Genomic DNA, 42,130 nt, shown 5'->3' with positions numbered 1-42,130 from the left:
GGTTTGACGGCAATCGTCACGACCGGATTGACCGCAGGGGTGGGGCGACCGTAAAATCGCCTGCTCAGCCGGAATAGCTCAGTTGGTAGAGCGGCGCATTCGTAATGCGTAGGTCGTAGGTTCGATTCCTATTTCCGGCACCAGATTTAAGCTAACAAATTGTAAGAAAGTATCGAAAAATCAAGGGGTTGGCCGGGTTTCCGTCCAGCCCCTTTTTTCATGCCCTCCCGGTCCGTCCCGGGAAAAACAGGGATTTCCAAGGATCGTTTTTCCCATCATTTTCCCCGCTTATGACCGGAATGCTGCCAATCCTGCGCGTCATGTTCCCCGACAAACCGCTCTTGTCGGTCGAAGACGTGGCACGTGTTCTCAACAAGACGGGGGCGGGCGGTTACGAACAAACCCGAGAACAGCTGGCCGCCGGCGTCATCGTTCCAGGTCTGCGCAAGCTCGGCGGCAGTTGGTTGGTTCCGGTGACGGCACTCGCTGATGCGCTGGACGGCTTGGTTGACGGAAACACTGCTGGGTTGGCTATCCCCAAGCCGTTGCCCACAAGACACACGGTCACCCGGGCCAACCCCATTGTTCCCCGAAAGGGCGGACGGGTTCCCGATCGGGCCAAGTCTATGGCGCTGGCCGACATGACATCCCTTTCCCTTGCGATGGCCACTCATCAATCGGTCGAGTTCTGGAACGAGGTGCTGGCTTTGCTGGACTGTCCCACGGAACAAGCTGCGCTGATCCTCGCGCCGAGCGATGCCTTCGCCGAGCTCCAACCATGGGTGCGGCAGAACGCGCGAGTGGTGGGGCACGCGCACCTCCTACCGGTGGAAGAGCGGGATCAGGCGTTGGATACCGGCGAGGCCTGGGAAGCGACCTTGGCTGACGCGTTGCTCGAGCCGTGGATCAGTGTCGAGGCGCGCGATCCCTTCGATGACGCCATGAAGGAGGCGCTAGCTGCCTTCCAGGGTGCCCAAGCCCACGCACGAAACCAGGACCGGGCTCGAGGGCTGGACGACAGGCTGCCACCGGCCACGGCAGCAGAGAGCCCGCGCAAGCCGTTCCGGTTCTGACCGGCTACCATCGAGCCATCCCCTTGCGGTATCCCCGATGTCCCTCGACTCGATAAAAGACGCTGAAAAAGAGCTCCTGAAGCGCTACAAGAAAACCTGGGGCCAGAAGCACCCGGAGTTCTTGGCGGGGAAGGGGGTTTCCTGGAAACGCCTGAAGGACGACTTCGACAAAGAAGCCGCTGCTGAAAAGACGGAAAAGAACGTGCAGTTCACCGCGCCGTGGTCTTCTGCCGAAGCTGCTGGCCTTTTGGGACTCAATCAGAAGGTGTTTCGCGCACTCGCTACGATGGACAGCAAAACCGGTTCGCTCATCGTGGGCGAGGGCAAGCACGTCTCCATCCGGTTGTGTCGGTTGCTGGAGTGGGCAGAGGGGATGACCGACGCGGCTAAGGTTCGGCGCTGGCGAGAGTCCCGGAACGATGAGGACTTGCTGGGAAAGACAACGCCTAGTTCTCCCGCGGCGGCCTTCCGAGTTGTAAAGAACGCCCGGATCGAGTTCGGCCTCATCGAAGGCAAGGTGACGTCGCTCGATCTCTCTCACTTGAGCGATGCGGAGCGGGCGAAAATCACAGAAATCTTGCGGGGAGGACGTGGCGCGATCCAGCACGACGAGCGCGGCCTGGCGATGCTCACACCCGTTGCATCGACGTTGCCTGAAGCCTTCAGGATGCAGTGGACTGACGAAGCCCTCAAGAGCGAATACGTGGAGCGCTACCAGGGGTTGCTCGAAAGCGCACAGGACGAGCTGGCCCAGCATCTGGAGCGGGTCAAGGAAGACATTCGTGATGCAGGGTCGGACGAAGAGGGCTCACCCGGGGCGTTGGCCTTGGCTGCCCTGCTGGACATGTGGAAGGACGAGGAGCGCGACGTGCAAGAGCTCCATTCGGAGGTCCGTGCCGAACTGCTGGACATCTCCCTTCCCCCTGCTGTCCCAACAACAAGGACACCTTTCCGCTTTTGAGCAGGACTCGCCGGCTGGGCGTCACGCACCAAGCCGTGAGCCGCTTCGTGCGCCGGCATGGCCTCCTTTCTAGGGGGCTGCAGGCCTACCGATCACGGCAAGCTGACCAAGTGGCTCGACGTCGCCGGCAGGTGCGACAGCTGCTGAAAGAGGGGCGGACCTCGGCGGAGGTGGCGGCCCGGTTGAGGATTTCCACTGCCACCGTAAGCTTGGACCGTCGGGCCCTCGGCGTGCGCCGTGCGTTGAAGGGACCGGAGCACCGCACCTTGCGCGGTCTCGGTAAGGTCCAGATCGTGGCGCGATTGAAAGTTATTACTAGGGCCCAGCTTGGCCGAGAGCTGGGCGTGACCAGCTCGGCGATCTACAACTATTGCAAGAGAACGGCCATCGCCCGTCATTTCATGTCGCAGGTTGAGCAAGGCTAAACTTTAGGGAATCGCCGCTGTGGGCTTATCCGGCTCCCCGTCTATCGCGGACCGGCACCAAGTTTAGGTCCTGCCCGTCAGTTGGGCGTATGCGACAAAAGTCATGCCACTGGTGACGAGCAATAGTATCGACATGATGATCGGCACTGCCCATTGATGGAACCTAATCCGCGTCTGCAGTTGATGAATCATCGGGCGCAGCTGGGTGTAGGTAGGCAACGCACGCTGGCGAAGCATGTCCGATTCGGCCTTCAGTTCAGAGCCGACTTGACGTATCGTCAGCACGTGAGCCGCTATAAGCATTGCTGCGACGAGCAGGAACACCAACGAAGCCGTCAGTAGTGCGTGGTTGACCACTGCGTAAGAAGCGTCTGTCTTCATCTGACTCGCTAGCAAGCCTTGCCCCACCGGGATTGCGATGAGCTTGGCCATTGCGTCGGAGCTCGCCGCATTCATCTTTACGACAAAGTCGAGCTTCCTGCGCTCAAACTCTTCTCGTGCCTTGTCAAAATTGAAGCCCGACGCATAGATATCAAAGTCTGAGAGAAATGCTTGGACGATCTCTTCCCATGATTTCAGTAGGACCTCGAAGCGTTGTTCAGCCGAGACGTTGAAGAGGAATCGAACAAGGACCCGTTTTAGCGCTTCGATCCGGCCAGTTTTGAGGTGGTCTTCGAATATCGCACAGCGCGAGTCTGCGAGTGCCTTTTCAGAGGGGACATCATCGAGGACCCACTGCTGATAGGTAAGAGGAATGCTGAGCTTTCGGCCGGTCAGAATAATAGCGGTGCCCGCGGAGCCGGCGCCGGGTCGAAAGTCATCAGCCACCAGTCTAAGCAGCTCCGAGAACTCGATGCAGCGGAGATAAGCCCCAACGATTTCCGGCACGGCTCCTTCGCCAAGTGCGTAGTCCTCATCAATCAGATAGAACGCTTCCGGTGCTTGAACTTGGAAGCGCCCCATGTTGTGTCCAATTAGCGCGCCAACGTTCTGGGCAACCACTTCGGCGCCTTTCGATACTCCGGGGACGACGAGCTCAATGGGACAGCCAGAGTCAACTCCCGTCACTCCTAGCACGCACTCTTTGCCCGCAAAAAGCACCGTTACCCGTCGCCCGCCTCCCTCGATGGCCTCCGTCAGTGCGGCCACTTCCGCCGAGGCGGTGGTTTTGACGAAAAGATCGGCGCCTGCGACGCGGCAGGTGCTGCTCAAGCGGCATAAGCCGATGATCGATTCGAATGCTGGCATGTCAGGACTCGTTGAGTTCCTGGATCAATTTTTCAGGGGCGTGCTTGATGACGACAGTCGTTCCATCCAGGTGAACATGATCCTGTTTGAAGGTGTATGTCATCTTGAGGGACAGCTCTTTGCTCTTGTAGTTGATGTCGGACAGTGCCTTTATAGACGTAGCATCAGGAAGGAAGCCGGCAGACGGGGCACTCTCATGGCCATTGAGGAAATGCACGAACGCAGTGGGTTCGTCGGGCCAAATCGCATTTGCCAGGCCTTCAAAGTCATCTAGGCGAGGTGAATCACTTTTCCGTAAGCCTTCGACGTAATCGAAGGCTCGGCGCTGGAGATCAGGCACGTCTCCGGCAGGCATCGCTCCCGCATCCACTAGGCTGCTTGCGAAATCTTTGACGACAAGAACCAGCTTTTTTGACTCCACTTTGGAATCTTGATCCACCTTGCAGCCGACGAATTCTTGGAAGTAATCGGAAGGGCCGTCGTCCTTGTTCTTTTTAAGCACGAAGCTGAGATATCTTTCTCCACCGGCCAGCCATGCCGCCAGATCAATGCGGGCAGCAACTTGGAGGCGATCGAGGTTGAGGTAGGGCGCGCGCACGACCTTGTCGAGGTCGTCAGAGAAGATTGCCCCGGATTGCGGATTTAACTTCGCGACCATCAGCATATCTCTCTGCTGGTGCGTATAGCGTAAGAGCAGCATGTAACCACCGCCGGCGAAGACGACGTCATTCATCGCGACGACCAGGCGGCGCCCTGCATGGATCGAGAACGCGATGAAATCGGTCTTCTCGTTAAGGTGGTCCCTCAAGTGGACACTGAATCGGTAGTTGTCCTCGTCATCCTCAAAGGAACCAGCGAATCGGGAGCTTCGATTGTTGTAACTATCGAGGAGAGTAAGCATGAGCGAGTTCAGCTCATCCGTTCGGGCAAGTTCGCCCTTTGCCTCATCCAGACTGGCTCCCTTTACGCCTCGTTCCTTGTTCACCTTGTGTGCGACCGCGTTCAGGATCTCCATGGCACCCCTCTCCTTGATAGATAGACTTGGCCGTCACAGGCCTCTGAGGAGCATATTACACATATCATAAGCGTCGGTTTTAGCGTCGCTGCCGCCGGAATATTGGCGCATTGTGGGGACTCTTCGTCTCACTAGCCGAGATTCTGTGTGCGGCCCTTGGTTTTCCTCTGGAGTCGGGAAAGTCGCCAGCGACTCTGAACGGTCGGCGTGGTTGTGGAAAGACGGCATGTGGAAGAAGCGCATGAAAAAACTTAGGCGCTAACTCACCCTGACCAGCTGGCCCCACCTTGTCGTGTAAGCCGGTGACAACGCGGCCATGGTTCATGGCCCACACCTGCCTGCGCTGCTCACCTCCGCGCACGCGCTTGGCAGACGACGCAAACGCCATCGCGCCACGACCAAACTTGGCGTTTGCGCGATCCATGACGTCCGTCAATGCTTGTGACCGCGGGTCCACTTGGGCGAACAGATCGCCTTGGTGGACATCCCTTGCAGTCAGGTCCAGCAGCCCGATGCCCGCCTTCTTGTAACGGTAGTCCTCCCGCCACATTGCGTTGGTCAGGGCTTGAACCACCATGAGCACCTCGCGGGTGTCCGTGGTCGGCGATATGAAGTTAGGGGCCTTGCTGGGATGGTATTGGGGTGCCCCGGGCTTGAACGGGTTGGTGTGGAGAAACACCCAATCCCCACCGGCCTGCAACGAGCGCCCCCGGAGCGTCTCGCAGGCCCGCTGGGCGAAGGTGGCAACGGCTTGTTGGAGCGCTTCTAAGGCCACGACCTCTTTACCGAACGAACGGGATACCACGATCTGCTGCCGGTCCGGCTCCACTTCTTCCAACGATGAGCAGGCGATGCCCCAAAGCTCGCGCTGAGTGCGGGCCAACGTCACGCCATACCGCGCCCGCAACGTCTCGCTGTCCGCGTGGACCAGGTCAGCCGCGGTAAGCACGCCCTCAATTCCCAGTCGGGCAGTGAGCTTGCGGCCCGCGCCCCAGACATCTTCGACGGGAAAGCGTTCCAACAGGGCGGAGCCGGGCAGGGCGGTCATGACACCGTGCGCCGTCCTCTTGGCGGCCTTGTTGCCCAGCTTGGCCAACGTTTTCGACGGGCCAATGCCGACGCAGCACGGAATCCCGGACCACTGCAGAATCCGCGCGCGGGCCTCAGCCCAGAGCTCATCTCGGCCTCGGCCTATTCAGGCTTCCTGTGTTGCACAGCGTGGGGCCCGAAGACAGACTGAGCCATCCTGCTCCTTGAAAAGCCGTCATGGGCACTCAGAAGCCTCCGGAGTCTTTACATCGGGTATTTCTCTCTTTTGACGGTCACGAGTATTCGGCCACGATCTGGCGCGGTGGAGGGTTTCAATGGCGCCTGCTATCCGTTGAGGTTCCGGCAGCGGGGTGCCGGGAAGTGGTGTTTCCAGATTTTGAATCGTGCCGCCTAGCGCTGCACGCCGCTGAGGAAATCGCGCGAAAGATACTGGAAGGCCGATCCGGCGCTTAGGGGTTACCTAAACGGGTAACATTGGCTGGAGGTCCAACGTCACATGCTCTAGGGGGAGCGCACATGGCGATTCGAACGTTGATTTTTCTTCTCGGTTTCACCGTGCTTCCGTTCTCCGCGGCTGGGTCCCAACCGTTTGCTGTCACCCCGAGTGGCACACCCGAGGCGGTGTTCTCAGCGAAGGCATCGGTGGCGGCGTCCCGCCTGTCCAGCAAATGCATGGATGTCCAATGGACGGTGGTGAGCAGCAGCGATACCGAAGTTGTCTGCGAGTCGCCGTTGAGCACAGGCCAGTCCATCATGGGTCAGATACTGCTCGGCAACAGCTACTCCACGCCACCTCGGCGATTTTTCCGCTTCAACGTGAGTGAGCTGTCCGGCGTCTCGCGTGTGCAGGTGTCGGGCTGGATGGAAACCCAGATGGCCTTCGGCCAGATGCAGCGCGCTCCTTTTTCAGGGGCGGACTTCCACAACAGCATCATGAACTTCCTGATCAGTGCGGGAGGCGCGTTCCCCGCAGGAACGACCTTCCCCAACCACACCGTGCTCGGAGTTCTAGGGAAAGTCGCTCCGCGCGGCAGGGCTGCTGTCTACGAGGTGGCTGAGGTGACGCCTGGTGGAGCCGCGGACCGAGCGGGCCTCAAGGCAGGAGACGTCATCACCTCCGTGGCCGGAAAGAAGTTCAAGACCGATGGTGACTTCCTGGATGCCTTGGCAAAGGCAACCAAGGCGCCGACCTACCAACTCGATGTCACGCGCAGCGACGCTGCAATGCCGCTCACCGTCGACCGGGAATACCGTCCCACCGCCACTCAGGTCGTCAGCGTCGTTGAAGAGCCCGCCCCGGTGCCCGCACCCGTAGCACCAGCCCTTTCGGTTGCCGATGAGTTGGCCAAGCTTCTGAAGCTCAAGGAGCAGGGTATCCTGACGCAGGCCGAGTTCGATTCTCAAAAGAGCAAGCTGTTGAACCAATGAGCATTCCGTCCACCCATTCCGTAGCCCGGGCCGGACGGTGGTTTCGATCATCAGAAGAACCCTGACGCGAAGCGATGGACCAGTTTGAAGGCGTAGTGTTGGACTACTTACGGGCTGATCGGGCGCTGTTCGTCAACAGTCAATGCTGTATCCAGCTCAACGAGGGAAAGAACCCAGACACCAGCGGGCCGCATTGGTATTGCGACGCCCTTGCAGTGAGCTTCAAAGAGCTAGCAGCCTACCGCTGTGAGATCACGTATGCCGCCCGTGCCCCGTCCCTGCTAGCGCGCTTGAGGGCCTGGGACGAACACTGGTCAGGCTTGCGCGCAGCGCTCTTCCGGGACAGCGGTGTGCCCTTGGCCTGGAAGGCAAGGCCTTGGCTGTTTGTTCCGCAAGCTCATGCAACCCGAGTCCGCGCCAGCGTCGAAGCGTTTGCCCACCTACCCAAACCTCGGATCACCTGTTTGGAAGAAGTGGTCCCTTGGCGATACCGTTCTTGGGATCGCGGGCCCTACGTCGACCCAGCGCCATAAAGGGCGCTCCAAGTAACGTTCGGCCGAGCCATTGCAGGGAGGGCTCAGAAAGACGGGGGCCTGTCTCGCAAGCGCGTTATCGGATATAACCAAGGCGTCCTTATCTGACCGAGTATCTCAATGGCCTTCACTACCCTCAAATCGCTCGATGCTGAGATCAAACAGCTGGAAGCCCAGAAAAAACTGGTCGAGAAACGCGACGGAGAGGTGCCCAAGGCGCTCGCAGTGCTCCAAAGGTATGCGAAGGTCCTCACTCCCGCGCAGCGGCGGCAGGTCGCCAAACTCATCGGAGAAACGATCAACGCCGAGCCGGCGCGCGCGCCCAAGGCGGGCACTGGATCGTTGAAGGGCCGCAAGCTCGGCAAAGTCGCCGCGAAGTATCGGCTTCCGAGCGGTGAGACCTGGGCGGGCCGTGGCCTGACCCCCAAGGCCTTCACCGCGTGGGCCAAATCCGCCGAAGGCAGAACATGGGCCAAGGCAAACCCGGGTGCAAAGTTTCCGGCGGCCGATGGCGCGGTGACCAAATCGCCAACCAAGGCAGTCAAGAAGGTGACCAAGGCGGTCAAGAAGGCGAGCAAGGCCAAGCCGATTCGGAAGGCCGCCAAGAAGGGCACGGCGAAGGCAGCTTCTTAACACATGCACGAAGGCCTCGCCGATGCCGGCACCAAGGCGTGGCTGCTGCGCAAGCGTTGCTTGATGTCGCCAATGGGACGCTCTTGGAACTCGTGGCGTTCCCTACGAGTCGCGCCAGGAGGGTGTCCCATGACGCGCTTGTAGGCGCGACTGAACGCTGCCTGCGACGCGTAGCCCAGACGCTCTGCCACTACTTCGATGGACAGGCTTTGGTGGATCAGCCACTGACTCGCCAACTGCATTCGAAGCTCAGCCATGTATCGCGGGGGCGCGGTTCCAATGGCGGTCTGGAACCGGTCTGCAAAGAGAGGCCGTGAGATGTTAGATTCCGCAGCCAGCGCTGCGACGGTCCAGTCACGCCCAGGGTCTCTGTGCAGGGCAAGCAACGACAGCGATAGTTTAGGGTCGCGCATGGCATGACCAGGCCTGATGGTCCGTCGCAACCGCGCTCAACCCGGTCACGGACGATCATGGCGGCGACTGCATCCGCCAGCCGGGCGAGTATGCCCGCAAAGCCATTACGTCCGAAGCACACCTTGCGCTTCATCGCGTTGACCATCGGCAACAGCCCAATGAACTGAGCGGCGTTGCCATCGGCCAACATCACCGCCGGCATCACCTTGCTCAACCCTTGCATGCCCCCAGATCGAACACCATGCATCCGTGGCAGAGCACGGCGCTTGGCACGGCATGGTCGCTCGGTCACATGTCTATCCCGTTCACGGTGTCGCCTAGTGGAGCGGCATCTATCGTTTCCAGGCACTGGACGGGATGGTCCTTGGGTTGCACGTGCGGTGCCGGATCAGGCCGAGAGTGCCGGCGGGATGGTGGTCGCTGCTGTGCAGTCCTCCATCGCAGCGGGCGCCGCCTTGGGCGGTCTCGTGTTTGGGCTGGGCGGCATCGTTGCAGCCCTCACCGTGGCTGGGGCGGTGATGCTCCTCGCCAGTCTGCTCACTGCGTTGCGGATCAGGGTGAGTTCGCCGACGTTGTCGGCAGGTGCGGCGTTTCACATCTAGTTGTCATCAGCTATGAGCGGCTGCGTGAACCAGTCCTAGCGCCAAGCACCAAGCAAACCAGCAGGCTAAGGAAAAATGAGGGGGCGCTGGCATGTGAGCATTGCCGGCTCGTATCAACCTTCGAAAAGTTGTGGGCCGACCTTGGGCGGCCCTTTCTTATGCCCTCGGATCTTTGGGCCTCCCGCGTGCGTTTTATTTAACACGAGCAGGAAACGGCTGATTCTTGGTCCCGCTGATTGAATGGACCGCCAGTCCCCAGCGATGCACGATCTCCGAAAGGGCAAGCTGCCTCACTGACTTCGCGGGACTGTGGCTTCACCTTCAGCGCTTGCCAGTGGCCGCGTCATAGCGCGCGTTGACCTGGTTCCAGTTGACCACTGGCCACCATGCCTTGATGTAGTCGGCGCGTTTGTTCTGGTAGTGCAGGTAGTAAGCGTGCTCCCAGACATCCAACGCCAGCAGCGGCGTGCCACGTTCGGTGACCACGTCCATCAGCGGATTATCCTGGTTGGGTGTGGTGGTGATGGCGAGCGAGCCATCCGGCTTGAGGATGAGCCAGGCCCAGCCCGAGCCGAATACTCTGGTCGCCGCTTCGGCGAACTTGGTCTGAAACGCTTCCTGGGAGCCGAAGGTCTGCACGAGTTTGGCTTTCAGCACCGGGGACGGGCTGCCGCCTTTACCCACCGGGGCCATCAACGTCCAGAACAGACTGTGGTTGTAATGACCGCCGGCGTTGTTGCGCACCGCCGCGTCATACCGCGACACGCTGGCTTGGATATCTTCCAACGAAGTCGTGGCTAAGGCGGGGTAGTCCTTTACCTTGGCGTTGAGGTTGTTCACGTAGGCCTGGTGATGCCGATCGTGGTGGATGTCCATCGTCCGCGCGTCGATCGCCGGTTCCAAGGCGTTGTTGGCGTAAGGCAGCTCGGGCAACGAGAACGGAACATTCTTCGACTCACTAGCCGAAGCCAGATTGGCAGTGAGCAACAGGGCCGTCGCGAACAGCGAGGTGAGGGCGAGTCTTCTCATCAATGATTCCTCCAAGAATTGGGAGCTGTGCTCCCGGAATACCCGTAATCCGGGTGATAGAAAGGCCCGCAGTCCGCATCAGTTCAGGGGTCTACTTGGAACGCGCCGGCCGCGGTTAACAACGAAATCAACGACCCCGACTAGCAGCAGCGAAAGCCCTACCAACGGGAACAGAAAGCCGCCCACGCACAGCAGCGCGAACACGATGGTCACGGTCCGCCGTTCCTTCGGTAGTGGCGGCACTCCAATTCCGCCAAGCGGCCGGCGCTTCCACCACATCACTGCTCCGCTGATGCACAGAAGCGCGATGCCAACGCAGGCAAGGATCAACAACAGGCGATTGAACGTGCCGTACTCCTGACCCAAGTGCACGTTGATGCCCCATTCGAGCCCGCGCCCCAACGCGCCGTAATCGGCATAGCCCATGTCCAGCAGCACTTGGCCGCTGTACTGGTCCAGGTGCACCACCCGCTGGTCGGCCAGTTCTTCTGGGTACACCGAAGCGGTGTACACGCCCATCGGGCCACGCGGCAGCGACACGCTATAGCCAGGTGCGAGCGCAAGCGCAGTGAACCGCTGCACGGCTGCGTCGATGCCGATGGCGCCCAGCTGGGGTGACAGGTCGCCGAGTGCACCAGCCCCGTGTGCTTCGTGCCCGGTATGTTTGTCGGCAGGGCCGTGCCGACCGTGTGGCGGGGCCGACACCGGCAGCTGCGCCTGTTCCATTGACCAGGTGGGTGCGGTGGTATCGGCCAAGCGTTGCTGGGACATTGGCACCTGCACCCGCACGCCGGCAGGGTAGCCATAGTCCTGCCCGTTGGCCCATGCGTTGACCTGCTTGCCCCATATCACCGACCACGGCATGCCGGTCATCGCAAGAAACAGCAGCACTAGTCCGACCCAGATGCCTGTCACCGCGTGCAGGTCGCGCCAGAACAGTCGCTGGGCCGGCCGGCCACGCACGGTAGTAATCCCACTCTTTTGCCCCCGTGGCCACCACAGGTAGACGCCAGTAAGCACAAGCAGGATGGACCAGCCAGCGGCGATCTCGATCAATGCGCTGGCGTAGTCGCCTAGGAGATCGAGACTGTGCAACCGCCGCACGATGCCCGAGAACGTGCCCTTCTCCGGCAAGTGCCCAAGCACTCGTGCCGAACTGGGATCGACGTAATAGACCTCGCGCCGCCCGTCAGGTTCCAGCGTTCCGATCTCGACGCTACCATCGCCGCGCTCTGGCATGGTATATCGGAACGCTGTCCCGGCGGTGGCAGCGGTTACCGCCGCGATATGGGCGCTGGGGAGTGCAGGCGCACCCTGAGACGTCCCTGCCACCTTCAAGTCGCGGTGCACCCAGCGGTCGATGGGCTTTTGGTAGAGATAGACGGCGCCCGTCAGTGCCAGCCAGACGATGAAAGGCAGCACGAACAGCCCAGCATAGAAGTGCCACCGCCACACCGCGGGATAGAAACGCCGTCGTTCCGGCTGGCGTGCAGTTGGGGTGGCGTCCATGTCAGAGTTCCCGAGTCCAGCTCAGGTAAACCGCGCGGCCATCGCCTGGTGAGTATCCGGAAGAGCCGCTGTCGTACCAGGCATATACATAAAATCGGTCCGTGGCATTTTTCAGCTGCAAGGCAAGGCTGTTTCGCTCATCCAGACGGTAAGTCGCGCTCAGGTTCAACAGGGCGTAGCCGCCGTAGCGGCCTAGTGTATTGGTGCGCTCAACGAAGTAGTCACCTTGGCCATTGCCCCAAGCACTGAAAGTCCAGTCGGCGTTTGGCGCATATTCCAAGCCTGCGCTGGCCAGCCAATTCGGCACGTTCTCGATCTGTCGACCACGGGTCTGCGGCGCACTCGGGTCCGGTGCCTCAATCACAGCCTTCTGCCGCGAGTAGGAAGCCCAAGCGCGCCACTGCTCATTTGCCTGCCATGTCACCTGGGCATCCCAGCCACGGCGAAGGGTTTCACCCACGTTGCTAACTTCATTGCTGCCCACTGCCCCGTTGACGCCAAGGACGGTTGCCACTTCGTCCGATGCGCGCTGTTCCCAGTAGGCCAAGCGGGTCTGTAGGCCTTGTACGGGAGTCCACTTGAGGCCGGTTTCCCAGCCTTCGTTGATCGAGGGGGACAGGTTGCCGCTCTGAGCGCGGTAGGCGCCGTTGCCACTGCCGATCTGGAATGTGCGGCCCCAGTTCGCATACGCGATCGTGGTCGCTCCTAGGTCATAGGACGCGCTCAACTTAGGCTGTTTGATCAGTCCGTAGCCATAGACCGGCGCACGCGTGGCGGCAGCCACGTTGAGGAAGTCGCCGTAGATTCGGTCCACGCGGTAGGCTGGCACGATCTTCAGTGCGTCGATCGGCCTGATCACGGCCTGCACGTAAGCGCCGCGGGTGTCGAGGTCAAAATCCCAATCGCGTAGCGTAGCTTGGCGTTCGCGCACCACAGTGCGATAGCGACGAGCCTTATTATCCTGCCATTGTCCATCTACGCCTGCGTCCAGTACGAACTCGGCAAGGGTCGTGGTAGGGCGCCAAGTGGTGTTGAGGATAAGCCCACGGTGGGTTTCGTCGTTGAAGCGCTCCTGCTGCGCGCCTCCAGCGGTAAAGGTTACCCAGCGCTGATTGCGGTAGTCATTCTGGTAGGCCTTTGCATTCCAGCTCCAGTCAGTGCCTAGCGTGCCGTCGAGATGCAGCGCGGTCTGGACTGTCTCACGTTCGCTGCGGTCATCGCGGGCGTAATCGGGCGACTGCTTCGGATTGGCCCGCGCTTCCAAGTCGCTGAGGTAGCCGGCTTCCAGTGCGGTGTTCTTGTAATACCGGCTGGTGAGGCCAGCGCGCCATTGGCCGTCTGGGTCGGCATAGAACCACTTGCCGGCGAAGCTGCGCTGCGTGCCATTCGCGTGGTCGCGCTCACCGTCCGTGCCACGCCAACCAACGAAGTAGTTCTGCGACCAGGCACCAGTCTCAAATCCCTTCGCCAGTTGAATATCTTCGGTGCCGAAGCTGCCTACGGTCACGCTAAGCTGGCCATCGTTGCCGCCTCGGCGGGTGAGTACGTTAACGTCACCGGCGATAGCGTGCAGGCCGTACCGCGCGTCGTTGGTCCCGCGCACGATCTCCATCGCGCTGATATCCAGTGGGAAAACTGCATCCAGGTAAGGCATGCCGCCTGCGTTGTCGTTGCTTGGGATGCCATCAATCAGCAGCTTGACCGCATTGATGCGACCTTCGCCATTGAAACCGCGGAAAGAAAAGCGGCCGGCATCGGAGCCCATCTTGAATTGGGTGACCTGCACACCCGGTGCATTCATTAGCAGCTCCCAGCTATGGTCGACCTTCTGCTGTTGCAGCAGATCGCCACCAATGATGTCCACAGAGGTGAATACGGAACGCGCTGAGAGCTCGCGTTCGGCAGCGGAGCGCGCCTGCACGGTGCCCAGGGTTAGCACGGTTCCGTCCTGAGCAGCTGCCAGTGATGGAGCTAGCGCGGTGCAGGCGATTGCGGCCACGATGGCTTCGGTAAGCAGGCGTGTAGAGAGAAGTTTTTTCATTTTCCACAACATCAATATGCCGCGGCCAGAGGAGGGCCGAGACAAGCAGAAGAGCCGGCGTTTGAGCCGGGTGTCAGTAGGGGAGGGCAGCTTCCAGGTTCGCGTCTATTTGCCCCAGGTCTATTGGGGAACGAGAAAGACGTGCACTACCTAAAAGGCGCATTGCGCCTCAGGTCGCGGGCTGGATCAGCAGGTGAGGGCAGACGGTGGGCCGCGGGCCCCAAGCGTGCCCGGAGCACGGATGCGCCGTCTATCGACCAAGCCGAACAGGGCACGGAAGACCGCCGACCAGATGGCCATCGCCAAGAGCAGCGCCACGAGCAGGCTGATCATCCGCGCAGCGATCAGACAGTATTCGCAGTCCACGCCCATCTCGTGCTCGGCATGTGGGTCAGCTGACTTCTGCGATGGTGTTGTGTCAAAAGCTGCTGTATCCGAAGACTCCGACACCATTGGCATGGCGTGGTGAATGCCATGCCCCATGTGATGCGAATCAGCCGCCTTGGGTGCCATTGGTTCTACGTACGAATGATGCCTTGCATGTGTATCGGGTGCGTGTGTCGCACCGAGCGCCGGGTGCGCAATCGCCCGGCTAATCAATGGAGCGACAACCAATAGCAGCATCGATAGGCATGCCAAGGTGTGGGTCCAGCGGTAGAGGGCAAGGGGGCGCACAGCCCCGATATTAAGGGATGCGAAGAGGACGCAGGCGCTAGCTGTCGCCAAATTGATCCTCCGCGACCATTTGTCGCACTTGCTTCCCTCTCTCAAAATTCCACGCTGCACGGCTGTCTGTGGGTCGCACCAGGGCACCCAAAAGCGGCGCGTCGTGGTGCCGAATATGGGACATGCATGCAACCGTTGACTACCTACCAGGAGGTAGGTAAAGTGTGGTTTAGAGATTCGAACCTGAGGAGAACTGATGGCCCTTGGCACACGCGAAGCACTGATTCGGACTGCTGAGCAGCTGATGCGTACACGCGGCTACTCCGCGTTTAGCTACGCGGATCTGTCAGAGTCGGTGGGCATCCGAAAGGCAAGTATCCATCATCACTTTGCGACGAAGGAGGATCTAGGCAAGGCACTCGTGGAGGAGTACATCGAGCGCGTTCGAGTCGAACTGGGGCGGATTGAGATGCAGCACGGGCATGTCATCGGCCGCCTCGAAGCCTTCCTCCACATCTTCAGGTCGAGCGCCGAGGGCGGTCTCCTCCCGCTTTGCGGCGCCCTAGCTGCCGAAATGTCGGCATTACCGCTGAGTTTGCAGCAGCTAACGCAACGCTTCTTCGGCATGCAGTTGAGCTGGCTCTCCAGAGCGCTAGAGCAAGGCATCGAGCGAAACGAGATTCCCGAAGGCAGCGGAGCCAAGCACAAAGCGTTCCTGCTGTTGAGCATCCTGGAGGGGTCTTGCTTTATCAACTGGGCGACCAAGGACGAAGATCCGTTGAGCCCTAGCGTTGTGCGGCTCATCGTAGAAAACGCCTGAAACGCCTACTGCTCTTCTGTCGTAGAGGGGAGCAGGTTTCTTTTTGTTAAAGAAACCTACCTACTACAAGGTAAGTGGGTGTCAACATATCAATGGAGATGGCAATGAAAACAGTGATGGTGGAAGTCTGGTCGGACTTCGTTTGCCCATGGTGCTGGGTTGCAAAGAAGCGGTTCGAGAAGGCAGTCAATTCGTTGGCCGGCCAGGTTCAGGTCGTAGTAACCAACAAAGCCTATCGACTCGCCAAGGGAATGAGGCCGATGGACTACAAGACCGCACTGCATCAGAAGTTGGGCGGTGCAGCCGGCGCTAATCGGATGATGGCCGCGGTCAGCACCAACGGGCTCCTTGAAGGCTTGGTCTACAACTTCGACACCATGCTTTTCGGAGACACGAGCGCTGCTCACGCATTGATCAAGAGCATTAGCTCGCCCGAGGTCGCCGAACTGATGGCCGAGCGTATCTACAAGGCGGCGACCACAGACGGGCTCAACATTTTCGACCAGGACGTGCTGGCTTCGCTGGCCAAAGAGGTGGGTGTGACCGATACCCTCTTTGAGTTCGATTCGGCACGCGTCTCCACCGAGATCGACCGCGATGAGCTGGAAGCGAGCCGCATCGCCAATGGTGTTCCTTTGTTCCTATTCAACGGCAAGGTCTTTGTCTCCGGCGCGCAGGAAGCAAACGTGTTCGAGCGGGCAATTCTGGATGCGGCACGAGAGATGCCCGAAGCGATGAGCGGCGCAAGCGAAGGCGAGAGCTGCGGCATCGACGGATGCACGCGCTGATCAACCGGGTGCTTCGGCAGCCTATCCACCCATGTATCCCAATCAAGCCGCGCCCTCGGGCGCTCGGCAGATCCCTCGCGCGTAGCGCGCATTTAGAGAGGAACTATAAAATGACCAACAAGCCCAATGGCATCGACGTCGCCGCTCTCCAGCAGTTTGCGAAAGGTGTCTCTGAAGATGCATCCAAGCGCAATGCCCGCTTCAACGTGAAGACAAAGTGGCATGGACAGACCCGCTCGGTTGCGACGGTCAACCACTACTCCATGGCTGGCGTGAAGCACGGGCGCCACTTCGAGATTGCAGCGGATGAGCCGACCGAACTGCTCGGTCAGAACTCGGCTCCCAATCCGCAGGAGCTGCTCATGGCAGCCCTCAATGCCTGCTTGACCGTGGGCTACGTCGTCAACGCCGCAGCCATGGGCATCACGGTGCACAGCTTGGAAATCGAGACCGACGGCGAGCTGGACCTGCGCGGGTTCCTCGGTCTGGATGACAGCGTGAACCCCGGCTACGACGAAGTTAGCTACGTGGTTCGCCTGCACGCGGATGCCTCGCGCGAGCGTCTGGAAGAGCTGCACCAGGTTGTGACGAAGACCTCGGTGAACCGCGCCAACTTCTCCAAGGCCATTCGCATGGTTTCCACACTGGAAGTTCTGGAGGACTAAGCCCTCCGGAGAGCCTTTTCCCACCCCCACATTTGCAACAGCAGCCCCAAATCGAGGCTGTGCTCCCAATCTAGAGGCCCATCATGCGCAAGCTGTTTACCCCCTTCGACCTATCAGGCCTTCAGTTGACCAACCGCGTCGTCATGGCCCCGATGACCCGAACCCGCACGCCGGAGAACACTCCGAGCGAGCTGACTGCGCTCTACTACGGTCAACGCGCCTCTGCCGGTCTAATCATCACGGAGGGCCTTCCGGTTTCCGACGAGGGCCGTGGTTACCTGTATACCCCAGGTCTCTACACCGACGAACAGACCGAAGGCTGGCGTAAAGTCACCGATGCGGTGCATGCCAACGGCGGCAAGATTTTTGCCCAGCTCTGGCACGTCGGTAGGCTGTCGCACGTCTCGCTGCAGCCGGGCAACGTCGCGCCGGTGTCGTCGGGCGACGTGCCGGCGACCACCACGATGGTCTATGCGTGGGTCGAGCCCGGCAAGGAAGGCCCGGTGTTGCCGAGCAAGCCGCGCGCCCTGACCACCGATGAGGTCAAGCGTGTCATTCAGGACTTCGCCTCGTCTGCGCGTCGTGCGATGGATGCGGGCTTCGATGGCGTCGAACTGATGGCCGCCAACGCGTTCTTGTTCGACCAGTTCCTGAGCAGCAAGCTCAATACCCGCACCGACCAGTATGGTGGATCGATCGAGAACCGTCAGCGCCTGCTGCTGGAGACCATCGACGCGGTCGCGGCTGAAATTGGCGGCGAGAAGGTCGGCGTTCGCGTCTCCCCGTTTGGTCGCATCTACGACATGGAGGCCTTCGAAGGTGAAGCCGAAGCTTGGGCAAGCATGGCCTCGGCGCTGAACGAGCGGACCTTGGCGTTCGTGCACTTGAACTACCAGACCACGATCTCGGCAGCGGGCACGCCCGCCGGCTTCGGTGCTGAGTTCCGGAAGGCTTACCAGGGCACGCTGATCGGTGCAGGCGGGTTCACCCAGGAGCTGGCCGAGGCGGAATTGGCCAAGGGCGAGCTCGACCTGATTGCGTTCGGCACCAACTTCATCTCCAACCCTGACCTGGTGGAGCGGATGAAGAACGGCTGGCCGCTGGCAAAGCCTGATCCGTCCACCTTCTACGGCGTGATCGGGGCAAAGGGCTACACCGACTATCCGACCTACGATGGCGCTGGCGCCGACGCAGCAGTCGTCTGATCAACCACCCCGCACGTGCGGGCCACAGATGAGGTGTGACATGGCGACCCGTAGCACAACGACTTTCGACTTCGAGTCCGACGTCCTTGAAAGCAAGACGCCGGTGCTGGTGGACTTCTGGGCCCCGTGGTGCCCACCTTGCCGAGCCATCGCGCCTTCCTTGGAAGAGATATCCGATGAGCTTGAAGGCAAGCTCCAGGTGGTCAAGGTCGATATCGATCAGAACCCGGAATTGGCTCAGCGATTCGGGGTGCGGTCCATCCCCACCTTGAAAGTCTTCGTGGATGGCAAGATCGCCAAGGAGATCGTCGGCGCGATGCCGAAGCAGGCTTTGCACGAGCAGATCGCTCCGTTCGTAAAGGGCGAGTAAGCCACAACCGAGCGGGCGCCCTCTATGGGGCGCCCGCCTAGCAAAGAAGGTGAAGCGATGAACACGTCCGTGCCTTCATGGGCTGGGAAGGTGGAAGAAGTGAACGCCATGGGATTCAACCGCATTGCGCGCTCCACAGCCGATCCTCTTCTGCTCTACATAGGGGCACCATGGTGTCCTCCCTGCAAGACGATGGAGCCTGCATTCGCTGCCACCGCCGAGGCAATGGGCACAAAGGCCCGATTTCTCAAGGTGAATGCAGCGACGGATCCGCAGCTGTTGGACTCGTTGAAGGTCGCTGCTGTGCCGATGCTCCTGATGTATGACGACCAAGGGCGAGAAGTGGGCCGGCTCCTGGGCTCCTTGTCCGCACCGCGTATCGCGCAGTGGGCTCAGAAGCGACTCGATGGCGCACGCCAATAGTCGAGAACCGAATACTCCCAAATGTTCGAATCGGCCGTTCAAAAGTTGAGGCCGATTCAGTCTCCGCCGATCGTGCCCCAGGCCACTGCAATGCACTGGCGAAAAGAGGTCTCAGATGAATCGTGTCAAGGTTGATGTCGCCATCATTGGCGCCGGCAGTGCCGGAATGACAGCCTACCGCGCGGCCAAAGCGCATACCGACAGCATCGTGGTGATTGAAGGTGGCGTCTACGGAACCACCTGTGCGAGGGTTGGCTGCATGCCGAGCAAGCTGCTCATCAGTGCCGCAGATGCTGCTCACATGCTGGCGTTGGCGCCGAGCTTTGGCGTCATGCCTGGAGCAATCAAGGTCGACGGACGGGAAGTAATGGCCCGGGTGCGCCGCGAGCGCGATCGCTTCGTCGGCTTCGTTGTGGAGTCGGTAGAAGCGTGGCCGGAGGAACACCGGCTGTGCGGCAAGGCGACGTTCCTCTCTGCTCATGAGCTTCTGGTCGGACCGTCTATCATCGTCGAAGCTGATCGCATCGTTGTAGCGACAGGGTCCAGTCCCTTCGTTCCGGAGGGATGGCGTGAGACGCTGGGTGACAGGCTTCTTGTGAACGACGACGTTTTTGAGTGGACTGATCTGCCCAGCTCAGTGGCCGTTGTTGGCAGCGGGGTCATCGGCCTTGAGTTAGCACAGGCCCTGCATCGCCTTGGAGTGACGGTTCGCCTTTACGGTCGCAGTCGCTTCATCGGGCCGCTGAGCGACCCAGTAGTTGCGGCGGAGGCTACACGCATCTTCTCTGAAGAAGTTCCTGTGAGCCTGGGCGCAAAGGTCACACCCTCGCTCACCGAGGATGGTCGAGTGTTAGTGGTCTCCGAGAATTCTGAGGGTGTTCGCAGCACCGAGACGTTCGACTTCTTGATTGCCGCGACAGGTCGTAAGCCGAACATGCTCGGAATCAGCCTGGACAATGCCGGTATCGGTTTGGACAGCTACGGGTTGCCCATCGTCGACCGCGCTACCGGTCAGAGCACTTGCCCGCACATCTTCGTTGCCGGGGATGCCAATGGGATGGCCGATATCCTTCATGAGGCCGCAGACGACGGCCGCATCGCAGGCGACAACGCGGGCCGCTATCCAAACGTGCGCCCACGCCCGCGCAGGGCGCCTCTGGGGATCGTATTTTCCAACCCCCAGATCACGATGGCGGGCGCTACCTTCCGGCAGTTGACCGAGAGCGGCGCCACGTTTGAGGTTGGAGAGGCATTGTTCGCTGATCAGGGGCGCAGCCGGGTCATGCTGGAGAACCACGGAGTAATCCGTGTCTACGCCGACAGCGCCGCAGGAACCTTCTTGGGTGCGGAGATGGTCGGCCCATCGGCCGAACACATTGGCCACCTGCTGTCATGGAGCATTCAGCGGGGAGATACCGTCCAGCAGATGATCGACAGTCCGTTCTATCACCCGGTCGTCGAGGAGGGAGTGCGGACGGCGTTGCGTCAAATACAGCGCAAGCTGGTCATCCCGCCGCCGGCGCCGGAAAGCTGCTTGGACTGCCTGCCAGGCGCGTAGGTTGGAGTCGCGGTCACAGTAGGGGCGCAAGCAGATCGTTATGGGACCTATACGTGCTGTTAGACATGATTGGGCGAGGATCGCTGTCCAGCGCCCACCGAAGGCGGTATCCATCCCCTGGCTGTGCTGATGGCTTCGGTTCCCAACGTTCGGCACACATTTTGAATATGAATATTGAGGATGTTCGTGCCGGACTCGGTGGCTAACCCGAGAGTTTCTCAACTAATGCTCCGGCAGTGACCCATCTCCCTTCCGTGATAGGGTAAAGCAGTTCGGATCAGCCATAGTTGGCCAAACGCCCACGAGACCGATCAGTCGATCGATGCTCGTGGGCGTCAACGAAGATCAGCCGAGAGTTTCACCAAGCCACTGTTCCACGCTCCTCGGCGCGATACCAAACAACGTCTGCGCACTGGTGTCGTGAGGGATCGTATTGGTCGGACTGCTTTGCAGTGCGCCGTAGAAGGCGGCAATGGCAGCGGACGCAGGACCGATCAGCGGTTCAATCATCGCCCCGAATGCTTGGGGCGTGATGCTCTCAAAGGCGACATCGCGCCCCAGGTGGCGCTGGAAGCCTGTTGCGACATCGTTCCCGATCAGCCCTGGCAGCTGGCCAACCCCCACAACGCCACTGACCGACGTCTGCTCGAAGAGACGCTCAGCAACCTCGGCTACGTCCAAGTGTGAGCTCCAGGACACCGGTTGGTCCGACCGCAGCGGGTACCGCAACACCCCCTCAGTCTGTGTTGGCCCGAAGACCATCGGCAGCAGTAGGTTTTCCAAGTAAAGGCGCGGTGCGACGACGGCATACGAAACGCCGGTGCTGCGAACACCCTCAATCAAGATTGCCATCGCCGAATCAGCCGGGGCCTGCAATGGCGAGTCAGGCTCATCGACAATGATACCGCTGGTGGAGATCACCACCCGCCCGGGCTTGGCCAGGTCAACCGCTCGGGCAATGTTGCGTGCGTAGGTTGCACGGCTGCCCTCGTCTGTCTGAGGCAGGTGAATGAACACCCCATCCGCACCACGGTAAGCCTCAACCAGAGATTCCACGGATGCATTGTCAATGCGAACGGTCTGTGTTGCAGCCAGTGCCTCGGATGCGCGCACTGCACCGACGGCGTTTTTTCCGGCCGCCGAGAGGCGCTTGAGTAGCGGTCCGCCTTGAGCGCCGGAGGCACCATGAATGATATAGGTCATCGTCTTCTTCTTCGTCAGGCCTTGAGGAGGCGGGTGGGCAAGCATCGAATCGCACGCGGGTGAAAGCCAATCTGGGAACGCGGGGTGAAGATGTTATTCTTGGCCAAAGAGCACAGGGTTTCACGGTCAATATGCCCATGTTAATTGTCATTATTGGACAAGAAAGGCAGGATGCCGATGGCTAGGCGAAAGGAGCAGCGCGGCATGGATATCGGGCAGCTGCCCTATCATCCCCAAGCCGGCTATCGGTTCGACTTGGAGATCCTTGCCTTCTCCGAGCTGCGTCGTCGTGCGGGCGCTGAAATGCTCGAGTTGGCGCACCGTTATGAGTTCTACACCCTCGTCGGTGTTACCGAAGGGGCCTGTACTCACCGTATTGATTTCGAATTTGTGCAATGCGCACCCAATACGGTGCTCGCGTTAACGCCGGGGATGGCGCACAGCTTTGGCCCGCCAACCGATTGGGAGGGCTGGATTGTTGCGTTTCGTCCAGAGTTTGCCTGGCCCACGGCCTGCCCAGGTGCGGAAAAGAGTTGCCGCATACTTGAAGGACTGGGGAGCGTGATACGACTGACGGCGAAAGAGATGCGGGTCGTCACCGGATGCATCATGCAGATGCAGGACGACGCAGGCCTCGATGACTCACCGGAAAGCGTGCATGCGTTGCTACGCCATCAGCTCCATACTGCACTGACGCGGATCCGCATGGCAGATGAGCGCGGCGATGGGCGGGTGAAGCTCCCTCGTCCAGCTGGAAGTAGATTCAGAGAGTTCGAGCGATTGGTTGAAGAGAAGCACAGGGATTGGCATCAGGTCTCTAGCTACGCAAAGGCCATGGGATGTGCCGAAAGGACGCTGACGAGAGCGACGCTCGACGCTGCAGGCATGAGCCCCAAGGCTTTCATCGCCGCGCGGCTGGCACTCGAAGCCAAGCGCTTGCTGACGCATACGGAGTTGAAGGTGCTTGAAGTCGCTGAACAACTGTGTTTCAGCGACACCCCTAATTTCATCAAGTTCTTCCAGCGCGAGGTGGGATGTACACCTGCAACCTTCCGTCAACGTCAGACGCAGGCCGCGTAGAAGTATCCATTGGCAGATGCAGTAGGTCCGTTCGCCGTAAGGAGGCGCCTGCATATTGCAGGCGCTCCGGTGCGGCTTAGACGACTTTGCAGCGTCCCGCCAGGCCAGACAACGCGATATCGCTGATCAGCGCCGTTGGCGCAGCGCAGCCTGCGCCGAGGATTGTCACATCAAGCCCAGCTGCCTCGGGCGACAGCGCCGTGTGCGTGATGCAGTGTTGGGTCATCATGCCGACTAGACAAATGTCGGAGACATTCTGGGCGGCCAGGGTTTGGCCCAGCGGTGTGCCAAGAAAGCTGTCGGCTTGCTGTTTCTCGATCACTACGCAGCCGTTCAGTGCCTCAGCGATGGCCGGGTGCAACTCGGCACCCACCGTGCCTTTAGCCAAAAAAGGACCGTCGCTGGGCGTGAAGTGCTGGATACCTATCACCACCTCACCGGCCTGCTTGGCTTGCGCGATGGCGTCCAACGCTGCCGACAAAGCCTGCTCGCTGTTCTCAAGCGTGAGGCGGCCGCCGGGGAAGTAGTCGTTCTGGATATCCACGACAATCAGTGCAGTCTTCATGGTGTGTTCCTTTAAAAAGTGATGGTTTCGCCGTCTTCCGGGATCAGCACGCTGTCCTGGATGGACTTCTCGACGGTGTAACGGCGCAGATCAGCGCGGGAAACGGTCATGTGATTCACCGCATCCATATGCACGGCGACGATCTTTGCCTTAGGGGCCAATGCATGAACACGAGAGGTGTCATCAACGCCCATGATGATGCCGGTGTCGAAACCTTTGACCCGTGCGTCGCCCGTGTTCAACACGATGACATCCGGGGTATAGCGCTTGATCGCATCCTGCACGTCGCCGGTCCAGACGGTGTCACCAGCCAGATAAATGGTCGGTTCACCGGCTTTCTCAAAGACAAAGCCGGTCACACTGCCCAGCAGCGTCGCCAGCGGCTCCACTTTGAACATTGCGGCTGAGCCATGTTGGGCAGCAACACGCGAGATCTTCACGCCACCAAACATTTCGTGGGTCGGAAGAATCCGGACATCTTCAAACCCCTTACCGCGAAGCTGAGCAGCGTCGGCCTCGTTCTGAACGAACATGGTCATCTGACGCGGTATCAGCGTCTCTGCGGCCGGGTCCCAGTGATCCAAGTGGGTGTGGGTCAACAGCACGGCATCCACGTCCTTGAGTACCTGGGCCACATCGAACGGGAGCTCGACAGTCGGGTTGCGCAGTTCGCTGCGATAGGTGTCCGGGAAGCCGGGGTAGGCCCCTTTGGTGGCCAGCATCGGATCAACCAAGAGCACCGTGTCGCCATAGGCGATCTTTGCCGTGGCGTTTCGGATCTGTTGGATAGACGTGGTGCTCGGCGGGTTGCCTGCGGCGTGTGCATTGGTCTGGAGGCCCAGGGCCAGCAGGGTTGCGACGGCGAGTGACATCATTTTCATGGCGCAATCTCTGTGTGAATGTGTAAGACAGAGCTTGACAGTTCCGTGGTGATTGCAATACTGGCCCGCGGGACTAACATCGATTAAATCAGGCCATGATCAACCGTTGCGCGACAGAACCAGTTCACCGCCCTATTGAGGTGGTAGTCGTTGCCCCACGGGGCATCAGCGCCTTTCACCTGTCCGTGCCGTTGATGATCTTCGACATCCACTCGGAGGAGCGCGCCTTGTTCAATGTCCGCGTTGCTGCTGAGGAGCCCTTGGTAACCCTGAGCGGGGGGCAAGTGGGAGTGAGCGCCAGCGGGGGCTTGGAACTGCTGGACGAAGCAGAGGTGGTCATCATTCCAGGATGGGCGGATCTGGGAAATGCGCCCAGCAACGAGTTGAAAAGCAAGCTCATCGCGGCGAATCGTCGTGGGGCGCATGTGGTCGGGCTCTGCTACGGCGCCTACGCATTGGCCTATGCCGGGCTACTGGATGGACGCCTAGCTTCGACCCACTGGCTTGCCGAGGACGACTTTCATAGACGCTTTCCCCGCGTGAAGCTCGACATGAACGCGCTTTATGTTGACGAAGAGCGCGTGGTGACCTCTGCTGGGACCGGTGCGGCGTTGGATTGCTGCATGTATCTGGTCAGGAAGCTCTGCGGTGCGCGGGAGGCCAACAAAATCGCGCGCCTGATGGTCCTGCCACCCCATCGTGAGGGAGGTCAGTCCCAATACATCGAGCAGCCGGTTCCCGCCTCGCCGCAGGATGCTCTGTTGAGCGCGTTGCTCGACCACATGCGTGAGAATCTGCAAGCGGATCAATCGCTCGATGAACTGGCCAGCCGGGTAGCGATGAGCAGGCGGTCGTTCACCCGGCGATTCCATAAAGCCACCGGCATGACAGTGGGCGCTTGGCTGGAAGCCGAGCGCTTGCGCCGAGCAAAGGAGCTGCTTGAATCTACCGATCTATCGATTGAAAAAGTAGCCGAACAATCCGGCTATCGCACGTCCGTGGCGTTCCGACAGAGCTTCAATCGAGCATTCCATATCAGTCCGCGCGGGTGGCGGCGGACGTTCTCACTGGAGAACTAAAGGTTCTGATTCCGGGCTCAGAGTGGCTAAGCCGCGCGATAGCCTGAAAAGGGGGGGGGGAGGGAGGCTTCGCTGCATGGACACTCGCTGGCCTAGGCGCTTCAGCCTTCGGTGGGTCCTGTGGTCACAGTCCTGTTGCCATGGTCATTCCTTCGCTAAGCGAGGGCGGTGAAGAAGCCCATGGATAAGCACGCCGGCAACCATCGCAGCTGCGAACACGAGTGCGAACGGTTGACCCGTCGCCAACAGGGCGACGGCTGGGCCAGGACATACGCCCGCCAACCCCCAACCAATGCCGAACACTGCCGCACCGATCACCAGATTGCGATCGATGGCTCGGCGCTGCGGTACATGTAGCGCAGCAGCAAGCAGGGGGGTATTCCGTGCACGCGCCCACCGATAGGCGATGGCAGATCTGATCTGGCCTCCACTCTCGAGCAAGCTCTGTCGACACTCCCTCTCCATATGCGGAGAGGTTCTGGTAGGCCACTGACTCAAAGCAGAAGCGAAGCTCTAAGGACGCATACAGCAAGGAGCGCTCATCGCCTTTGGCGACGAGCTCCTTGGCGTTGCTGAGGCGGTCGGCGATGTTGTAGAGAGCCATGAGGACAGGTTACTTGCTTTGTGGCGGAGCTCAAGGCTTGTAGTCAACCGGTGACCCTCCCGCTTCCCACCGCTGCATTACCTAGCCTAGGGCCACCGGCTACATGCGTTCTCGGAGGGAACTGACCATTCGATGGGAACGCCCAATGTCAGGCTGCGATGGGCGGCTGGGCGAAGCTAGAGAAATGCGGTGGCGGCGTCGCGCTCAACGTTAGCGCCTTGGATCATCGGGGGGCCTATCGCCTATCGAGCGGCGCTGGCGTAACGGGTAGGGTAGTCGACTCGGGAGTGTACCGTCCGATCCATCAGGGCTGATGCAATGCCTGGCCTTCGCGTCGCTTCCCGTGAGCTCAAGGAAATAGGATTCCAAGGCGGCGACATTACAGCATGGACGGAAAGACACTGAGTGGCAAGGTGGATTTGCTCTTGGCGTTTGGCGGTTGCACTTCAGCGACCTTGCCCCGGTGGGCCTTCCCTCAAGTCTTCGACTCCCCCACGGTGTTGCGGCCCTCGCTTGCCTGCTCTCGCTGGCCACGCTGCTGGGTGCGGGAGACACCCGGGCCCGGGGCCATCGGTTCGCGAGCAATCCGCTCTGCCAGCGTGGAGACACTCGATGAACGCAGAACAGCACTTCGATGCCACGTCCGCCGAGTTCCAGCGTCTCTGCGGTTTGGCGCTCCTCGATGCCGGGTTCGACCCGGAACGGTTCTTCCATTCCTACGGCGACTTAGCACCGCGAGAGGCGGCCCTGCAGGCCGGCACTAAGTATGACCTGGAGCGCGTGGACTTGGGGTGGCGATAGGCGCCCTAGTCACCCAAGTTAGCCGCCACGGCGAATCAACGGCCAAACCGTTTTGCCATTGCACTGCGGCTGAAGCACTTCACGGGTTCGACTAAAAGCGATGCCAGTGACTTTCGTTCCCTTTAGAAGCGGAAAGGCTTGTTGATCGAACCGGCGTAGTGGGCAGTTCTCGCTGGTGACAGGCAGGGCGTTGTCGTCGGTCATGTCAATGCCGCCAGAACGCAAAATGCTTCTCCACTGATCGTAGTTGCTATCGCGCGTATAGGTTGCACCTTCGAGCTGGATCGACAGCATCCCGAACACGCCGATGCCATCAATGGTCGCGTTGAAGCTGCCCTCGCCGCAGGCATTGCAGAGGGGAACTTGTGGGTCCGTGAAATGAAGGGGGCCGCGCCAGGCGTAGTCACCAAACGTGGTGTTGGACGCCAAGATCTTGCTCTTGCTTCCTGGCGGCGTTTGGGCAATGCCGTTCACGTCCAGGTCGCACCCCTTAGCCGGGTTCAGGAGCATCCCGACGCTCACCACGTTGTTGTTCTGAGCGCCCAAACTGACGATGCAGCCGTTGAGCTCATAGGTGCTGCGCTGAATCCCGAGATCATCGGTGACCTCGCGCATAGCCGGCGATCCGATCTTGAACTCCGCGTATTTCAGCGTCTTGCCCAGCAGGCCCGGAGTAACGACGTCAGAGAGCGGTGTTGCTGCGAAGCTCAGAGGTGCTGCAAGAAAAGTTGCGGTCAAGGCGATGAGTGAGGCGAGCGTTCGACGGTCCATGTGATCGATCAGGTGCGGGAAAGTCCTCAGTATGGATGGCTGGCCGGACACTTGGAAGCCGTTAGCCAGGGGGCGGATACGTGAGCCACTTTGTCCTCGGCTCGGGCGCCCGAGGGCCTGTTGTCGGCGATGAAGGCGAGGCCGTCCTGGTCTGTCCGCGGGCTCCCGGCAAGACGACTAAAGCACTCATCAAGCGACTGAACGTGAACTTTCACCGGGTGCCGCTGGACGCAGAACAATGAAGAGCGGTGGGGGCGCCTCCGGCCAAATGAAGGTCAGCTAGGCGTCCAGACGCGTTGGTGTGATCGACGAGCGCGTTTGCTCCGAAGTTCGTTCATGTGCTTTTCAACCCCTTCGGATTTTTTGGAGAACGAGTTGCAGCGCACGAACTCGATGTCCTCCCAGAATGACGTCACGGCCATCATCATCTGCTCGAGTAGGACGCGAGGAAGGGTGATGGTGTCGAAGGCCGGATGCCGGGGCGCGTCGGGCGGGACGGTGTAAAAACCACCAATGGTCGTCCCCGGCGCAAGCCACGTTATCCAAAGCGACGGCGCGCGCTGATGGATCTTGATTGCAGAGTCGCCGTTGCCGTGTCGAAGCGCATTGCCCAACAGGTGAAGGAACTGCAAGTCCGCCTGGATGCCGAACCACTCCATGGGCGCATCGAATAGCTCCTGAAAGAAGCGCAGCAGGTTGGGGCCCTTGCCGTCTAAAGAGCAGCGCTGAATCTGCTGGATTCTGTCACCGGGGCAGTTCTTCATTCCTGCCATCCCGACCATCAATCCCCGAAGGGCTCGTTCATGCATGGATTGGGTGGACAAGAGGAACGCTTCAATGGTCGACTGGCGAAGATCGCCATAGTGATCTGCAGCAAAGGTTCGTTCGACTTCCTCTTCGCTGGCTCGAAGAGAGTCGATCTTGCGATCCAAAGCGTCCACGGAAGCAAACACTACTTCGTGTTGAAAAGTTGCGAACGAGGGCAGATTCAGTCCTTGGTAAACAGCCACCTCATGGTGCTCCCAACGAACGGCTTCAAGCGGATCAGGTGCTGGAATCATGCTTATTCTCGCGAGTGAGACCTGAAAGCTTGATTTCGTCCCCTGCCTTGCCGAGCATTCGGGAACGAAGGGCGGCCGTAGAGATCCTGGATGGGACTAGAAGCCTGAGTGAACGCCCATCCAGATCGCGGTAGCAGGCATCGGAAAGAACCGTGGAAACGGTGATGACCAGGTTCGGGGAAACAAGGAGCAAGCCGGCATCGAACAGGGCGTGGATGTCCTTCCGAAGCAGCAGCCCGTTGCTGAGCGCATTGGTGGACGTGCCGTTGTAGGGGTTGATGTGCGCGGCATCGATCACGGCCGCGTGGGCCGTGCCCGTGACCATGCACACGGCCCCGTAATGCTCAATCAAACGCTTCCTGAAGTCGGCCTGCCCATCCCGGATGACTCGTAGCACCTGCTCGACGCGCTTGCCGTCTACCTCGACGTCTGGCGGAGCGAGTGAGGCGGGCGCAGAACTCGGAATCAGGCGGCCGGACTCTTCCAACGTCCCCCGGAGGGCTTGGATGGCGTCGTTGTTCATCATCTGCGCCGGAGCACGAAGGACGGGATCAATCCCAGATCGATGACGAATGTGGGCAAGCAACCGTGCTGCGTCCTCTAGGTAGGTCAGCTTTTGCTCCCGCTCCCCCCACAACTGGCGCAGCGCGTCCAAATCCCATGACCACAGCGCCAGCCTGAGCTCGCTGCTCGTCAGACGATGCGCGGCCTCCGCGCGCACCAACTTTTGCTGGGCCCAGATCAGCTCCTCCGCGTCCGCAGCGGCGTCGGCAGGATCAATGCTTTCCCCTTCACCATCTTCGAGAAAAAAATGTCCGCCAAACTGCCGCGTCCGTTCTCGTTCCCGCCCCTGTTCGAAACGTTCCTGGCGCCGCTTCGCACGCCACGCGGCGATCCGTTGTTTGTCGTTGCCGTTGTCCATGCCATTCCCTTGCTGGCCAAATCGATTAGTCCACGTTCCAAGACGCTGTCGCCATGCAACCAGTTGGATGGCTCAATTGCGCCCTCCTCCATGCCGTCAACAGAGGGCAGGGAGGAGGGGCGGGATCTTTAACGACCGTCATCCATGATAGAGGCGAACTGGTAATCCAGGTCGTCGGCCGTCACCGCGTCATCGTCTTCATACGCTTCGAACTCCACTTCTTGGTCTTCCCGCAAGAAGAGCGAGGGTGAGACAGGCCGGAACTGGAGTGTGACGGAGACGAGGCCCGACTCTTCATTGGCGTCGGTGTATCGACCTTCAAACTCAGCAAAGAGGAGTTCTTTGTTGAAGTAAGCCGAACCTTCCATCTCACGCACGGGGCCGGTGTCTATGGCGAAGGATCGGGCCAGAGTTTCGGGGATCTTGATAGACATGGGAGCGTCATTGGCGCAAATCATGCTTTGCACACGGGCTTCGTAGTCGTCCACGGTGCCCGCCATCTCAGGGGCAGACATGACCGCGGTGTGGATCAGACGCTTCAGTGACTCGGAATCCCGATGCAGGTCTGCCAGCACAACAGCGCCGGCCACTGGGTTGGTATCCAAAGCCGTATACAGGGCTCTAAGGACAGTGTCGGGATTCACCCCAGGCACCAAGGCTTGGCACCGGGCCTGGGCCCGCTCTACATCGGCGAGGACCAGCAGACCCCCAACGGGAGCACCGCCTGGGAAGTAGGAGCTGGCTTGCAACGCGGCCAAGGTGTTAAAACCGCAAAGCGCGGCGACAAGTTCGCGAAGGTGACTTTTGGAGACCGCAATGCCAGTGGCGGCAAGGGCCTTGTGTGCAACGAAAACAGGACGGGAATAGATCGACATGGTCAGCTCTCGGGTAACCGGGTCAGGTGAGTGCTTACGCCGATCCGGTGCCAGGCTGGCGGTCGAATAGGGGCTTACAGAAAGTCACGCAAGAACGTGGATTCGAGTCACTCACAACTCCAGGCCACCGCCGTGCAGTGAGCATAGCGAGGCATCGGCGCGCTGGCAACAACGTTCAATCCCCGCTGTTGGCGGTTGCTCTGAAGCGACCTTGCCATGGTGGGGCCTCCCCTCAAGCCTTGCGGCTCCTTCTCTGCGTTCCGGCCCGTCTGCGCCCCGCTGCCGCGGTGCACGCCTTGGGTGCGGTCAAGCCCTGGCCCAGGGCCAACGGTTCGCGAGCAATCCGCTCTGCCAGCCGGGGACATCCCATGAACGCCCACCAGCACATCGACGCCACCGACGCCGAGTTCCTCCACTGCTTCGGGTTGAGCCTTGAAGACGCCGGGTTCGACTCGGATCGGTTCTTCCACACCTACGGTGACTTGTGCCCCCGAGCGCCTGCTCTTCAAGCCGGGAACGACTACGACCTGGATCGGGTGGACCTAGGGTGGCGATAGCGGCCCCACTCGGTGGCTGAGGCCACGAGCAACTCTTATAGCGGGTTCCTGCGCGCGCGGACGTGGTGCAGGCGATGCGGGCCTGGGCGAAGAAACAACGCGTCAACGGCGCTGAGGCCTGGCATTGCCACGCAGCTGCATCGGATGTGAGCCGTTTCACGGATTCTTCCGTTTTGAAGGCATCAAAGCAGATCTGAAAATTAGTCGTTTTCTTCGACCGGTCAACCCTTGCCAAACCGCCGATCCGATCAAGGATGAATGAATAAACATTCATGGGAAGGCGAATCGATGTGCAGTTACACATTAAAACAAGGCGAGAAGGCCGACGGAACGAGCAAGATCTTTTTCATTGGATCGGATGGTCAGCTGCTGGAGGGTGAGGTTCATGGTCTCCCGTCATTCGGAGCGTTGCTTCCGTCATTAGCTGAGAAGCCAGCCAAGTGTATGAGCGCAGCGGTATCCGGGTCGGTGGCGGTGTCGCCTGCGGCGCAGGCATTTTTCCGGAAGATGGAAAAGGCAATCGCGGAGCGTGAGTGTGAGCGCCAACGCAGGAAAGCGATGCGGCGGGCAGGAGCACTGGATAAGAGGCTGCCGAAGGCTGCGCCATCCAAGCCGCAGGTGCGATTCTGATGGCACGCCTCTGCAAACCCCAACGCCTGCCCAAGGTCTTGGTTCCAACAGTCATCCATGAAGCGCTTCGCCGGCAATCCCAGGCTGCCGGCATCACCACGGCCGAAGCCGTCCGCCAGTTGTTGGCGCAGACACTCGTCCAACCCATGAGGACCCCCGCAGGAGAGGAGGAAAGCAGACGGGTCGCACTGGCCCCGATCAATGCGCCTGCTGACCTGGTGCTTGCGATAAGGGCCAGGGCCGCCAAGGAGAAGGTCAGCGTGGGCGAAGCAGTGCGGCGAGGATTGAACGAAGCACTCAACGAGGGGAGGGAGTCATGACCTGGTGGACGGGTAACGTGATGATGGTGTTGCTGGCTTCCATCCCGCTACTCATCGCTGGCTTCTGGCTTGCGCTGGAGAAAAAGCGTCGAAGGGCTGGCAAAGAAGACGTGGCTAACCACAAGATGGCTTGGAGGCATTTCATCCATGCGCACCAGTGGCTTCCTGAAAGGGACAGCATCAACCTGTTCGACGCACGCGTGCTGCGGTATCCCATGTATCGCATGAGCGATGAAAGTTCGTGGAACTGGCTGCGAGGCTGTTTGCCAGCCGAAGTGACGGTTCTGATGACCAGCCCTACGCCTGCGGAGCTTGAGCGGGTGATACGCAGCGACGCGAAAGCCCGGCGGGCCCTGCTCGCGCGGAGCAAGTTCGAAGCGGAGGAAAGGGCGTTCTTTCCGTTCCGGATGCAGGGCGCCATGGGCATGTGGACTGTCCTGCAGGGCGCGCCGGATCGGCCCTTTCTGCATGACGTTGTTGGACGTCCTTGGTTGGTCGAGAGCGATGGAGAGCGGACGCGGGACATCGTTCTCTTGGACATCGGGTTGCGGTGCCACGCGGTCGATCTTGCCGAGGCTGTGGAGGAAGAGATTCGGGCCCTGGCGCCGCTCGTCCTGGCGCCCTCAAGCAAACCGATTTGGGTTGAGCACCTGCACGGAAACTGCTGAGACGGCTCTGACGGTGGGCAGGCCACGCCTGAAGCGGCTTGACCTTCAGCGCAACGAAAAGGGGCAGCTGCCCCTTTCGTTCTGACGGCCCACGCCCCGCATCGTAGCCTTTCAGCATCCCAACCGATGAGGCGCTACCCATGAACCACGCAACCCCGCACTTCCCCCTGGGGGCCATTGGCCTCTTCCCATGCGAGATCGGCGGGCGCAGCAGTGCCATCGGCTCGCGTGGCGGTGACTTTGATGAGGGCGGAAGCGGCAGCGGTGCTCTGCTTGAATACGTTGCCGTGGATGGAACCCTTGGCCCGTGCCCCGCAGACGTGCTTCATCAAACGGGCGTAGCCCGATTTCCCCGCGCCGTTTGGCCCGTAGACGACTGTCATCTGGCCCTGGCTGAGATCGAGGACGGCGTCATCTCCAATGGCATTGACGCCTTGGATTTTGGAGACCGAGTCGATGCGAAGATTAGCGGCGGCCGCCGTTCCCAGGATCGTTCCAGGTGCCAGCGGTGGGTGCGGAGCCTCGAGCGTGCTGGCCGCTTCTGCGAGGCAATGGGTCGTCAATGCCTCGAGCTCATCCTCTGTCGGCATGCGCCGGTGCTGAATGGCGCCGGCAGCCGCCATGCGCAACCAGCTGGGTCGGCCATTCAACCAGTCTTCCAGCGTCATGGGCACAGCGGCCCCGTCCTTCTTTGCCATCGGTCACTTCCCTTGTGCTTGGCGGTAGCCAGGAAGGCTCCGTCCCCCTTCCTCAATAGTGACGCGGGTCACATTTGGAGGCAAGTCGGTGATGGTCGAAGGCTCGAACGAGCCATCTCGAACGCGGTGATGTGCCCAGTCTGGGATGGATTAGGGGGCTGGATGCTGATGCGCAGCGAGGATCGATGCCAGCTGGCGATTGAACGCCCGGGCTTCTAACGCCACGGTCTCCCATGCTCGCTCGTCCGCATTCGCTCGCTCCTTAAGCCCGCCGAGCCAGGTTTGGACGCTGAGACGGATAGGAAGAGGATCACTGTGCCCGGCCGCAGCACGTAGGGCATCGAGGGATGCGAGATTGAGTTCAACCAAGTTGACTTCGATGAGGGCCTGCATCTGCACGGGGACAGCGTGTGGTGATTCAACCCCTTTTCCTAGCCACTTTTTCAATCGCTTCAACATCGCTGCTCCTCCATGAGCTCCAATAACTAGGACCCCGGGGGCTCGGTGGCGACCCCTTTGCTCTTCGCGTATTGCCGAACCTTCGCCAGCAACTCTCGCTGCTGCTCCGGATCCAGCCTGGACATCACCAGCAGGGTCTCGGCAACCAGATCGTTGGTCGCATGGAAATACGCCACCGGCAGCCCGAGCGCTTCTGCCAGCTTTTCCATGCTCTCCAAGTCGGGCACTCGATCGCCTCTCTCGTAACGAGAAATTCTGGGGGCGGCGCTGTTTTCCTCGTCCAACCCAAGCACGGCCCCCAAATCCGCTTGTGTCAGGCCCTTGGCAAGCCGGGCCTCGCGCAAGCGACGGCCGAACGTGTGAGCAGGGGCGAGAGGAGCAGGCATGGGAGATCAACGGATCAGTAGCGACCCCACAGTCTGCCGCTTCCAATGCTGCACTGCATTTGCCAAACTTGCAAATAGGCCGGGGTGACCGGTATCAGGGGGACGCATGAAGCAGACGATTGCAGCCATGGCGGTAGTCATGACGTTGACCAGCGGGACCGCTGGAGCCCAAGACGGCATTTTGGGGAGGATCGGCAAAGGGCTGATGCAGGCGGGCAAAGACGCGGCTTCCGCGCCAGCGACGAAGCGCTACCTGGAGCCCGCGGGCACTTACTGGGACGATGGAGACCCCGGGGTCCTTGATGGCTACACCCGCGTTCGGTGGGGCCTTGCGGCCACGGCCTCTGGAGGGTTCGATCTCTGCGAAGGCAACCTGTTTGCCCAGGTCAAGGCGGGCTACGCCATGACGCCTTCAACGCGCACCCGGTGTATTGGCAGCTGGCATCACCTCTTTCAACGGTTGGGGCAGGCCGGAGATCCGGCGAGCGCCTTCGATGCAAAGGCACGGCAGTTCGCTGCCACGGACCTTTTCTACCTGCGCCCTCCCATGGACGTGGAGATCGACCCGAAGACCGGGATCCTCCATGCCTACGCAAAGATCTTCGACAACGACTGGTATCCCCGCTCTCCGGGGTTTTTGCCCACGGCAGTGGTGGGTGCATCGCCCTTCGGCAAGGGCAACGCGGTGGTGGGGGTGGAACACGGTGGGCGCTATCACGCGGCGCTGCGCCTGAAGCCCGAAGACGTGGCAGAGCTTGGCCGGGTGGGACGCGACGCTACCGGCGACCGAATCTTTTTCAAAGTCGTGAAGGGCGGGCTTCAGCCCAATGGATTGCCGGACATTGTTCTCCAAATCGACCGGATGGAGATCGGCTACAAGAACCAGGTCATCGGCATCATCCCTTCCAAAGACAAGGACGCATGACATGAAACAAGCAATGATCGTGGCCGCAGCAGTTCATCCGGTCCACCGTATAGCGTGCGAACCAAGCCTGCATGGCGGGCGCGAGAACGCCCTCGCATACTTCAGCCAAGGTCTTTCCATCGGCCACCCGGCGCTGTTCCAGCCTTCCAAAGTGGTTCCTCTTAACGACGAACCGCTCCCCGATCCGCACCAGGGGATTGGCTCCCGCATCCAGAAGCGCTGCAACCATGGCCGCATACCGTCCTGCCTGGTGACGGTCTGACTTGAGCACATTGGCATACATGACTGCGGCTACCGCCAAAGGGGTGATGCCCGGATCACCGGCCACGCCGGCATCTAGGTCTGTGGTGCCCTTGAGCACGTGCAGCCAACCGTAGAAGGCCATCGAATCATTCGTTTGAATGGCCCGGATGAGGTTTTCGGTGCCAGCGCTCATTGCCCACCTCCCAGGATCCCGATGAGCACCAAGGCCGACAAAACGGGTAGTTGGTAGAACCGGAGCAGTCCACGCCCGGCGTCAAGGGGGTTGGAGACAGTTTCACCGTGGCGTTCTCCGGCGTGCCCCGCCGGGCTTGCGTGCCGTTCCTCAGCGCAATAGCAGGAGACGCCGACGTTCAGGACGTGCGAGTGGACGGGACGTCGGCGAAATGGAACACGGGAGGCCAACTGGACGTTCCCACGCTGGCCGCCGCCTGCCAGGAGAGCGGGAACGTGCTGGAGGTGGTGTATTACTCGGGGCTGGCAAGCGGAGGCTCGGTGGCCACTGTCATTGAACTGGCTGCACCCGTGCCGTCTCCCTTCCTTGATGCACCAACGACCCCAGCGGGACCCGTGGCATCCGCGCCTTCGGTGGACGATGCACTCCCAGGAAATCCCGTCACGCCCTCGCCTGGGGGGCTGCCTTCTGCTCCTCCTGCAGTTCCAGCCCTGCCCCCTGCCGCAGCGACCCCGTTGGTGCCGCAGCCCTCGCCCATCGGCCAACGGTGGGTTCGGCACCCAGCAAGGCCTGCCGGCGTGCAACGAGCACAACGTGGACCAGACCGTCGCTTTCAACTGGTATCGGCAGTTCTACAACCCCGTGCGGGTGGACTACCAGGAGCTGACGCTGACGTGTCGGGGACCTAGCTGATGTGCGAGGGGACCATCGTCCCCACCCAGCGGTCAGTCGCAGAGGTCAAACCTCAACGGCTTGCCATCCCACCGACCATACAGCTCGCCATTGCCCCAATAGCTGACCCGGCCTTCGCTTTCGCGCCGAATCGCTCTGAATACGCCGTTGCCCGGCGTCCGGTCGACCAAGCTCCCATCAAGCACCGGGAGAACATATCCAACCAGACCATCCGGCGGAGTTGCTTGAGAAGGGATTGGCAAAAGGAGAGCACCTGTCGGCGTTTCTCGAAGAACGATACAGAAGCACGGGTAGCTGAAGCTCTTCCAGCAAAAGACCAGCGCTGGATGCGTGCCTCGGGCACGAATCTCGTCGAGCAGCGGGCCGAGCGAAGCCATCGCTAGCGCCCTGGCATTCGCCTTCATGGCCTCTTGGCTTGCCTCCTCGCACCAAGATGCAACGTCCGATGAGTCGGCGAGGATCAGGTCCTTATTTCTGCTAGCAAAGCGCTTGGCGACGTTTCTGTAGCGAGACGTAGTGACAAACAACCCGCTTGCCTTCTCCCGCAGGCTATGCGCCTCAAGGGCTGCCACTGCATCAAGTTCTATAGGACGATGTTTGGCGTAACGCTTCGCTTGCACCAGCGTGAGGGCATCGCCCAAAGGGGACTGAATCCACATTCGGACATCAACGCCTTCATCGGCGCTGCCCGGCCCGATTTGAGTCCGCCACCCTCGGGCCGTAAACACGCTGCTGATCAGCTCTTCGAACGCACGGGGGCTAAGCCGATAAAGGTCATCCGGGCGCTTAGAAAAATACTCGTAGATATCGCCGGAAACATCCGCCGTGTCGGCTTCGATCAGCCGACAGGTCCACCTCCAGCGGGCCCATTCGTCGAACCTCTTCTGGAGATCAGACTCCTGGTCAATGAGGTAGTAGCCGGCGGTGACGTGGTCATCTAGCTCAATGAATACACGGATGGACTCCAATGCCTCGTAGAGCTCTTCCGCCTCGTCCATCCCTTCGTTCAAGCAGCGCCCCACCATTCCTTCGGACCAGAGCGTCAAAATGGAAGACCCCTCACCCGGCTCAGTGTCGTAGTGATCAAGTGGATCCTTGTGCCCAGAATCACCCCAAAGGTCGTGGCGCTCTGCCCATGACTCGGTGATCGCCTTGGCTTGGGCAACCACATCCTCCAGCTCTTGATCCGGCTTGGCCCTTGAGTTTCGAGCATCCTTGATTCTTTCAGAAGAAGTTGCCACGACGCATCTGCCGCCCGATAAAGTTGGAGCATATACTCCGCCCAACCGATATCTTTTTCCACCTCCTCGGACGCACATGACAATCCTTTTCTTGATTGCGCTAGCCCTTGCGATTCCTACCAGCGGCCTATCTCTACTGGTCTACGGTGCAGTATTTGTAGGAAAAGCCATCCTTAAAGCCAAAGTAAGGATGCATGAGGCCGACAAGAACATCGCCTTTAAAGCGATTGACAGCGAGGGCCCGAAGAACCTTCCCTCTTGGGTCAAGAACGAGGATCGGCGAGATGAGTTTGTCAGCGCGCTGCTGATGATGGCTCAGCGAAGAGGAGTTCCGGAGGCTTACTTGGGCGTGATGCTCAACACTCGGCAGTCTCTAGAAATCCTCTTGGGCTTTGCAGCAGAAATGGAGAAGAACGGCGCCTCTTTCGTGGAGCAGCAGTCCGGCAGCATCGATTTTGTCTGCCAGATGTGGGATCGCTTGGACGCAGCAAACAAAGCTAAGTTCGCAAGCATTGATCCGACGGAAGAACAGTATCGCAGCCTCCACACGCCAACCGAACGCCGACTCCCCATCAACGCTCCGAGACGCAACGATGCGCGCACTACCCAAATGATCGAGTGGGCAATCGAGACACTTGGCAAAGAGCCGAGCGTAATGGGAACCGCCTACGATGAGATTTCATACAGCGCAGTGGTCAGCTACGTTCATGAGCGCAAATGCCCAATCATTACGCGAGTGGCAAAATCCTACGGCGACTGGCTTGAGTTCCACACCAATGTCCGTGGTCGGTCCTATCGGGTCACGCTGGGAATGACAAACGAAGGGCACGGTTCGGTGCTCACTTCTCATCCGGCTTGAGGTCAGTCCATCCGTTGGCCAATCAGGCGGACGGCAGGGCCGTTCTATCCCACGCCCGCTTGACCCACCCCGTCACCAAGGCCAGCACGCCGATCAGGAACACGCCATACAGCCATGCGCCGTAGAACGCCATCGTGGCCACCGGCCCATACACCGGATGCTCGGCATACTTAAGGCCGAACCAAGCTGCGGCGATTACGACGGCAAGGCCCACGATCGATCCCAACCCGGCCCCCTTCCAGAACCCGTTCTTCCGGAAATATGGCATCCGGCCCGTGCGGACATGCCAGTCCCATACCCGCTGAGCACGGATGTGGAGTGCCAGGCAGAAGGCCAAGAAGGAAAAGATCAGAAGTCCCCCGGCGCAGTAGAGCGAGCCCAGCAACACACTGGACCGCATGGCCTCTTGGCCCCCGCCCAGGGCGAGCAGCCCGAGAGGACCCAAGATCACACTGGGCAGAATCATGGCGGCGGGCCCGGTGGGCGGATGCAACGGCTGGTATGGCGGATAGCGGTTCATGGTGATCTCCCCCTGTAGATGGCTGCACGCTTGATCGAGACCGGCGTGCAGTCAAGCGGTGGACTGCGGCCCATTTAGCCCGCAGACGTCCCTTCGTCCTTCACTTCGACCACTTGCCAACCCTCGCCTTGAGGGCGGAACAGTGCACGCAGCTTCGGCTTGAGGGTGCCCGGCTCCGGCTTGGTGGGCTGCCCACCGATGGAACCCTGGGCTTTTACCGACCCGCCCACCATGCACTCTTGATCCCCATTGGGCTTTTTTTCGCAATCGAGCTCCAGGCCGCCCGCATCGGTGACCTCAAGCTTCCAGGTGCGCTGCAACGTCGCCTGCTTCCCTTGCTCGGTAAAGAACCCTTCTACAACTTTGACCCCGTCCTCCTTGGTGGGCCCCTTGTCACCAGAGCAGGCCGTCAGGGTCAGGAGTGCCACACCGAACTCCACCGACACCACCCCGCGTTCGTTCAATCCCCACGGCGCATCGCCGAGTGGGCTTGAAGCAAGCCGGCGGCTGCTCGCCGCCGATAAGGCGAAGGGGAGAAAGGGCGGGGAGGGCCACGGCTCCCGCCGGGCCCTAGGCTGTCTGAACCCAGGACGTCTGCATGGCTGAAACCCTCTAGCTGCAGGGTCCTTGCGGGAATAGGTTTGCATCGTAGTGTGTTGCACGACCTACCCATAAAAGGATCCCTCCCAATGCGGCTTGTTGTCTGCTGCTTCAAAGGGGGCGTTGGTAAAACCACGCTCTCACTCAATCTCGGCGCGTTGTTCGCCAGTCAACATCGAGTCCTGGTCAACGACCGGGATCCGCATTGCAGTTCCGTTGCATGGGCTGCGCTTTCCGACCAAACCCCGTTCACCGTCGGCCGCTCATCGTCTCCGGGATTTGACCTGGAGATCCAGGACCTGCCGCCCAGCGCCCCGGTGAAGGACCAGCTGCCGGACGCGGACCTCTATATAGTCCCGACGCTGCTTGATGGCGCGTCTTTCGTGGGCTACCTGAGCACTATCGAGATCTTGCGGAAACAGGGCAGGCCCTTTCTGCCGGTAGCCAACGGAGTGAACCTGAAAAAAGCTGAACACCGCCGCCGCCTTCAAGAGCCTGACTTGGTAGGGGCTGTCGTGATTCCCGACCGAGCTGCGCTGGGAAGCTACTACCAGCTGGGTGAGACCGTCTTCTCCATGCGGGGAGCTGGGGTGGACAAGGCGCGCGAGGATATTTTACGGGTGGGTCAGGCTATCCAAAAGAGGTTGACCGACGCGCGGGGGACTGCATGATGGAGGCCCCGTTGCTGCCCCTGCCTGACCTCATGGCTGCCAAGAAGACCCTCACCCAGAAGGCGCCGCCTAAGAAAGCCCCGGTCCGCAAGAACCTAGCCAAGGCCGCCAAGGTGGTCCACGCCAAGCCGCAGCGGGAGTATGCGCCGCTCATCGACTTGGACCAATTTTCTGAAGTGCAGTTGGCGGAGCTCATGGCGGCTGCAGGGGACGCGCCAGGACGCAAGACCTACTTCGATTTCAAAGAAGAGCGCCCCTACGTCCGAGATGGGCAGAGGGTTCATCTGGAAGTGGGACGTGACTCCACCATGTTTGATTATCGCGACGAGCTGGGCACGAGGATCGAGCGAACGATGGTCACTGTGCCGCCGAAGCTCCGCGAACAGATCCAGGACGTCTCCGGGGAAGAGCAGCCCATTGTCACGACGGCGATCATCGCCCTCGCGTCCTGGGCCTGCCATGAGCTCAAGAAGTCGAAGCGACGCTTGGTGGTCACGACAGCGACCGACCACCTGGATCCGCTGCGGAAACAGGTCCGGAAGGCCCTGGTCGGGCGGGCGAGGAAGACGCGCTAATAAGGGTCGCATCAACGTTCTTCAAGGGTGATGAATGAAAAAGCAGTTGGAACAGACGCAACGCCAGCTACACAGGGGCCGTAGGAGGGCATTTATTAGTCGTGTGGCATGGTTAGATGTCGAGCGTAGGCTTGATCGACTTCTCAAGGAGGCGCGAAGCTTGGGGTGTGCGGAAGCAGGCAGCATCTACATGTCTAACATCCGAGACATGGAGGAGTTCAAGGACTCTTACGCAGACTCAGTGCTGAACACGGTTTGGATCATGATCGGTAGTAGGTCCCTCAATGTCGAATACTTGAGCAAGGACCAAGGAATGATGCTTCTCTCTGAGGGCGGGGCCCAGCTATGGTTGTCACAAGACGCAACAGGTAGCGTCACGGTGTTCATGGCACCCTATAGGTCCAAGCACATGAAGATGAACGAGAATGAGTTGATCCTCGCCCGATACGGCTGCGCGACATCTCTGACAGAGGCCAGACTTCGGGCGCACTTTGGAACGTTCTTCCGTTACTTAGCCGTCACCAGCTCACACGGGGATCTTGGCATTCGTGGCTACGCGTTTAGGACGCGGCTGCGCATGGCGGATCGGCGATTTGCTAGTGAGTGGTGGTCAAATGTGCACAAGGTCTATGTCCCCGTTCTCATCTGTTTGATCGGCTTGGTTGCGACGCTATACGCAGGTGATAAGTTGAGTTGGCTACCATCCAATGAATCGAAAGCCAGTCGTGTTGGGACATGAGATGGTGCGGGAACCGGCGACGAAAGCGTTTGCCGCCGGCCCACCGCTCAAAGTTTGTTAATGACGCGACAGAAGTCGTGCCGTATTGCCGAATGCGGTGCAACGCCCCCATGTAACGCAACGAACGTAGTAATGGTCATGAAGCACGGTAGGCTGTGGTCGTCCCGCCCATCGAGCAGAACAAAGAACTGGTGGTCCCATGTCTGGATAAGGCCTCACCGGCAAGTGAATAGTTTGTGGAAGCCATCCGGCAGTATGTCAGTCCGACTCTACGTGCGGCAGGGGCCATGAGCCCATCATTCCGCGAATCGGGTCCAAGCGTACCCATGCGCAGTGAGCCGCCGCTCTGCGATCGCCAGAAGATCTTCATCGAAGAACGTGCGCCATTCGGTCTGCACGATGATAGCCTCACAGGTCAGGTCCATCCGGCCCGCCAGCAGCAGCTCGTTGAAGCCGTCCGAGGGCTTAGCGCTCGCGACGATGTCCTTGACCGTTTGAAACGGTCCCTTGCTGCGGATCATCGCTAGAAAACGGTTTGGGTGATAGTTGAATGCCTTGGCCTGGTCCACGGCTTCAAGCAGCACCTGTTCGAACTTCGCTTCCTGGTTACTGTTCATCAGTTCTCCATCTTAAAAGGTTGGCGCGTTCAATTTTATCCGAAGCGTTGATCGGGCCCGGCATGAGGGCGCTATGGGAGGCGTTCTCGACTGGTGCGTGGATGGGCGCGTTCGCGGGAGCTGGCCGCTCGACGCCGAAGCGCACCTGTGCCTCGCTCACGGATCTGAAGAAAAGTTTTAATGGATCCGGTCGAGCTGGTGGGGGCGGCGGCGGGCGCTGGCTAGGCGAGGAGTGGCG

43 protein-coding genes, 1 tRNA gene and 1 pseudogene are annotated in these 42,130 nt (G+C 60.2%); 22 read left to right on the top strand and 23 right to left on the bottom strand.

The window, feature by feature from the left end:
- Positions 1–67 precede the first annotated feature (67 nt).
- The 3 genes from GIW57_RS18590 (at position 68) to GIW57_RS18580 (ending at position 2,034) form a co-directional block, all read left to right on the top strand.
- A tRNA-Thr gene (locus GIW57_RS18590) sits at positions 68–143 on the top strand.
- Between the two features lie 147 nt (positions 144–290).
- Positions 291–1,073 (top strand): hypothetical protein, encoded by a 783-nt coding sequence (locus GIW57_RS18585; protein ID WP_236512321.1) that lies wholly within the window; start codon positions 291–293, stop codon positions 1,071–1,073.
- Positions 1,074–1,110: 37 nt separating this feature from the next.
- The gene (locus GIW57_RS18580; protein ID WP_042613081.1) at positions 1,111–2,034 is read left to right on the top strand and encodes a hypothetical protein; all 924 of its coding nucleotides are present in this window, start codon (positions 1,111–1,113) and stop codon (positions 2,032–2,034) included.
- Positions 2,035–2,522: 488 nt separating this feature from the next.
- Here GIW57_RS18580 and GIW57_RS18575 read toward each other — a convergent pair whose 3' ends face one another.
- From GIW57_RS18575 to GIW57_RS18565, 3 genes are all read right to left on the bottom strand, one after another.
- Positions 2,523–3,707 (bottom strand): hypothetical protein, encoded by a 1,185-nt coding sequence (locus tag GIW57_RS18575; protein ID WP_236512319.1) that lies wholly within the window; start codon positions 3,705–3,707, stop codon positions 2,523–2,525.
- A 1-nt stretch (position 3,708) separates the two neighbouring features.
- On the bottom strand, positions 3,709–4,722 hold the full coding sequence (locus tag GIW57_RS18570; RefSeq protein ID WP_236512317.1) for a nucleoid-associated protein: 1,014 nt from the start codon (positions 4,720–4,722) through the stop codon (positions 3,709–3,711).
- A 79-nt stretch (positions 4,723–4,801) separates the two neighbouring features.
- On the bottom strand, positions 4,802–5,770 hold the full coding sequence (locus GIW57_RS18565) for a hypothetical protein (protein ID WP_236512316.1): 969 nt from the start codon (positions 5,768–5,770) through the stop codon (positions 4,802–4,804).
- A gap of 518 nt (positions 5,771–6,288) precedes the next feature.
- Between GIW57_RS18565 and GIW57_RS18560 the strand changes: the two genes are divergently transcribed.
- Complete coding sequence (locus GIW57_RS18560; RefSeq protein ID WP_236512315.1) at positions 6,289–7,200, top strand: PDZ domain-containing protein; 912 nt, start codon at positions 6,289–6,291, stop codon at positions 7,198–7,200.
- A gap of 653 nt (positions 7,201–7,853) precedes the next feature.
- Entirely contained in the window at positions 7,854–8,366 is a 513-nt protein-coding gene (locus GIW57_RS18555) for an H-NS family nucleoid-associated regulatory protein (RefSeq protein WP_236512314.1), read from the top strand.
- 1,337 nt (positions 8,367–9,703) lie between these two features.
- Here GIW57_RS18555 and GIW57_RS18550 read toward each other — a convergent pair.
- The 4 genes from GIW57_RS18550 to GIW57_RS18535 form a co-directional block, all read right to left on the bottom strand.
- Positions 9,704–10,411, bottom strand: coding sequence for a superoxide dismutase (locus tag GIW57_RS18550; RefSeq protein ID WP_236512313.1), 708 nt, complete (start codon positions 10,409–10,411; stop codon positions 9,704–9,706).
- Between the two features lie 78 nt (positions 10,412–10,489).
- Positions 10,490–11,920 (bottom strand): PepSY domain-containing protein, encoded by a 1,431-nt coding sequence (locus GIW57_RS18545; protein WP_236512312.1) that lies wholly within the window; start codon positions 11,918–11,920, stop codon positions 10,490–10,492.
- A 1-nt stretch (position 11,921) separates the two neighbouring features.
- Positions 11,922–13,961: a TonB-dependent receptor gene (locus GIW57_RS18540; protein WP_236512311.1), complete on the bottom strand. Its 2,040-nt coding sequence runs from the start codon at positions 13,959–13,961 to the stop codon at positions 11,922–11,924.
- Between the two features lie 186 nt (positions 13,962–14,147).
- Entirely contained in the window at positions 14,148–14,636 is a 489-nt protein-coding gene (locus GIW57_RS18535; protein WP_329605776.1) for a DUF2946 family protein, read from the bottom strand.
- Positions 14,637–14,883: 247 nt separating this feature from the next.
- Here GIW57_RS18535 and GIW57_RS18530 point away from each other — a divergent pair, with 247 nt between their 5' ends.
- The 7 genes from GIW57_RS18530 to GIW57_RS18500 all read left to right on the top strand — a co-directional run bounded on the left by GIW57_RS18530 (position 14,884) and on the right by GIW57_RS18500 (position 20,456).
- The gene (locus GIW57_RS18530; RefSeq protein ID WP_236512310.1) at positions 14,884–15,447 is read left to right on the top strand and encodes a TetR/AcrR family transcriptional regulator; all 564 of its coding nucleotides are present in this window, start codon (positions 14,884–14,886) and stop codon (positions 15,445–15,447) included.
- 104 nt (positions 15,448–15,551) lie between these two features.
- Positions 15,552–16,235: a DsbA family oxidoreductase gene (locus GIW57_RS18525; protein WP_026069961.1), complete on the top strand. Its 684-nt coding sequence runs from the start codon at positions 15,552–15,554 to the stop codon at positions 16,233–16,235.
- 110 nt (positions 16,236–16,345) lie between these two features.
- On the top strand, positions 16,346–16,900 hold the full coding sequence (locus tag GIW57_RS18520) for an OsmC family protein (protein ID WP_236512309.1): 555 nt from the start codon (positions 16,346–16,348) through the stop codon (positions 16,898–16,900).
- 83 nt (positions 16,901–16,983) lie between these two features.
- Entirely contained in the window at positions 16,984–18,105 is a 1,122-nt protein-coding gene (locus GIW57_RS18515; protein WP_192081619.1) for an alkene reductase, read from the top strand.
- Positions 18,106–18,145: 40 nt separating this feature from the next.
- Complete coding sequence (gene trxA, locus GIW57_RS18510; RefSeq protein ID WP_192081620.1) at positions 18,146–18,475, top strand: thioredoxin; 330 nt, start codon at positions 18,146–18,148, stop codon at positions 18,473–18,475.
- Between the two features lie 57 nt (positions 18,476–18,532).
- Positions 18,533–18,898 carry a thioredoxin family protein gene (locus GIW57_RS18505; RefSeq protein WP_192081621.1) on the top strand — a complete coding sequence of 122 codons (366 nt, stop codon included), beginning with the start codon at positions 18,533–18,535 and terminating at the stop codon, positions 18,896–18,898.
- A gap of 115 nt (positions 18,899–19,013) precedes the next feature.
- A complete protein-coding gene (locus GIW57_RS18500) occupies positions 19,014–20,456 on the top strand; it encodes a dihydrolipoyl dehydrogenase (protein ID WP_236512308.1) in 1,443 nt (480 codons plus the stop codon).
- Positions 20,457–20,801: 345 nt separating this feature from the next.
- Here the strand turns inward: GIW57_RS18500 and GIW57_RS18495 are convergent, their stop codons facing one another.
- The gene (locus GIW57_RS18495; protein WP_192081623.1) at positions 20,802–21,659 is read right to left on the bottom strand and encodes an NAD(P)H-binding protein; all 858 of its coding nucleotides are present in this window, start codon (positions 21,657–21,659) and stop codon (positions 20,802–20,804) included.
- A gap of 204 nt (positions 21,660–21,863) precedes the next feature.
- On the opposite strand from GIW57_RS18495, the gene GIW57_RS18490 reads away from it, so the two are divergent.
- Complete coding sequence (locus tag GIW57_RS18490) at positions 21,864–22,739, top strand: AraC family transcriptional regulator (protein ID WP_192081624.1); 876 nt, start codon at positions 21,864–21,866, stop codon at positions 22,737–22,739.
- A 76-nt stretch (positions 22,740–22,815) separates the two neighbouring features.
- On the opposite strand, the gene GIW57_RS18485 is transcribed toward GIW57_RS18490, so the two are convergent.
- A complete protein-coding gene (locus GIW57_RS18485) occupies positions 22,816–23,304 on the bottom strand; it encodes a cysteine hydrolase family protein (protein WP_192081625.1) in 489 nt (162 codons plus the stop codon).
- A gap of 11 nt (positions 23,305–23,315) precedes the next feature.
- The gene (locus GIW57_RS18480; protein ID WP_236512307.1) at positions 23,316–24,185 is read right to left on the bottom strand and encodes an MBL fold metallo-hydrolase; all 870 of its coding nucleotides are present in this window, start codon (positions 24,183–24,185) and stop codon (positions 23,316–23,318) included.
- Positions 24,186–24,280: 95 nt separating this feature from the next.
- Here GIW57_RS18480 and GIW57_RS18475 point away from each other — a divergent pair, with 95 nt between their 5' ends.
- Positions 24,281–25,264 carry a helix-turn-helix domain-containing protein gene (locus GIW57_RS18475; protein WP_192081626.1) on the top strand — a complete coding sequence of 328 codons (984 nt, stop codon included), beginning with the start codon at positions 24,281–24,283 and terminating at the stop codon, positions 25,262–25,264.
- 144 nt (positions 25,265–25,408) lie between these two features.
- Here GIW57_RS18475 and GIW57_RS18470 read toward each other — a convergent pair.
- Positions 25,409–25,708, bottom strand: a pseudogene (locus GIW57_RS18470) (DUF6691 family protein); the annotation flags it as partial.
- A 772-nt stretch (positions 25,709–26,480) separates the two neighbouring features.
- Here GIW57_RS18470 and GIW57_RS18465 point away from each other — a divergent pair.
- Positions 26,481–26,669 carry a hypothetical protein gene (locus GIW57_RS18465; protein ID WP_236512305.1) on the top strand — a complete coding sequence of 63 codons (189 nt, stop codon included), beginning with the start codon at positions 26,481–26,483 and terminating at the stop codon, positions 26,667–26,669.
- Between the two features lie 18 nt (positions 26,670–26,687).
- On the opposite strand, the gene GIW57_RS18460 is transcribed toward GIW57_RS18465, so the two are convergent.
- The 4 genes from GIW57_RS18460 to GIW57_RS18445 all read right to left on the bottom strand — a co-directional run bounded on the left by GIW57_RS18460 (position 26,688) and on the right by GIW57_RS18445 (position 30,298).
- Positions 26,688–27,440: a hypothetical protein gene (locus tag GIW57_RS18460; RefSeq protein WP_236512304.1), complete on the bottom strand. Its 753-nt coding sequence runs from the start codon at positions 27,438–27,440 to the stop codon at positions 26,688–26,690.
- Between the two features lie 275 nt (positions 27,441–27,715).
- Positions 27,716–28,501 (bottom strand): hypothetical protein, encoded by a 786-nt coding sequence (locus GIW57_RS18455; protein WP_236512303.1) that lies wholly within the window; start codon positions 28,499–28,501, stop codon positions 27,716–27,718.
- Positions 28,485–29,423, bottom strand: a complete 939-nt coding sequence (locus GIW57_RS18450) for an HNH endonuclease (protein ID WP_236512302.1) — start codon at positions 29,421–29,423, stop codon at positions 28,485–28,487. Before GIW57_RS18450 ends, GIW57_RS18455 begins: the two co-directional genes overlap by 17 nt.
- Before the next feature lie 128 nt (positions 29,424–29,551).
- Positions 29,552–30,298 (bottom strand): hypothetical protein, encoded by a 747-nt coding sequence (locus GIW57_RS18445; RefSeq protein WP_236512301.1) that lies wholly within the window; start codon positions 30,296–30,298, stop codon positions 29,552–29,554.
- A gap of 815 nt (positions 30,299–31,113) precedes the next feature.
- Here GIW57_RS18445 and GIW57_RS18440 point away from each other — a divergent pair.
- Genes GIW57_RS18440 through GIW57_RS18430 form a run of 3 tightly spaced genes read left to right on the top strand, consistent with a single transcriptional unit; the run spans position 31,114 to position 32,473 of the window.
- On the top strand, positions 31,114–31,485 hold the full coding sequence (locus GIW57_RS18440; RefSeq protein ID WP_236512300.1) for a hypothetical protein: 372 nt from the start codon (positions 31,114–31,116) through the stop codon (positions 31,483–31,485).
- Positions 31,485–31,805 carry a hypothetical protein gene (locus tag GIW57_RS18435; protein WP_236512299.1) on the top strand — a complete coding sequence of 107 codons (321 nt, stop codon included), beginning with the start codon at positions 31,485–31,487 and terminating at the stop codon, positions 31,803–31,805. The genes GIW57_RS18440 and GIW57_RS18435 overlap by 1 nt, the downstream gene beginning before the upstream one ends.
- Positions 31,802–32,473, top strand: coding sequence for a hypothetical protein (locus GIW57_RS18430; RefSeq protein WP_236512298.1), 672 nt, complete (start codon positions 31,802–31,804; stop codon positions 32,471–32,473). The genes GIW57_RS18435 and GIW57_RS18430 overlap by 4 nt, the downstream gene beginning before the upstream one ends.
- Before the next feature lie 134 nt (positions 32,474–32,607).
- On the opposite strand, the gene GIW57_RS18425 is transcribed toward GIW57_RS18430, so the two are convergent.
- The 3 genes from GIW57_RS18425 to GIW57_RS18415 form a co-directional block, all read right to left on the bottom strand.
- The gene (locus tag GIW57_RS18425; protein WP_236512296.1) at positions 32,608–33,171 is read right to left on the bottom strand and encodes a hypothetical protein; all 564 of its coding nucleotides are present in this window, start codon (positions 33,169–33,171) and stop codon (positions 32,608–32,610) included.
- Positions 33,172–33,321: 150 nt separating this feature from the next.
- Positions 33,322–33,630 (bottom strand): hypothetical protein, encoded by a 309-nt coding sequence (locus GIW57_RS18420; protein ID WP_236512294.1) that lies wholly within the window; start codon positions 33,628–33,630, stop codon positions 33,322–33,324.
- Between the two features lie 26 nt (positions 33,631–33,656).
- On the bottom strand, positions 33,657–34,016 hold the full coding sequence (locus tag GIW57_RS18415) for a helix-turn-helix transcriptional regulator (RefSeq protein WP_236512292.1): 360 nt from the start codon (positions 34,014–34,016) through the stop codon (positions 33,657–33,659).
- Positions 34,017–34,122: 106 nt separating this feature from the next.
- Between GIW57_RS18415 and GIW57_RS18410 the strand changes: the two genes are divergently transcribed.
- On the top strand, positions 34,123–34,941 hold the full coding sequence (locus tag GIW57_RS18410) for a hypothetical protein (RefSeq protein WP_236512290.1): 819 nt from the start codon (positions 34,123–34,125) through the stop codon (positions 34,939–34,941).
- On the opposite strand, the gene GIW57_RS18405 is transcribed toward GIW57_RS18410, so the two are convergent.
- On the bottom strand, positions 34,913–35,377 hold the full coding sequence (locus tag GIW57_RS18405; protein WP_236512288.1) for a hypothetical protein: 465 nt from the start codon (positions 35,375–35,377) through the stop codon (positions 34,913–34,915). The two genes, GIW57_RS18410 and GIW57_RS18405, sit on opposite strands and share 29 nt — an antisense overlap.
- A gap of 725 nt (positions 35,378–36,102) precedes the next feature.
- Positions 36,103–37,311 carry a restriction endonuclease gene (locus GIW57_RS18400; protein WP_236512286.1) on the bottom strand — a complete coding sequence of 403 codons (1,209 nt, stop codon included), beginning with the start codon at positions 37,309–37,311 and terminating at the stop codon, positions 36,103–36,105.
- Positions 37,312–37,387: 76 nt separating this feature from the next.
- On the opposite strand from GIW57_RS18400, the gene GIW57_RS18395 reads away from it, so the two are divergent.
- Complete coding sequence (locus tag GIW57_RS18395) at positions 37,388–38,170, top strand: hypothetical protein (protein WP_236512284.1); 783 nt, start codon at positions 37,388–37,390, stop codon at positions 38,168–38,170.
- A gap of 22 nt (positions 38,171–38,192) precedes the next feature.
- Here the strand turns inward: GIW57_RS18395 and GIW57_RS18390 are convergent, their stop codons facing one another.
- Complete coding sequence (locus GIW57_RS18390; protein ID WP_236512282.1) at positions 38,193–38,690, bottom strand: hypothetical protein; 498 nt, start codon at positions 38,688–38,690, stop codon at positions 38,193–38,195.
- 74 nt (positions 38,691–38,764) lie between these two features.
- Positions 38,765–39,118, bottom strand: coding sequence for a hypothetical protein (locus tag GIW57_RS18385; RefSeq protein ID WP_236512280.1), 354 nt, complete (start codon positions 39,116–39,118; stop codon positions 38,765–38,767).
- A 261-nt stretch (positions 39,119–39,379) separates the two neighbouring features.
- On the opposite strand from GIW57_RS18385, the gene GIW57_RS18380 reads away from it, so the two are divergent.
- Both GIW57_RS18380 and GIW57_RS18375 read left to right on the top strand, forming a co-directional pair.
- On the top strand, positions 39,380–39,961 hold the full coding sequence (locus GIW57_RS18380; RefSeq protein WP_236512278.1) for a ParA family protein: 582 nt from the start codon (positions 39,380–39,382) through the stop codon (positions 39,959–39,961).
- An 11-nt stretch (positions 39,962–39,972) separates the two neighbouring features.
- A complete protein-coding gene (locus tag GIW57_RS18375; protein ID WP_236512276.1) occupies positions 39,973–40,536 on the top strand; it encodes a hypothetical protein in 564 nt (187 codons plus the stop codon).
- Between the two features lie 1,035 nt (positions 40,537–41,571).
- Here GIW57_RS18375 and GIW57_RS18370 read toward each other — a convergent pair.
- Positions 41,572–41,892 (bottom strand): hypothetical protein, encoded by a 321-nt coding sequence (locus GIW57_RS18370; protein ID WP_236512274.1) that lies wholly within the window; start codon positions 41,890–41,892, stop codon positions 41,572–41,574.
- Between the last annotated feature and the right edge of the window lie 238 nt (positions 41,893–42,130).

This window comes from Stenotrophomonas sp. PA-6-5C, from assembly GCF_021605635.1.
In the GTDB taxonomy this organism is placed as follows: domain Bacteria; phylum Pseudomonadota; class Gammaproteobacteria; order Xanthomonadales; family Xanthomonadaceae; genus Stenotrophomonas; species Stenotrophomonas lactitubi.
This window is presented reverse-complemented; position numbering and strand designations above follow the sequence as displayed.

Bases quoted from the DNA above. Each gene is read 5' to 3' on its own strand.
- GIW57_RS18585 (WP_236512321.1), top strand. From the start codon at position 291: ATGACCGGAATGCTGCCAATCCTGCGCGTCATGTTCCCCGACAAACCG.
- GIW57_RS18580 (WP_042613081.1), top strand. From the start codon at position 1,111: ATGTCCCTCGACTCGATAAAAGACGCTGAAAAAGAGCTCCTGAAGCGC.
- GIW57_RS18575 (WP_236512319.1), bottom strand. From the start codon at position 3,707: ATGCCAGCATTCGAATCGATCATCGGCTTATGCCGCTTGAGCAGCACC.
- GIW57_RS18570 (WP_236512317.1), bottom strand. From the start codon at position 4,722: ATGGAGATCCTGAACGCGGTCGCACACAAGGTGAACAAGGAACGAGGC.
- GIW57_RS18565 (WP_236512316.1), bottom strand. From the start codon at position 5,770: ATGACCGCCCTGCCCGGCTCCGCCCTGTTGGAACGCTTTCCCGTCGAA.
- GIW57_RS18560 (WP_236512315.1), top strand. From the start codon at position 6,289: ATGGCGATTCGAACGTTGATTTTTCTTCTCGGTTTCACCGTGCTTCCG.
- GIW57_RS18555 (WP_236512314.1), top strand. From the start codon at position 7,854: ATGGCCTTCACTACCCTCAAATCGCTCGATGCTGAGATCAAACAGCTG.
- GIW57_RS18550 (WP_236512313.1), bottom strand. From the start codon at position 10,411: ATGAGAAGACTCGCCCTCACCTCGCTGTTCGCGACGGCCCTGTTGCTC.
- GIW57_RS18545 (WP_236512312.1), bottom strand. From the start codon at position 11,920: ATGGACGCCACCCCAACTGCACGCCAGCCGGAACGACGGCGTTTCTAT.
- GIW57_RS18540 (WP_236512311.1), bottom strand. From the start codon at position 13,961: ATGAAAAAACTTCTCTCTACACGCCTGCTTACCGAAGCCATCGTGGCC.
- GIW57_RS18530 (WP_236512310.1), top strand. From the start codon at position 14,884: ATGGCCCTTGGCACACGCGAAGCACTGATTCGGACTGCTGAGCAGCTG.
- GIW57_RS18525 (WP_026069961.1), top strand. From the start codon at position 15,552: ATGAAAACAGTGATGGTGGAAGTCTGGTCGGACTTCGTTTGCCCATGG.
- GIW57_RS18520 (WP_236512309.1), top strand. From the start codon at position 16,346: ATGACCAACAAGCCCAATGGCATCGACGTCGCCGCTCTCCAGCAGTTT.
- GIW57_RS18515 (WP_192081619.1), top strand. From the start codon at position 16,984: ATGCGCAAGCTGTTTACCCCCTTCGACCTATCAGGCCTTCAGTTGACC.
- trxA (WP_192081620.1), top strand. From the start codon at position 18,146: ATGGCGACCCGTAGCACAACGACTTTCGACTTCGAGTCCGACGTCCTT.
- GIW57_RS18505 (WP_192081621.1), top strand. From the start codon at position 18,533: ATGAACACGTCCGTGCCTTCATGGGCTGGGAAGGTGGAAGAAGTGAAC.
- GIW57_RS18500 (WP_236512308.1), top strand. From the start codon at position 19,014: ATGAATCGTGTCAAGGTTGATGTCGCCATCATTGGCGCCGGCAGTGCC.
- GIW57_RS18495 (WP_192081623.1), bottom strand. From the start codon at position 21,659: ATGACCTATATCATTCATGGTGCCTCCGGCGCTCAAGGCGGACCGCTA.
- GIW57_RS18490 (WP_192081624.1), top strand. From the start codon at position 21,864: ATGGATATCGGGCAGCTGCCCTATCATCCCCAAGCCGGCTATCGGTTC.
- GIW57_RS18485 (WP_192081625.1), bottom strand. From the start codon at position 23,304: ATGAAGACTGCACTGATTGTCGTGGATATCCAGAACGACTACTTCCCC.
- GIW57_RS18480 (WP_236512307.1), bottom strand. From the start codon at position 24,185: ATGAAAATGATGTCACTCGCCGTCGCAACCCTGCTGGCCCTGGGCCTC.
- GIW57_RS18475 (WP_192081626.1), top strand. From the start codon at position 24,281: ATGATCAACCGTTGCGCGACAGAACCAGTTCACCGCCCTATTGAGGTG.
- GIW57_RS18465 (WP_236512305.1), top strand. From the start codon at position 26,481: ATGAACGCAGAACAGCACTTCGATGCCACGTCCGCCGAGTTCCAGCGT.
- GIW57_RS18460 (WP_236512304.1), bottom strand. From the start codon at position 27,440: ATGGACCGTCGAACGCTCGCCTCACTCATCGCCTTGACCGCAACTTTT.
- GIW57_RS18455 (WP_236512303.1), bottom strand. From the start codon at position 28,501: ATGATTCCAGCACCTGATCCGCTTGAAGCCGTTCGTTGGGAGCACCAT.
- GIW57_RS18450 (WP_236512302.1), bottom strand. From the start codon at position 29,423: ATGGACAACGGCAACGACAAACAACGGATCGCCGCGTGGCGTGCGAAG.
- GIW57_RS18445 (WP_236512301.1), bottom strand. From the start codon at position 30,298: ATGTCGATCTATTCCCGTCCTGTTTTCGTTGCACACAAGGCCCTTGCC.
- GIW57_RS18440 (WP_236512300.1), top strand. From the start codon at position 31,114: ATGAATAAACATTCATGGGAAGGCGAATCGATGTGCAGTTACACATTA.
- GIW57_RS18435 (WP_236512299.1), top strand. From the start codon at position 31,485: ATGGCACGCCTCTGCAAACCCCAACGCCTGCCCAAGGTCTTGGTTCCA.
- GIW57_RS18430 (WP_236512298.1), top strand. From the start codon at position 31,802: ATGACCTGGTGGACGGGTAACGTGATGATGGTGTTGCTGGCTTCCATC.
- GIW57_RS18425 (WP_236512296.1), bottom strand. From the start codon at position 33,171: ATGGCAAAGAAGGACGGGGCCGCTGTGCCCATGACGCTGGAAGACTGG.
- GIW57_RS18420 (WP_236512294.1), bottom strand. From the start codon at position 33,630: ATGTTGAAGCGATTGAAAAAGTGGCTAGGAAAAGGGGTTGAATCACCA.
- GIW57_RS18415 (WP_236512292.1), bottom strand. From the start codon at position 34,016: ATGCCTGCTCCTCTCGCCCCTGCTCACACGTTCGGCCGTCGCTTGCGC.
- GIW57_RS18410 (WP_236512290.1), top strand. From the start codon at position 34,123: ATGAAGCAGACGATTGCAGCCATGGCGGTAGTCATGACGTTGACCAGC.
- GIW57_RS18405 (WP_236512288.1), bottom strand. From the start codon at position 35,377: ATGAGCGCTGGCACCGAAAACCTCATCCGGGCCATTCAAACGAATGAT.
- GIW57_RS18395 (WP_236512284.1), top strand. From the start codon at position 37,388: ATGACAATCCTTTTCTTGATTGCGCTAGCCCTTGCGATTCCTACCAGC.
- GIW57_RS18390 (WP_236512282.1), bottom strand. From the start codon at position 38,690: ATGAACCGCTATCCGCCATACCAGCCGTTGCATCCGCCCACCGGGCCC.
- GIW57_RS18380 (WP_236512278.1), top strand. From the start codon at position 39,380: ATGCGGCTTGTTGTCTGCTGCTTCAAAGGGGGCGTTGGTAAAACCACG.
- GIW57_RS18370 (WP_236512274.1), bottom strand. From the start codon at position 41,892: ATGAACAGTAACCAGGAAGCGAAGTTCGAACAGGTGCTGCTTGAAGCC.